Origin of the sequence: Marinobacterium sediminicola, from assembly GCF_022343685.1 — a bacterium.
Taxonomy (GTDB): domain Bacteria; phylum Pseudomonadota; class Gammaproteobacteria; order Pseudomonadales; family Balneatricaceae; genus Marinobacterium; species Marinobacterium sediminicola.
Genome location: NZ_CP092123.1, coordinates 2476078 through 2533748, shown reverse-complemented (window position 1 = coordinate 2533748; position 57671 = coordinate 2476078). Strand labels below are relative to the sequence as shown.

At 57.2% G+C, this 57671-nt stretch carries 35 protein-coding genes (2 of these 35 only partly in view); 24 read left to right on the top strand and 11 right to left on the bottom strand.

What is annotated here, in order from left to right; translation table 11 throughout:
* The 3 genes in view from LN244_RS11465 to LN244_RS11455 are tightly spaced (at most 51 nt apart) and all read left to right on the top strand, a layout consistent with a single transcriptional unit that may run on beyond the window.
* Positions 1-493 carry the 3' portion of an ABC transporter substrate-binding protein gene (locus LN244_RS11465; protein ID WP_239039924.1) on the top strand. The gene continues 266 nt to the left of window position 1, outside the view, so only the last 493 of its 759 coding nucleotides appear in the window; its start codon lies off the left edge, out of view; its stop codon occupies positions 491-493.
* A 51-nt stretch (positions 494-544) separates the two neighbouring features.
* Entirely contained in the window at positions 545-1237 is a 693-nt protein-coding gene (locus tag LN244_RS11460) for an ABC transporter permease (protein ID WP_239039923.1), read from the top strand.
* The gene (locus LN244_RS11455) at positions 1234-1968 is read left to right on the top strand and encodes an ABC transporter permease (protein WP_239039922.1); all 735 of its coding nucleotides are present in this window, start codon (positions 1234-1236) and stop codon (positions 1966-1968) included. The genes LN244_RS11460 and LN244_RS11455 overlap by 4 nt, the downstream gene beginning before the upstream one ends.
* A gap of 109 nt (positions 1969-2077) precedes the next feature.
* Here LN244_RS11455 and LN244_RS11450 read toward each other — a convergent pair whose 3' ends face one another.
* Complete coding sequence (locus tag LN244_RS11450; RefSeq protein WP_239039921.1) at positions 2078-2725, bottom strand: cation transporter; 648 nt, start codon at positions 2723-2725, stop codon at positions 2078-2080.
* Between the two features lie 87 nt (positions 2726-2812).
* Positions 2813-3274, bottom strand: coding sequence for a Cd(II)/Pb(II)-responsive transcriptional regulator (locus tag LN244_RS11445; RefSeq protein WP_239039920.1), 462 nt, complete (start codon positions 3272-3274; stop codon positions 2813-2815).
* A 195-nt stretch (positions 3275-3469) separates the two neighbouring features.
* Between LN244_RS11445 and LN244_RS11440 the strand changes: the two genes are divergently transcribed.
* Positions 3470-4507, top strand: coding sequence for a sodium:calcium antiporter (locus tag LN244_RS11440; protein WP_239039919.1), 1038 nt, complete (start codon positions 3470-3472; stop codon positions 4505-4507).
* On the opposite strand, the gene LN244_RS11435 is transcribed toward LN244_RS11440, so the two are convergent.
* The 3 genes from LN244_RS11435 to LN244_RS11425 all read right to left on the bottom strand — a co-directional run bounded on the left by LN244_RS11435 (position 4504) and on the right by LN244_RS11425 (position 7732).
* Positions 4504-5868, bottom strand: a complete 1365-nt coding sequence (locus LN244_RS11435) for a D-serine ammonia-lyase (RefSeq protein WP_239039918.1) — start codon at positions 5866-5868, stop codon at positions 4504-4506. The two genes, LN244_RS11440 and LN244_RS11435, sit on opposite strands and share 4 nt — an antisense overlap.
* A gap of 235 nt (positions 5869-6103) precedes the next feature.
* Entirely contained in the window at positions 6104-7117 is a 1014-nt protein-coding gene (locus LN244_RS11430; RefSeq protein WP_239039917.1) for an LLM class flavin-dependent oxidoreductase, read from the bottom strand.
* Positions 7118-7144: 27 nt separating this feature from the next.
* Positions 7145-7732: an antibiotic biosynthesis monooxygenase gene (locus LN244_RS11425; RefSeq protein ID WP_239039916.1), complete on the bottom strand. Its 588-nt coding sequence runs from the start codon at positions 7730-7732 to the stop codon at positions 7145-7147.
* Positions 7733-7894: 162 nt separating this feature from the next.
* Here LN244_RS11425 and LN244_RS11420 point away from each other — a divergent pair, with 162 nt between their 5' ends.
* Positions 7895-8785: a LysR family transcriptional regulator gene (locus LN244_RS11420; protein WP_239039915.1), complete on the top strand. Its 891-nt coding sequence runs from the start codon at positions 7895-7897 to the stop codon at positions 8783-8785.
* Positions 8786-8866: 81 nt separating this feature from the next.
* Positions 8867-9829 carry an AraC family transcriptional regulator gene (locus LN244_RS11415; RefSeq protein WP_239039914.1) on the top strand — a complete coding sequence of 321 codons (963 nt, stop codon included), beginning with the start codon at positions 8867-8869 and terminating at the stop codon, positions 9827-9829.
* 40 nt (positions 9830-9869) lie between these two features.
* On the opposite strand, the gene LN244_RS11410 is transcribed toward LN244_RS11415, so the two are convergent.
* The 6 genes from LN244_RS11410 to LN244_RS11385 all read right to left on the bottom strand — a co-directional run bounded on the left by LN244_RS11410 (position 9870) and on the right by LN244_RS11385 (position 15366).
* A complete protein-coding gene (locus LN244_RS11410) occupies positions 9870-10697 on the bottom strand; it encodes an IclR family transcriptional regulator (protein ID WP_239039913.1) in 828 nt (275 codons plus the stop codon).
* Between the two features lie 99 nt (positions 10698-10796).
* A complete protein-coding gene (locus LN244_RS11405) occupies positions 10797-11507 on the bottom strand; it encodes an ABC transporter ATP-binding protein (protein ID WP_239039912.1) in 711 nt (236 codons plus the stop codon).
* A 2-nt stretch (positions 11508-11509) separates the two neighbouring features.
* Positions 11510-12289 carry an ABC transporter ATP-binding protein gene (locus LN244_RS11400; RefSeq protein WP_239039911.1) on the bottom strand — a complete coding sequence of 260 codons (780 nt, stop codon included), beginning with the start codon at positions 12287-12289 and terminating at the stop codon, positions 11510-11512.
* Positions 12286-13248 carry a branched-chain amino acid ABC transporter permease gene (locus tag LN244_RS11395; RefSeq protein WP_239039910.1) on the bottom strand — a complete coding sequence of 321 codons (963 nt, stop codon included), beginning with the start codon at positions 13246-13248 and terminating at the stop codon, positions 12286-12288. The genes LN244_RS11400 and LN244_RS11395 overlap by 4 nt, the downstream gene beginning before the upstream one ends.
* A 15-nt stretch (positions 13249-13263) precedes the next feature.
* A complete protein-coding gene (locus LN244_RS11390; RefSeq protein ID WP_239039909.1) occupies positions 13264-14127 on the bottom strand; it encodes a branched-chain amino acid ABC transporter permease in 864 nt (287 codons plus the stop codon).
* Between the two features lie 66 nt (positions 14128-14193).
* Positions 14194-15366, bottom strand: a complete 1173-nt coding sequence (locus LN244_RS11385; protein WP_239039908.1) for an ABC transporter substrate-binding protein — start codon at positions 15364-15366, stop codon at positions 14194-14196.
* A 237-nt stretch (positions 15367-15603) separates the two neighbouring features.
* On the opposite strand from LN244_RS11385, the gene LN244_RS11380 reads away from it, so the two are divergent.
* From LN244_RS11380 to LN244_RS11295, 18 genes are all read left to right on the top strand, one after another.
* On the top strand, positions 15604-16527 hold the full coding sequence (locus LN244_RS11380) for a catechol 2,3-dioxygenase (RefSeq protein WP_239039907.1): 924 nt from the start codon (positions 15604-15606) through the stop codon (positions 16525-16527).
* Between the two features lie 197 nt (positions 16528-16724).
* The gene (locus LN244_RS11375) at positions 16725-17039 is read left to right on the top strand and encodes a c-type cytochrome (RefSeq protein WP_239039906.1); all 315 of its coding nucleotides are present in this window, start codon (positions 16725-16727) and stop codon (positions 17037-17039) included.
* Between the two features lie 216 nt (positions 17040-17255).
* Positions 17256-18605 (top strand): benzoate 1,2-dioxygenase large subunit, encoded by a 1350-nt coding sequence (benA, locus tag LN244_RS11370; protein ID WP_275424681.1) that lies wholly within the window; start codon positions 17256-17258, stop codon positions 18603-18605.
* A gap of 3 nt (positions 18606-18608) precedes the next feature.
* The gene (locus LN244_RS11365) at positions 18609-19103 is read left to right on the top strand and encodes an aromatic-ring-hydroxylating dioxygenase subunit beta (RefSeq protein WP_239039904.1); all 495 of its coding nucleotides are present in this window, start codon (positions 18609-18611) and stop codon (positions 19101-19103) included.
* 74 nt (positions 19104-19177) lie between these two features.
* The gene (gene benC / locus LN244_RS11360; protein ID WP_239039903.1) at positions 19178-20191 is read left to right on the top strand and encodes a benzoate 1,2-dioxygenase electron transfer component BenC; all 1014 of its coding nucleotides are present in this window, start codon (positions 19178-19180) and stop codon (positions 20189-20191) included.
* A 10-nt stretch (positions 20192-20201) separates the two neighbouring features.
* Positions 20202-20987: a 1,6-dihydroxycyclohexa-2,4-diene-1-carboxylate dehydrogenase gene (locus LN244_RS11355; protein ID WP_239039902.1), complete on the top strand. Its 786-nt coding sequence runs from the start codon at positions 20202-20204 to the stop codon at positions 20985-20987.
* Between the two features lie 112 nt (positions 20988-21099).
* Positions 21100-21492, top strand: coding sequence for a RidA family protein (locus tag LN244_RS11350; RefSeq protein ID WP_239039901.1), 393 nt, complete (start codon positions 21100-21102; stop codon positions 21490-21492).
* 12 nt (positions 21493-21504) lie between these two features.
* The gene (locus LN244_RS11345) at positions 21505-22701 is read left to right on the top strand and encodes a benzoate/H(+) symporter BenE family transporter (protein ID WP_239039900.1); all 1197 of its coding nucleotides are present in this window, start codon (positions 21505-21507) and stop codon (positions 22699-22701) included.
* Positions 22702-22940: 239 nt separating this feature from the next.
* On the top strand, positions 22941-24008 hold the full coding sequence (locus LN244_RS11340) for a hypothetical protein (protein WP_239039899.1): 1068 nt from the start codon (positions 22941-22943) through the stop codon (positions 24006-24008).
* A 356-nt stretch (positions 24009-24364) separates the two neighbouring features.
* A complete protein-coding gene (locus tag LN244_RS11335; protein ID WP_239039898.1) occupies positions 24365-25825 on the top strand; it encodes a 2-hydroxymuconic semialdehyde dehydrogenase in 1461 nt (486 codons plus the stop codon).
* Between the two features lie 9 nt (positions 25826-25834).
* Positions 25835-26620 (top strand): 2-oxopent-4-enoate hydratase, encoded by a 786-nt coding sequence (gene dmpE / locus LN244_RS11330; protein ID WP_239039897.1) that lies wholly within the window; start codon positions 25835-25837, stop codon positions 26618-26620.
* Between the two features lie 30 nt (positions 26621-26650).
* Positions 26651-27562, top strand: coding sequence for an acetaldehyde dehydrogenase (acetylating) (locus tag LN244_RS11325; RefSeq protein WP_239039896.1), 912 nt, complete (start codon positions 26651-26653; stop codon positions 27560-27562).
* A gap of 14 nt (positions 27563-27576) precedes the next feature.
* A complete protein-coding gene (gene dmpG, locus LN244_RS11320) occupies positions 27577-28605 on the top strand; it encodes a 4-hydroxy-2-oxovalerate aldolase (RefSeq protein WP_239039895.1) in 1029 nt (342 codons plus the stop codon).
* Entirely contained in the window at positions 28605-29411 is an 807-nt protein-coding gene (dmpH, locus tag LN244_RS11315; protein ID WP_239039894.1) for a 2-oxo-3-hexenedioate decarboxylase, read from the top strand. The genes dmpG and dmpH overlap by 1 nt, the downstream gene beginning before the upstream one ends.
* A gap of 11 nt (positions 29412-29422) precedes the next feature.
* Positions 29423-29614, top strand: a complete 192-nt coding sequence (locus tag LN244_RS11310; RefSeq protein WP_239039893.1) for a 4-oxalocrotonate tautomerase — start codon at positions 29423-29425, stop codon at positions 29612-29614.
* 234 nt (positions 29615-29848) lie between these two features.
* Positions 29849-30352, top strand: a complete 504-nt coding sequence (locus LN244_RS11305) for an invasion associated locus B family protein (RefSeq protein ID WP_239039892.1) — start codon at positions 29849-29851, stop codon at positions 30350-30352.
* Between the two features lie 42 nt (positions 30353-30394).
* Positions 30395-32998: a TolC family outer membrane protein gene (locus tag LN244_RS11300; protein ID WP_239039891.1), complete on the top strand. Its 2604-nt coding sequence runs from the start codon at positions 30395-30397 to the stop codon at positions 32996-32998.
* A gap of 30 nt (positions 32999-33028) precedes the next feature.
* Positions 33029-57671: the 5' portion of a VCBS domain-containing protein gene (locus LN244_RS11295; protein WP_239039890.1), read on the top strand. Its footprint extends 8060 nt past the window's final position; only the first 24643 of its 32703 coding nucleotides appear in the window; the start codon lies at positions 33029-33031; its stop codon lies off the right edge, out of view.

Sequence of the window (57671 nt, the reverse complement as noted above, 5' to 3'; positions counted from 1 at the left end):
CATCATCGCGTCCATGTCCGTGACCAAGGAGCGCCAGCGTGTAGTTGATTTTACCGACCGCTACTACTCCAACGTGCTGGCGTTTGTAGGAGCCAAGGGCAAGGAACTGGATACCAGCGAGGCTGGACTCAAGGGGTTGACCGTTGGTGCTCAGCGCGCCACCCGTGCGGGACAGTATCTGGAAGATCACCTGGCAGACGTGGTTAACGTCAAGCTCTACGGTACCCAGAGCGAAGCCTATCTGGACATGGCCAATGGCCGTCTGGACGCCATGCTTTCCGACAAGTTCCCGGCCTATGACTGGCTGCGCAGCGCAGATGGCGAGAACTTTGAGTTCAAGGGTGCAGACATCGATATCAACGATGAAATCGCCATCGCGGTTCGCAAGCGTGATCCGCTGAAAGAGAAGTTCAATGCGGCGATCAAGGCCATCGTTGAAAACGGCACCTACGCCGAAATCAACGCGCGTTACTTCCCGTTCTCCATCTACTGATAACAGCGCGGGGTCGGCGGTTGTCGGCCCCGCAAGCGGATATTCTGATCAATGGATCTACTCGGCTTTGGTGATCTGCTGCTGTCCGGCACCTGGGTGACGGTCAAGCTGGCACTGACCAGTCTCGTCTTTGGCCTGATTCTGGGACTGCTCGGCGCGACAGCTAAGCTGTCCCGTTTCTGGCCTGCGCGTGCGCTGGCGACTCTCTATACCACTCTGATTCGCGGTATCCCTGAGCTGCTGCTGGTGCTGACCATCTACTTCGGTGGTTCGATGATTCTGATGGCGATCGCCGAGCAGTTCGGTTACACCGACTATATCGAAATCAGCGCCTTTGCAGCGGGTGTCGCGGCATTGTCGATCGCGTTTGGTGCCTATTCCACCGAGGTGTTCCGGGGCGCGATTCAGGCGATCCCCAAAGGGCAGTGGGAGTCGGCTCAGGCATTGGGCATGACGCCGCTGAAAACCTTTTTCCGCATTATCCTGCCGCAGGTCTGGCGGCTGGCGCTGCCGGGGTTGGGCAATCTGTTTCAAGTGCTGCTCAAGGACACCGCGCTGGTATCCGTCGTGGGTCTCAACGACCTGATGCGTCAGGCCTATGTGGCGACCGGCTCTACCAACCAGCCTTTCACCTTTTACATGGCGGCGGCACTGATCTATCTGGGGCTGACCGTACTGTCTACGGGCATGACCGCATGGCTTGAGCGTCGAGCCAATCCGGCCGATAGGAGGGCAGCCGCATGAGCTGGGACTGGAGTGTCATCGTTGAGTACTTTCCACGTCTGGTGGATGGCATCTGGGTAACGCTGGAGCTGGTGTTCCTGTCCGGTCTGTTGGGTTTGCTGCTGGCGGTTCCGCTAGCGCTGATGCGTGCGTCGCATAACCCCTGGCTGCGTGCGTTGCCGTTCGGTTATATCTTCTTCTTCCGCGGTACACCGCTGCTGGTGCAGATATTCCTGATCTACTACGGCGCGTCCCAGTTCGAAGCGGTGCGTGAGTCCGTGCTTTGGCCTGTTCTGCGTGAGCCCTACTGGTGCGCCATCATTGCCTTTACGCTGAACACGGCGGCATATTCTGCCGAGCTGATTCGTGGCGCTATCCATGCGATTCCCAAAGGTGAGCTGGAAGCGGCCGATGCCTTTGGCATGAGCAAGGCGATGAAGGTTCGTCGTATCGTGCTGCCGCGCGCTTTCGGTATCGTGCTGCCGGCCTATGGCAATGAGCTGATCCTGATGCTCAAGAGCAGCTCGCTGGCCTCGACCATTACTCTGCTCGATATCACCGGCGCTGCCCGCACCATCATTGCCCGGACCTATACGCCGCTGGAAATTTTCCTCGCAGCGGGCGTGCTCTACCTGATCATCACAGCGGTGATGATCGGCTGTTTCCGTCTGCTGGAGATGCGCCTCAACCGCCACCAGCACTACAAGATGCCCGCCGAACTGACGGCGGTCGATCCCCGTTTGAAGGACTGATCCTGACACCGGCACATCCGCATCAGGATGTGCCGGTTTTCTTTCAAGCGTCTCCTTGCGCTCTTCTTATTGCTGCCTGACTCCTGTGCCGCTGGCTACAGCCCGGATATCATGCCGAAGGCTTGCTGGTTGTTGCGGGGGCTACCGATCTGGCTGTCACAATATCCGCACGTGCATGACGGACCACACTGATACCGGCGGTTATCGCCAGCGCGCCCATCATTCCCGCGACGATCAGATCAGGCCAGGCTGAGCCGGTGCCGAATACACCCGCTGCCGCGATTATGACGGCGATATTGCCGATCGCATCGTTGCGGCTGCACAGCCAGACCGGGCGCATGTCAGCATCGCCGGATCTGAATCGAAACAGAGCGAGTGCAACGCTGACATTAGCCACCAGTGCCAGCAGGCCGACACTGCCCATGGTGATAGCTTCAGGCGTGGTGCCCGTCTGCAGGGTCCAGAGGCCTCGTGCCCAAACGGCGGCTCCGAACAAGGCCATGGTCAGTCCCTTGAACAGGGCAGCGTAACCCCGCCAGATCATGCCCATGGACAGCAAAGTCAGCGAGAGGATGTAGTTGACACTGTCGCCGAAGAAGTCGATCGCATCGGCGAGCAGTGAGACCGAGCCGGATTGCAGGCTGGCAACGCCTTCGATCAGAAACATCGCAAGGTTCACCCAAAGGGCAAGCCAGAGCGCCTTGCGAAAGCCTGGGGCGGGTGTTTTGGAAACGGGAACTGAACAGCTGCATGCCATGATGAGGTCTCCTTTTATTGAAGCGGGTTGAATCGCTTCATTGAAAACCCTGTGGCTGCTACAGAGTCAACCTCTGTCGACGATGACTTAATGCTTGTCCTGATTGGCCCCATGAATGCCGGGCACATGGCTGCCAGCTTCAATATCCTGTAGCTCCAGGTCTGTGTGCAGCCCAGCCAGAATGCCGCACTCCCTGATGGCTTTGCCTGATGCGCAGGCAGTCTGAAGCTGTACCAGCGTCTGTTCGAGCTGGGCCAGCTCCTGCAGGCGCTCGCGGACATGTTGCAGGTGATGAGCGACCAGTGCATCTACCTCACTGCAATCGGCTTCCTGTGTTTCACTCAGGTGAATCAGCTGGCGTATCTCGTCCTGGGACATGTCCAGGCTGCGGCAGCGCCGAATGAAGCGCAGCCGTTCAAGGTGAGAGTTGTTATAGCTGCGGTAGCCGTTGCTGTTACGCAGCGGGGCGTGCAAAAGCCCCATTTTTTCGTAATAGCGGATGGTATCGACAGGTATGCCGGTCTGCTTGGCGATTTTTCCGATCTTCATGAGGGCACGGGGTTTTGATTGGGTTGGGGGGAGTGTCAGAGGCCAACCTTAGGCTATTGTTGATGAATAACATAGGTCTGCTGGTACGAAGTGAACAGACTCGTTATCAGTATGGCTCGACAGATGGTGTCGCCTGGAGCCTGTGGCTTGGGTTCCTGGTCGCTGTCTGCATGCAGAATATTGTGAGGTACCAGCATGAATGGGCCGGATAATTGGCCACTGGCGCTTATCATCCTCGCCTTCGCTGCGGTCGCCGCCATCATTGGCGTGGCGGGTATCAAAATGACCAAAACCGCCCGAGACCTCGCCCAGGCTACAGGGCTGGGGCAAGCGCTTATGGGGGCCGTCTTCATCGGTGCATCAACCTCCTTGTCCGGAATAACAACATCTGTCACGGCGGCGGCAGAAGGTTATGCGCAGCTGGCTGTGAGTAATGGCTTGGGTGGGATCGCTGCGCAAACCGTATTTCTTGCTCTTGCGGATATCGTTTACCGCAGAGCGAACCTGGAACATGCGGCGGCATCCGCTGAGAACCTGTTCATGTCGGCCTTCCTGCTGACCTTGTTGGCTATCCATGCACTTGCACTCTCCTTGCCGAGTGCCAGTCTTTTCTCGGTCCATCCAGCTTCATTCATTCTGGTTGCTGCTTATGTTTTTGGCGTTCACTTGTTGGCAAGAACGCATGATATGCCGATGTGGCTGCCGAGAAAGACCCGAGATACACCGGCAGAACCCGTGGGCCGTCGCTCTCGAGGCCGTCTGCAGATTGGGCGGTTATGGCTGCATTTTGTTGGTTATGCGATGGTCGTGGCATTGGCCGGCTGGTCACTTGCGGAGTTGGCGGTCCCTCTCGGAGCCAAAACAGGGCTGTCTCATGGGGTTGTCGGGGGGATTTTTACGGCCGTTTCGACATCCATACCCGAACTGGTGGTTGCCATCACGGCCGTTCGAATGGGGGCGCTGAACCTGGCGGTTGGCGACATTATCGGGGGCAATGCCTTCGACACCCTGTTCGTAGCCGCCTCGGACTTTGCCTATCGAGACGGCCCCATCTATGCCGCCATCTCAAGTGCGGAGCAGTTCTGGCTTGCCAACGCCATGCTGATGACCGGAGTGTTGCTGATGGGGCTGATCTATCGGCAACGGCATGGGCCGGGGAACATCGGCCTGGAGAGCGTGATCCTGCTCGTGCTGTATTTCGGTGGAGTGGCCGTGCTGTCCTTATGGCACTAGGCCTTCAGGGCTGACAGCAGTGCCTTCCCGGTTGCATAGTAATCTGAACGCTCCTGCTCGGGCACCATATTGCCACCGGTCGCCCAGGCGATATGGGTCGCCTGATCCAGTTTGTCTGCCAGACCTTTTTGTACCAGATACGGCTGGCCTACTTCAGAAAGCAACTTGACCATGCCGGGTAAGCCAGCCAGCGCCGAGGGTTCAAGTGCTATATCTTCGCTGTCCTTCAACAATGCCAGCAGGCGATACAGGCTATCGTCTTCGAGTGTGTAGATGCCGTCCAGAAGGGGCGTCATCAACCGGCCGACGAAAGCCGAAGGGCGTCCCACGGCCAGGCCATCGGCGCAGGTTTTGTTGTCGATGCCCAGTTCCTGCACGCTGACCTGATCATGCAGTCCCGTGTACATCCCCACCAGCATGCAGGGGGAGTGAGTCGGCTCGGCAAAGAAACAGTGCACGTCATCACCGAAAATCTGTTTCAGGCCAAAGGCCACGCCGCCGGGACCGCCACCGACGCCGCAGGGCAGGTAGACGAACAGCGGGTGTTCTGCATCGACGATGACGCCCTGTTGGTTCAGTTGCTGTTGCAGGCGCTGGGCCGCCACGCTGTAGCCGAGAAAGAGATCCTGAGAGTTTTCGTCATCGATGAAATGGCAGCGGGGTGTCTGCTGCGCCTCCAATCGGCCCTGTTCCACGGCCTTGCTGTAGTCATCCGGGTGTTCGACGACGATAACTCCCTTGCTTTTGAGCAGGTCCTTCTTCCACTGGCGGGCGTCTGCAGACATGTGCACGCAGACCTTGAAGCCCAGCTGGGCACCCATGATGCCGATGCTGAGCCCCAGGTTGCCGGTGGAACCGACCACGATACTGTGTTCGGCAAAGAAATCCCGACAGGCCGGGGTGGCGAGCACCCGGTAATCATCGTCAAGTGACAGCAGGCCGGCGTCCAAGGCGAGAGTTTCGGCATGTTTGAGCACTTCATAGATCCCGCCGCGCGCCTTGATTGAGCCGGAGATGGGCAGGTGACTGTCACACTTGAGCATCAGCGAGCCCGGCAGTGACAGGCCATACAGGGCTTCCAGCGCCTGCTGAACAGTGGGTATTTTCACCAATGGTGATTCGATCAGGCCGCCGTTTTCAGCTGTGTCCGGGAATGCCTGGACGATATAGGGGGCGAAGCGCTGTAAGCGGTCGGCTGCGTCCCGGATATCGGCCGTGCCCAACGGCAGGGTCTCAACGATCTCGGCAAACTGGCGCAGTTTGGGGTTGAACCAGCACAGCTCCTGATGGGCGATGATCGGATTCAGAAGCGGGTGTGATTGCAGCCACTGTGTCAGGGGCTTTTGTTGAAAAACATGCATGCTGATGATCAACCATTGGCTTGAATGAGAAACGGGGCAAAGCTGCAGGGTGGCGCAGTTCAATGTTGCTCGCTGCGCAAGTGTGATTTAAACGGATAGCGGCACCCTGAACAAATGAAAAGTCCGCAAGGCCTGCCTGATCAGTAAACAACAGGCGCCGGTGTCATTGGGTGCAGAAGAGGGTGCCCGGACCCTGGGGGAGAGTTCTGGCCCGGGCTGAAGTGGGCGCTTGCCGTTATCGGATCAAGACCTCGGCCAGGCGCTCGTAGCTGCGCAGGCGGTGGGCATAATCATGGGTCACGGTGACGATACCGACCTCATCGGATTGATAACGGTCGGCTACTTGAGCGATCTGCTCGGCGCACTCGCCAGCGCTGCCAAGAATCATCGAATCCAGAACCGCATCAAAGAATGCCTGGTCAGAGGGGCTCAACTGTTCCTTGAGTCGCAAGGCTTCATCGGGCGACTTGACCACCTCGCGGATGCCCTGTCGAAACGCTTTTACTTTCCAGTAGACCGCCGGTGCCGCCAGGTATGCCGCTTCCTCACGGCTGTCAGCGCAAAGTGCGGCCACGGCAATGCTAGCCTCAGGGGCTCCCTCGTGTCCGGCATTCTGCCATGCCTGCTTGTACTCGGTGATGACACTGGGGGGCGCAGGGTCCGGGCTGATGAACAGGGCAAGACACATCTTCATGCCGACCTGGCCGGCAAGACCGGCACTGCCACCACTTGAACCGAGCATCCAGGTTTGCGGAATGGCAGGTTTGCCCGGCATCACCTGCAGGCTCTTGTAGGCGTGGTTCTCAGGCAGGCTGCCGTGGAGAAAGTGCTGCAGCAGCCAGGCCTGCTCGGCGTAGTCTTCCAGTCCCGGTTGCGCGGGGTATGCCAGCGCATGTGACGCCAGCGCATCGCCACCCGGTGCGCGACCAATGCCCAGATCAATACGCCCGGGGTAAAGTGTTTCCAACATGCTGAACTGTTCTGCAACCTTGTAGGGGCTGTAATGAGTCAGCATGACGCCGCCGCTGCCGACACGAATTCGCTCGGTCTGGCTGGCGATATGGCCGATCAGAATCTCAGGGCAGGGGCCGGCAAAATTGACGCTGTTGTGGTGTTCGGCCACCCAGTAACGGTGGTAGCCCAGACGGTCACAGGCACGTGCCAGATCGACAGTAATGGCAACCGGTGATGTATCACTGGGCAGGCCCTGCACGGGGGATTGGTCGACGACGGTCAGTTTCAAACTCATGGGACTTCCTGAAGTTTAGGGCCGGGTTCAGCGCTCATTCTGTTCGTGTTTGGGGAACAGCCAAAAAGCGAACCAGCGGGTAAATCTTGGCATCAGCAGGTAGGACATGGCGACCATCACCACTGCGGTCACGATCAATGTGCGCAGCAGCAGCGGTATCTGTGCCAGCAGGTCACCGAACAGGAAAAAGATCAGCGTAACCGTAGGGTAAAGCGCCAGCCAGCTGACGAAAGTCATTCTGGCCTTGGGTGGTGGCTTGACCGGGTTGTGGCCGGGCAGGGTAAACCAGTTGACGATCCCTGACATCGTTTCAACTTTGCTGGGTGTGACTAGCAGCGGCTCGATCTGCTCCAGAATTTCTGCTCGCTCAGTGGAGGCTTGCCAGGCTGCAAGTGACGGCTCGTCGGCAAATTTGAAGATGATGCGATATTCGGGGTCGTTGGGGCTCGCTGGACGAAAAAGGTCAGCCCCCAGATATCCCGGGTAGCGCGACGCACGATAGGTCATCTCGCTGCTTAACTGCTCGAACTGGTCCTCCTGACCCTTGATCACCCGACGTGAGATGACCACGGTGACGGCTGTTTCTGCCGACGGTATAGATTCTGTTTCTGGCATCATGAAGGCCCTGAGCGTTATGCAGCATGGACAGAAAAGAACGGTTTGATCTGTTCGCAGCTGCCGAAAATAGCTGTGTTATGGTTGACCAATATAGGCCGGTGAGGATATTTATCTACAGGATACGCGGGAAGGCGTGATTTCATTTTTGAGAATAACAATATGAACTATCAGGATCTGTACTATTTCATCAAGGTGGTCGAGAAGGGGAGTCTGGTGTCCGCGGCTCGTTATCTCGACATTCCGACCTCAACCCTGTCACGTCGCCTGCAGGCCTTCGAGCAGCAGCTCGGATACAAGCTGGTGCATCGCAGCTCGAAAAAATTCGGTCTGACCGAGTCCGGTCAGCGTTTTTACAGCAGCCTGTCACCGGTCATGACGGAACTGGAGATGCGCTCGGAGGACGTCAACTCGGAGCTGTCGTCACTCTCCGGTGATATCAAGATCACTGCACCCTTGACCCTTGGGCACCATTTCGTCAAACCCTGGGTGTTCGAGTTCATGGAAATCAATCCACGTGTCAGCGTCGAAATGTTTCTCAGCAACGAGAACGTTGACCTGGTGAAAAACAGCATTGATATCGCCTTTCGCCTGGGCAAGGTAACCCTGAATGACTGGATCTCGCGCCCCCTGATGCAAACGGAGATGGTGGTGGTGGCGACCCCCGATCTGCTCAACCGTTATCCTCGTCCCAAACGGCCAGAGGAGCTTTCAGAGCTGCCACTGGTGGTGCTCAAGCGATCGGCTTTCTGGCGTTTTCATGATCAGGAGGGGCATGCCATCACCTTCACGCCTCACGCTCATCTGCGCACGGACGAGATTCGTTTTGCGGTGGATGCAGTGAAACGCGGGCTTGGTGCCTGCTGCATGCCGCGCTATGTGGTAGCCAAAGAGCTGGCACGGGGTGAGCTGATTCAACTGTTGCCCGAGTGGTCAATGGAAGGCCGCACCATGCACATGCTTTATCCGCACCGGGAGAACCTGCCGGTTAAAACCCGAGCATTGATCGAATTCGTGATGGACAAGGTGGCCCAGGCAGAGGGCAGTATCTGATCAGAAAACAGGCGTTGCATCCGGTTTCTGTTTACCTATAATGAATCCGTTAACAATAATTACAAAAAAACGGTGCCGCCAATGTTCACCAACGTGCTCAGTAATGCCGTGATCTTTGATCAGGCCCACCCGCTTGAGGTTTCCGCTTATGTGAACCGCCACGTCGGGCAACACCGGCTCGAGTTCAATGACCTGACCCGCAGCCGCCGTCCGGTATCACGCCTTCGCTATCGCGATTTTGCCGGTATTGGCCTGTCATCCATCAGCTATGGCGATGATGTTCAGGTCCGCTGCCCTGATCTTCAAGGCATCTATCATTTTCAGGTGGTGACGCAAGGGGAATGCCGCTGGCACTTCCCTGATCAGCGTGTGCGGCTGCAGCGCGGCCAGGCTCTGATGATGAACCCGGGGGAGAAAATCGACCTGACCTATTCGGCAGACTGTGAAAAGGTCATCGTCAAGGTGCCCGAAGAGCTGGTGCGCGAGACTTGTCTGGAACAAACGGGGCTGATACCCAGAGCGGGTGTTCGATTTGAGCGTAAAGTCATCGAGCTGGAGCAGTCACTGGGTTTCATGCGCCTGCTGGATGCACTCCTGCTCGAAGCCAACGAGACTGAACTGGACCTCAGTCATCTTCAGCTGCCATACCGTGATATCCTGATTCGAAAGCTGCTGCAGCAGTTCGACAGTAATGCCCGGTCCGGTCTGGACTTGCAGATTCATGATCGCAGTTTTTCTGTACTGTTGGCCTATATCGAAGCCCACATCCGTGACGATTTGAGTGTTGAGGAACTGGCGCAGGTCGGTAACGTCAGCGTGCGTACTGTGTATAACCTCTTTGCCAAGTACTTCAACGTGACCCCCAAGCTGTTTATCAAGCAGTCAAAACTGAAGAGTTTGCGGGAAGAACTGAAGCATAACGCGGCTATTCGCAATGTCACCGAAATTGCACTGGACTACGGTTTTACCCACCTGGGGCGTTTTTCTTCCGAGTACCGCAAGATGTTCGGTGAACTGCCGTCGGAAACCCTGCGACAGCGCTGAGGGGCTCCACTCTCGCAGGTAATGGAAGCCCGGTGTCTGTTCAGCTGGCGCCGGGCTCGTTTCGCTGACTGCGCCCGCAGATCTCCCCGGTAACTTGTGCCGCACAGGCTTTCACCATCTCGCTGTAGCGACTCCCGGGCCGCACGTCGGTATCCCCGTTGAGGCCCATCAGGCTGATCACTGACGAAATATTGCCGTTGATGTCGTGGATGGCACTGCCGACCACATTGATATCGGGCAGGAAGTCCCCGTAGAACGAACAGAGGTTCTCGTCCTTTACCTTTTGCAGATGCTCGATAAATGCGTCCCTGTCCAGAGATTTGCCGGCATAGCGGGGCAGAGCAGGTGGGTTGGCATAAAAACTGTCCAGAATCTGGTCGCGCCGGGCTTCAGGCAGGTGGGCCAGAAAGATGCGTCCTGAAACCGAGTAAAAGGGTGATAGCTCCATGCCCAGACGGACGTTGACCGCTACCGGCTGGCTGGCATCCAGCCATTTGATCACCAACGGAGCGTGACCGTTCCAGACCGTAACGGACACGGTCTTGTCGCTGCTGCGGTTGAGCTCATCAATGGCGGTAAAGGCTGACTGGATTGGATCAATCCGGCTCAGGGCTGCAACGCCCAGAGTCAGGCTGGACTTGCCGAGGATGTAGCCACTGCCGTTCTCCTGGGCGATATAGCCGGTGCGAACCAGGCTTACCATGTACTTATGCAGGCGGCTTGGAGAGAGCTCCAGCGTTTCCGAGAGAGACTTCAGTGTCAGTGGGCGTGAGGATTCGGCCAACGTATCGAGAATACGCAGGCCGATCTCCAGTGAGCCGATTCCCTGGCGTTGTATCTCTGGCGTTTTTTCTGTCTCGTCAGACATCGAGTGGCATCCATTAAAACTGAATCAGTAGGGGATTCTACCAATGAACAGGTGAAACCCCCAGTAGCCTAGTATGATGGCTGGCGAAATCAGGAAGGATCACACACCGAGATAGGATTCGACCTCTTCCAGACTTTGCATCAGCTGGCTGGAGCCGGCACTGAAGACGACCTGGCCTTTGACCAGCACGATATGCTGGTCGCACAGTTCCTTCAGAACCTGAATATTCTTGTCCACGATCAGGGTCGAAATTCCGCTGTCCTTGATGGTACGGATCACATCCCAGATCTCCTTGCGGATCAGCGGAGCCAAGCCTTCGGTGGCCTCGTCCAGAATCAGCAGCTCAGGATTGGTAACCAGTGCACGTCCGATCGCCAGCATCTGCTGCTCACCACCGGAAAGCTGGGTGCCCAGATTGTTCAGGCGCTCCTGCAGACGAGGGAACGTTTCCAGCACCCGGTCACAGGTCCAGTTCTGTTCGCCTCTGCGGTTGGCACGTGCCGCCATTTCCAGATGTTCTTTCACCGTCAGGTTATGGAACATGCCCCGGCCTTCGGGGACATAGGCGATATCCTTGCGCATGCGCTGCCAGGTCGGCAGATCGGTGATCTCCTCGCCATTGAACATTACGTGCCCGCTGCGAGGCGTGACCAGCCCGAGAATCGACCTGAGCGTAGTGGTTTTGCCCATGCCGTTGCGGCCCATCAGGCTGACCGCCTGACCGGGCTCAATATCAAAGCTGACCCCGTGCAGGATATGGCTTTCGTCGTAGTAGGTATGCAGGCCTTTTACTTCAAGCAGTTTCGTCATTGTCAGAATACCTCGTCGCCTTGTCCCAGATAGGCCTCTTTTACCCGTGTATCCTCACGGACCTGATCGACGGTACCGGTGGTCAGGTGCTGGCCGTCAACCATTACGGTGAGCTGGTCGGACAGCTCGAATACCGCATCCATGTCGTGCTCAACCAGCACGATGCAGTATTCCCGCCTGAGCTTCTTCAGCAGCTCTATGATCAACTGGGATTCCTCATGGCCCATGCCGGCCATCGGTTCGTCCAGCAGCAGCACCTCGGGTGCCGTTGCCAACACCATGGCGATCTCCAGTTGTCGCTGCTCGCCATAGCTGATCTGTGAAGCGATCACATCCCGACGATGACGCAGGCCGACCTTTTCCAGTGCTTCAGTCGCGATCTCATCCAATACTTTCTGGGTGTAACGTGAACGCAGGAAATTGAAATTGCCCCCCATGCGTCGTTGCACGGCCACGCAGCAGTTTTCCAGACAGGTTGCCCCAGAGTAGATGTTGGTTTTTTGGAAGCTGCGTCCGATTCCCCGGCGGGCAAACGCCCAGGGTCTGATTGATTCGATCGCTTCACCCTTGTGAAGAATGCTGCCGCGGGTCGGCTGATAGTGGCCGCAGAGCATATTCAGCAGGGTGCTTTTGCCGGCACCGTTCGGACCTACAATGCCGTGCAGTTGCTTGTCATAGAACTGCAGCGAAACATCGTCCAGTGCCTTAAGTCCGCCCCAGTACTTGCACAGGCCCTGAGTTTCCAGCATGACCTCGAGATCCAGTGAGACTTGGGTGTTCATGAGCGTTTCTCCAGCAGTTTTTCCATGTATCCAGCGATCCCGTTCTTGAACACCATCACCATGGCGATGATCAGGGCGCCCATGAACAGCATCCAGTGTTCGGTCAGGTGCTCGAGAGTGTAGTGGAGGCCCTCATAGACGAAGGTGCCCAGGATGGCGCCATAGATGGACCCCATGCCGCCGAGGATCGACATCACCAGCGCCGAACCGGACGTGGTCCAGGCCAGCATCGACGGGTTGACGAAACCGTACTGCAGTGTGAACAGGTAACCGGCATAGGCACCCAGTGCAGACGCGATCACGTAGCTCATCAGGCGGAACAGAAAAATGTTGTACCCCAGTGCCGTGGTGCGGCCCGGGTTTTCATGGATCGCATCGACGACACGCCCGAAACGGGAACGGATCAGCAGGCGGAAGAACACCAGGGTGTTGAACAGTGACAGCAGGCACAGGTAGTAGAAGTGAACGGGGTCATCCAGGTTGAAAAAGCTCAGCCCGAAAATGCTGGTTTCCGGCTTCACGTAGATGAACAGACCGTCGTTGCCACCGAACTCGATGGAGTCAGAGAAGAAATAGAACGCCATCTGCGCGAAGGCCAGGGTGATCATGATCATGTAGATGCCGCTGGTGCGGAGTACCAGAAAGCCGATTACCAGAGCGACGGCTGAAGCGATCATGCAGATATAAAAGGTGTAAACCCAGAAATTGACCGCCTCATACTCGGGCGCAATCATCCAGAACAGATACCCGCCGAGGCCATAGAACATGGCGTGACCGAGGGTAATCAGGCCACAGCGGCCCACCAGGTAATCCAGCGACATGACGAAAAGGGCAAAGATCATCACGCTGGTCATCTTGCTGATATAGAAAGCGTTCTCAGCGAGAAACAGTGGCATCAGCAGTGCCAGGGGGAAAAACACCCAGATGAAAATACGTTCGGTTCGTTTGTTGAAAAGCATGGCACGGACTCCGGATCAGGAAGAGAACAACCCCTGGGGCTTGAGCAGCAGGATGAAGGCCATCAGGATGTAGATCATCATGCTCGACAGTTGGGGCACCAGCACCGAGGCGAAGGTATCGACAAGCCCGACCAGAAGTGCCGCAACAAAGGCGCCCTTGATTGACCCCATACCCCCAATGACCACTACCACGAAGCATGTGATCAGGATGTGTTCACCCATACCGGGCACGATGGAGGACATGGGCGCTGCCGCTACGCCGGCCACTGCAGCCAGCATTACGCCAATGGCAAAGACGATGGTGTAAAGCTTCCGGATGTCGATACCCAGGCATTCCACCATCTCACGGTTGGATTCCCCGGCCCGGATCAGCATGCCAAGGCGGGTTTTGTTGATCATGAAGTACATCACTGCCGCGATGCCGATGCAGAGCAGGGCGACAAAAATGCGATAGACCGGATACTCCAGCACATCCGTGAGCGGGATGGCGCCCGCAAGTGACTCGGGTACAGATACGCCGAGAGGGTCGTTGCCCCACAGGATCCCCTGCAGCGCGTTAAAGACGAAAATCATGCCGATGGTGAGCAGCACCTGATCCAGGTGGTTGCGTCGGTACAGCTGGCGGATCAGGGTACGTTCTACGAAAATGCCGATCAGCAGGGCAATGATGGCCGAAATGATGGCGCTCACGCCAAAACTGCCGGTATGTTCGACGAAATACCAGGCCAGATAGGCACCGACCATATACATGGAGCCGTGTGCCAGATTAAGAATACCCATAACGCCGAACACCAGCGTCAGGCCCGAGGCGATCAGAAACAGCAGCAATCCATACTGCAGGCCGTTGATCAGCTGAACTAGAAAGAGAGAGGTGGTCATGACAGAACCCGGAGCGATCAGTTGGTTTGAAACTGCCGGGCAGCAGGCTGTCTGCCCGGCAAAGGCTTAGAGCTTGCAGCCGCGGGCCGGGTCGGCCAGGGCGGGTGCTGCGATCTCGACCACTTTGTTTTCGCCATTCTCCACAGTACGCAGATAGATGTTCTGCACCGGGTTATGGGCGGTCGAGAACGTGAAGTCACCACGTGGACTGCGTACGGTGGTGCTCTCCAGTGCCTTTATCAGGGCGTTCTGGTTGGAGATGTCGCCGCCCAGTTGGTTGACGGCTGAGGCGATCATCAGACCGGTGTCGTAACCCTGCACGGCATAGATGTCTGACGCCTTGCCAAACTGCTGCTTGTAAGCGGAACGGAACTGGGTGTTCAGTTCGTTATCAAGGCTATCGGCATAGTGCAGAGTGGTCAGGATTCCCTCGGCAGATTCTCCTTGAGCTTCCAGAGTCCCCTCGGTCAGGAAGCCTGAGCCGAGCAGCGGGATCTTGCCTTTCAGGCCAAGCGCATCGTAGTCCTTGACGAACTTGACGGCGCCACCACCGGCAAAGAAGACGAACACCGCATCCGGGTTAATCGAAGCGATCTCGGACAGATAAGCCTGGAACTCGGTTTTCGGGAAGGGCACCAGAATCTTCTTGACGATCTCACCACCGCCTGCCGTGAACGACTCTTCAAAGGCATCCAGACTTTCCTTGCCCATGCCGTAGTTCCAGCTCATCGTAACCACTTTCTTGTAGCCCTTTTCCAGTGCCACATGGCCCATCGGATAAGACGGCTGCCAGGACGAGAAAGAGGTACGGAATACGTTGGGCGAACAGAGAGGGCCCGTTACCGGGCCGGCACCGGCATTGGGTACAATCATCACCGTATCCTGGCCGCGCAGCACTTTCAGCATGCCCATGGCAACGCCGGAATGTACCGGGCCAATGATGAAGTCCGCTTCACTGTTGTTGAGCAGGGAGGAAGCGATTTCCGGTGCGCGTTCGGGACGGGCTTCGGTGTCGATCTCGATGTACTCGATCTTGCGACCGTGCAGATTGGAAGCCTGCTCCTGCAGGGCCATTTTCAGGCCGTTGCGTGTGGCATCTCCCAAAGCGCCATAGACGCCACTGAAGGGCAGCATCATGCCGACCTTGATCGGTTCATCGCTGGCCATAACGGAAGAGCTGAGTGATAGCGTTGCCAGGCTGGCAACCACGGCGTGACGCAGCGTTTTGGACTTGAACATGTTGGACCTCTCTATGGAGTGCGTTATTTTTATGGTCCACTGATTAGAAAGAACCCTGATCTGCATCAATAGCCGCCTGGTGCAGACCACTGTCCAAAAACTGCAATGCGTCACCGTGCAGTGAATGGATAAAGCTTGCACCCATCGGATTTACCCTCGTCGCCTGCACTGCAATAGTCGTTTCAACACCGGCTGGAGTTGATCCGCCGCAGCAAATGAGAACAACAAGAGGTGGCTATGAAAAAGGGTGTAATGCGTCCCGGACATGTACAGATTCGCGTACTGGATCTGGATGAAGCGGTTAAGCACTACGTGGACCTGCTGGGTCTGATCGAGATGGATCGTGACGATCAGGGGCGTGTCTATTTGAAAGCCTGGACCGAAGTGGACAAGTTCTCGGTGGTGCTGCGCGAAGCTGATCAGCCGGGCATGGATTTCATGGGGTTCAAGTGTCTGAGCGAAGAAGTGGTGGATCAGCTGCGTACTGAACTGGTCGAGTTCGGCTGCCAAGTGGAAGATGTGCCTGCCGGTGAGCTGAACAGTTGCGGTCGTCGCGTTCGTTTCGTCGCACCCACCGGACATGCTTTCGAACTCTTTGCGACCAAGGAGCAGACCGGTAAATGGGGCGTTGGCAACCATAACCCTGAAGCCTGGCCGCGTGACCTTAAGGGCATGAAAGCGACCCGTTTTGACCACTGCCTGCTCTACGGCCCGAATCTGGACCGCACTTGGGATCTGTTTCGGGACGTGCTCGGGTTTGACCTGGCGGAACAGGTGGTGACACCGGATGGCAAGCGTGTGGCTCAGTTCCTGACGGCCAGTATGAAGGCGCATGACGTGGCGTTTATCGACCACCCGGAACCGGGCAGGTTTCACCATGCATCCTTCTATCTGGAAACCTGGGAGAACGTGTTGCGCGCCGCTGATCTGATCTCGATGACCGACACTTCGATTGATATTGGCCCGACCCGACACGGTCTGACACATGGCCAGACCATCTATTTCTTCGATCCATCAGGTAACCGCAACGAAGTTTTTGCAGGGGGGGACTACCATTATCCCGATCATGAACCCGTTACCTGGGATGCCGACAAGCTGGGCAAGGCGATCTTTTATCATGATTGTCAGCTCAACGAACGCTTCCTGACGGCGTTGACCTGATTACATTCCTGTTGTTGTGCTGCACTCGACTGTTTGAGTTCCACAGTCGATTTTTTCACGCCGTCATCTGACGGCGTTTTTTGTGTTCTCCAAAGTGTTGGTAACAGGATACAGAGTATGATGTAAAATAAAGAAAGCGTTTGTTTGTGCTGCCAGGATCGCGCTCAGGAACGAGCACAAAGTGGATTATTTACGTTATGAAGCTCTATCGTGTAGGTTTTGCATTGGTGACAGCCTTCGGGTTATCAGCCTGCGGCAATGATGCTCCGTCAGCCAGTGCCAGTGGCGCCAAGCTCTACAACTATTACTGTGCGGACTGTCATCATGCCGACGGTGCCGGATCTTTTCTTGAAGGTGTACCGGCCAACCGCACCACGAATCTGAACGAAGCTCAGCTGGTTCGGTTGATCCTTCATGGGCATGAGGGCAGCAAGATGCCCGTCTTCAGTCAATTGCAGGAAGAACAGGCCGAGCGCATTGCTCAGTACCTGTTGCAGGAGTTGCATCGATAAACCCACCGGCCTAAAGGCTGAGCATCTGTTTTAAACCCGCTTCTGGCCCCCACTTCAGAACGTCGCTCCGATCCCCCCTCTCTCCCCGCCATTGGATATGGCATTAAATCCGTGAAAACACCTTCTGCAAATATGGGATAAAGAATGGCAAAGGCTGGATAGTGAGCCTTGGGCATGCCCTCTACTCTGAGATCAAACAATAAGGAGGGCATAGCAATGCAAAATAACCTGATCGCCAAAGTGGGTGGCATGATGGAGGTCGATAAAGAGCAAGGGCTCTATCGTGGCCGTCGTGACATGTTCACCGATCCCGAGCTGTTCGAACTGGAGATGGAGCACATCTTCGAGGGCAACTGGATCTATCTGGCTCATGAAAGCCAGCTTGCCAATAAGAACGACTACTTCACCACATACATCGGCCGCCAGCCGGTGGTCATTACGCGCAACAAGGATGATGAGCTGAACTGCTTCATCAATGCCTGCAGCCACCGTGGTGCTGTGCTCTGCCGCAAGAAAAAAGACAACAAAGCTGTTTTCACCTGTCCGTTTCACGGTTGGAGTTTCAATAACTCCGGCAAGCTGGTCAAGGTCAAGGACCCCGCCGATGCCGGCTATCCCTCCTCGTTTGACTGTGATGGTTCCCACAACCTGAAAAAGGTGCGCATGGAGAACTATCGCGGCTTTCTGTTTGGCTCACTGAATGATGACGTCAAGCCTCTGGTCGAACATCTGGGTGAAGCCGCCAAGATCATCGATATGATCGTCGATCAGTCGCCGGAAGGACTGGAAGTGATTCGCGGATCCTCCACTTATATATACGACGGCAACTGGAAGCTGCAGGCTGAAAACGGAGCCGATGGCTATCACGTATCCGCGACCCACTGGAACTATGTGGCAACGACGGCGCGCCGCAAGGCAGGCATGTCCGACGATGCGGTGAAGGCTATGGATGCCTCCACCTGGAACAAGCAGAAGGGCGGCTTCTACGCCTTCGAGCACGGCCATATCCTGCTGTGGATGCGCTGGCCCAACCCGCAGGACCGTCCGCTCTACGAGCGCCGTGATGAACTGGTGGCGAAGTTCGGTGAGGACCGTGCCGACTGGATGATCGGCAACCTGCGTAATCTCTGTCTCTACCCGAATGTTTTCCTGATGGATCAGTTCAGCTCCCAGATCCGTCATTTCCGTCCGATCTCCGTGGACAAGACGGAAGTCACCATCTACTGCATCGCGCCCAAGGGCGAGAGTGCCGAGGCACGTGCACATCGTATCCGTCAGTACGAGGATTTCTTCAACGCTTCAGGTATGGCGACACCGGACGATCTGGAAGAGTTTCGTGCCTGCCAGGAAGGCTTCAAGGGAATTAAGCTGCCTTGGAACGACATGTGTCGTGGTGCCGAACACTGGATCGATGGCCAGGACGAAGACGCCAGGAAACTGGATATCTACCCGGTCATGAGTGGTGAGAAGACTGAAGATGAAGGCCTCTACATCGTTCAGCACCACTATTGGCAAAAAGTGCTGGAGCAGGCAGCGCGCAAGCAACAGAAAGAGAAAGGGGAGTAAGCCATGACTATCCGTTACGAAGAGATCCGCGACTTTCTGCACTCCGAACAGCGCGCGCTGGATGACAAGGATTACGACAGCTGGCTTGAGCACTACGACAAGGAAGCCGAGTACTGGGTACCCAGCTGGGATGTGGATGGCGAGCTGACCGTTGATCCCCAATCCGAGATTTCGCTGATCTACTACGCCCGCCGTGACGGCCTGGAAGATCGTGTGTTCCGTATCAAGACCGATCGCTCCAGCGCCAGCTCTCTGCCGGAGCCGCGTACCCAGCACATGCTGAGCAATCTGGAAGTGTTCGCCGCTTCTGACAATGACGCCGAGGTGCGGTACAGCTGGATGACCAACAGCGTGCGTTACAACAGCGTAGACACCTACTTCGGGACCGCCTTTGTCACACTGATCCGTGGCGAAGAGGGCAAGTTGAAGATCAAGCGCAAGAAGATCGTCCTGAAGAACGACTACATCCATCACGTGGTAGACATCTACCACCTCTGATTGAACCACACCAATAACAAGTGTCCCCGGGGGTATCGCTGATACCCCCGTGTAAGGGACCGAGGTAGCACGCAATGTATAAAGTAGCTCTGAATTTTGAAGATGGGGTGACCCGATTCATCACCACCCTGCCAATGGAAACGGTCGCGGATGCGGCCTACCGTTCCGGCTTGAATATTCCGCTTGATTGCCGTGATGGTGCCTGTGGCACCTGCAAATGCCACTGTGAGTCCGGACAATACGAGATGGATGGTTACATCGATGATGCCCTGTCCGAGCAGGAAGCGGAACAGCATTACGTACTGACCTGTTGCATGGTGCCTGAGTCTGATTGTGTGGTGACTGTGCCGGCTTCATCTGAAGTCTGCGTGCGCAGCCAGCAGGCCGATGTCCATGCCAGACTGACTGAAATCAATCGCCTGTCTGAGTCCACGCTGTCGTTTACCCTGGCCAGCGATCAGGTGCGAGCCATGCACTTCCTCCCGGGGCAATACGTCAATGTACAGGTACCTGGAACTGACCAATCCCGTGCCTATTCCTTCAGCTCAATGGTCAATGAAACAGCTGAGTCCGTCTCCTTCCTGATCCGTGTCGTGCCGGAAGGCCTGATGAGCACCTTCATGGCGGGTAAGGCCCAGATCGGAGACGAGCTGGTGCTGCGAGGTCCTTTTGGCAGCTTCTATTTGCGCGATATCAAGCGTCCCGTATTGATGCTTGCAGGCGGCACCGGGCTGGCGCCGTTCCTGGCGATGCTGGAAAAAATCCGGCAAGAGGGCAGTGAGCACCCGGTTCATCTTATTTACGGTGTCACGCACGATGCTGACCTGGTTGAACTGGACAAGCTGGAGGCTTTTGCCAACGCCATCGACAAGTTCACCTTCAGTGCCTGTGTCGCGTCAGAAGAGAGTAGCTGGCCGCTGAAAGGCTATGTGACCAATCACATGGAGCCAGGCCACCTGCACGATGGTGATGTGGATATCTACCTTTGTGGCCCGCCGCCGATGGTCGAGGCGGTCAATGCGTTCATGCAGGAGAAGGGGATCCAGCCGGTAAGCTTCCATTACGAGAAGTTTGCAGCCAGCAAATAAGGAGAGTGCCGTGAGAGCCAACCGTTTTGAAAACAAGGTTGCAGTGGTGACCGGTGCCGCTCAGGGGATCGGTCGAGCCGTGGCCTTGCAGATGGCCGCAGAAAAGGCCACTTTGCTGCTGGTGGATCGCTCGGAGATCGTCGAAGAGGTGGCTGAAGAGGCGCGCGCAGCCGGTGCCACTGAAGTGCATACGGCGCTGGCGGACCTGGAACAGTATGCCGGTGCCTGCAAGGCGATGGATGCCGCCATTACCTGCTTTGGTTGCATCGATATTCTGGTGAACAACGTGGGCGGTACGATCTGGGCCAAGCCTTATGAGGCTTATGAAGAAGACCAGATCGAAGCGGAGATACGCCGTTCGCTGTTCCCGACACTCTGGTGCTGTCATGCGGTACTGGCACAGATGCAGAAGCAGCAGCGGGGCGTTATTGTGAATGTATCTTCCATCGCAACGCGCGGCCTGAACCGTGTGCCCTATGCGGCCGCCAAGGGAGGCGTCAACGCGATGACCGTGTGCATGGCCTTTGAAAATGCGCAGCACGGCATCCGTGTGAATGCGGTAGCACCGGGCGGCACCGATGTGGGAGAACGTCGCATTCCGCGCAACAGCGCAACCATGAGTGAGCAGGAAAAGGCCTGGTACCAGACAATCGTTGACCAGACCATCGACTCCACCTTCATGAAGCGCTACAGCTCACCGGATGAGCAGGCCAGCGCCATTCTTTTTCTGGCTTCGGACGAGGCATCCTATATCACCGGAACGGTGCTGCCGGTAGGAGGCGGTGATCTGGGTTAACACAGGTATTCACAGCAAGCAGGGCATTGCCCTGCTTTTTTGCGTTTGGAATCCCCCTGTCCAGCCGCTTTGAGCGGCGGCTGAGACATCTACCTATGCTGAGGAACACATCATGGCCACAAAAACAATAATCGTGCCTGAAGGAATGGAATTTATCCGTGACGAGATTGGCTATGCCCCGGCGGTACTGGCTGATACGCGGCTCTATATCGCTGGACAGATCGGCCGTAACGAACGCCGTGAACTGGTGGCTGACAAGGAAGCCCAGTTTGTGCAGGTATTTGAAAATCTTAAGCGAGTTCTGGAGGCAGCCGGTAGCCGCTTCACCGATCTGGTAGAGGTCACCAGCTATCACACCGACATGCGTGATCTGCCGTTGTATATGGAGGTGCGCGATCGATACATGAAGGGATGCTATCCTGCCTGGACGGCTATCGGCGCGGCTTCCCTGTGCGGCGCGCCGGGCTACTTCCTGGAAGTCAAAGGTATCGCCGAACTTGGTTGAGAGGAGGGAAACATGCTTAAGGATATTTCGGTTTCCACAATCATTGCCGGATTGATGGCGGTGCTGGTGTCCTACTCGGGTCCACTGGCAATCTTCTTTCAGGCTGCCCATAACGCAGGCATCTCCACTGAGATGATGACCTCATGGGTGTGGGCGATCTCCATCGGTGCGGCGGTTACCGGTATTGTGCTCAGCGTCTGGTTCCGTATTCCGGTGATCACGGCCTGGTCGGCACCGGGGACGGTGCTGCTGGTGACACTGTTTCCTGAACTGTCGATCAACGAGGCGGTTGCCGCTTATATTACCGCCGCGGTGATCATTTTCCTGATCGGTATTACCGGGCTTTTTGACCGGGTCGTGCATCTGATCCCTCGCGGGGTAGCGGCAGCCATGATGGCCGGCATTCTGTTCGACTTCGGTCTGGGCGCTTTTCGTGCGCTGGAGTCCGTGCCGCTGGTGACCACCGTGATGATTCTCGGTTTTGTGCTGTTCAAGCATCTCAGCAGAGCCTACTTTCTGGTGTTAATGGTGGGGCTGGGCATCGTGCTGTCAATGACCATGATGGATACGCATCTGGGCCAGCTGGAGTGGAGACTGGCATCACCTGTATTGATCGTGCCGGAGTGGAGCTGGAGCTCGACGCTGGGGCTGGCACTGCCGCTGGTGATTGTCAGCCTGACCGGGCAGTTCCTGCCCGGCTTTGCCATTCTCAAGGCGTCCGGTTACGCCTTTTCCTCGCGACCGATCATCACGCTGCTGTCGCTGATCTCTATCCCGACAGCCTTTTTCGGTGGCATTACCACCGTGATTGCGGCGATCACCGCATCCATCTGTACCAGCGCCGATGCCCATGAAAATCCGGACAAACGTTATATTGCCGGGGTGGCCAACGGGCTGTTCTATCTCATAGGCGGGATCTTTGCGGGCAGTATCGTACTGTTCTTCACGAGCTTTCCGACCGACATGATCGCGATTATTGCCGGGCTCGCTTTGTTGGGGGCTATCTGCAACAGCCTGAGTGCAGCACTGGATGACAGGGAGCACCTTGATGCGTCATTGGTCACCTTCATGGCGACTGCTTCAGGGATCAGTATCTGGGGAGTTGGGGCTGCTTTCTGGGGTGTTGTGCTTGGTTCTGCGGTATACGCGCTTAATGAAGGGTTGAAACACCGCATGCGGCGTGCCCAGGGAGCAAACGTCAGAAGCTGACCATATTGAGCCTTTTTGTCAGAGCAGTCGTTAGAGGCAGTGCCGAATGATCGGGGCTGCCTTTTTTATAAGGTCTTGCGGATTATATTGAAACTCTGACAAAAAGTTCTGAGAAACTTTAAATAGTTCGTCCCTTTGCAAGATGGGGATAATGTTTGCGATATATGTATATCAGTGAATATCCCGACGCTGCGATATTTTTACTTCCTTTAAAACGATAATAAATAAGGATGTAAATAATGGTATTAAAATCCAGATTGGCAGTTGCTGTGATTGCCGTCGGTATGGCTTCCGGGGTGAGTGCCCTGGAGCTGGGAGAGTTCAAGGGTACCACCTTCAGCGTCGGTGGGTATGTCAAGGCAGAGGGGCGCTTTACCGATGCGGATACCGGAGGTACGGACTTCGACGGTACCGCCCGCCAATCCCGAATCAACTTCAGCGCCAAGCGAGAAGTTGAAGGGCATCAGGTGATGGGATTCGTGGAAGGCGACTTCTATGGCGGCAATGCGACCGAGTCCACCTATGATTGGCGACTGCGCCATGCCTACGTCAAAGTGGATAACCTGACGCTTGGGCAAACCTGGAGTGGTCAGTTCCTGGCATCCGTCCCTTATGACGTGCCTCATCTGGATTTCTTCAATGCCGGCAAGGGTAATGCAGGTGGTAATGGTGGTGTGGTTCGCCCTGATATGGTGCTGCATTACCAGTTGGGGAATGTGCGCCTGACATTACAAGACCCGATTAACGCCGATGCGGATTATCCTGACTTCGTTATTGATTATGCCAGGAAGTTTGAAGGAGGCCATGCGATCAGTGTTGCCTTGGCCGGTCGTGATGTTGCCAGAAGCAACACGACCAATTCCAGTGAAGATTCCGAGTTTGGTGCTGCATTGATTTATGCAGGTAAATACTCTCTGGGTGCGACCTCGCTTCATTTGAATGGATATACCGGTGAAGGCCAGGGTGTATATTCCGGTTTTGGCTATGGTGGCGCCTGGCATCCCACTCTGAGGCCAGCGGTTGATGCAAACGCGGATGGTGATCTGATCAAGACGACGGGGGTAGTTGTCGGAGTATCACACACGTTTAACGATAAACTCCGTGGGGCTTTGCGCTACGCTCAAATTGAAGCGGATGAGACGACAGCAACCGCAGAAGACAAGCTGGAGATTACTCACGCGAATCTGATCTACACCTATCTCCCGGGTCTGGATTTCGGTATTGAATGGCGCGACCAGAATGTGGCCACACATGGTACACGTCCAGTAGGACAGCAACTGGAGCTGATGGCGATGTACAAGTTCTGATTCCAGTTCAGGCATAAAGCACAAGATAACCCGGGTCCCCTTCCCCGGGTTATTTTTTATGTAGCACCTGTTACCGGTGTTCACCAGCAGGGCGGCTGCTCTTGTGTGTGGTCGAGGGGGCAAAAAGCAAGTTGGCAGCAGGGATCATTAACGGCGGAATGTGAGTTGTCTGATGAGGTCATTTCCGTTTTTGGAATCTCCAACCCCCGCTTTTGCGTGTTTTATCCCGTTTTTGCAACGCTATACTGGATTTCAACCTGGCTGGCAGCCCTCGCGGCTAGGGCTGTTGCAGTGTGATCCAACAATAAAACGATCGGCCTGACATTGCTATTGGCCGAAACTGATCAAGGTGAGCCATGAAAGAGTTCAAGCATTTTATCAACGGCGAGTACGTGGCCTCTGCCAGTGGCAAGACGTTCGAAAACCGTTGCCCTGTGGACAACAGCCTGATTGGCATGGTCCACGAAGCGGGACAGGCCGAAGTGGATGCGGCTGTTCGCGCTGCAAAAGCTGCACTGAAAGGCCCCTGGGGCAAAATGACCCAGACTCAGCGTACTGCTCTGCTGAACAAGGTAGCGGACCGTATCAACGAGCGCTTTGAAGAGTTTCTGGAAGCCGAGTGTCGTGATACCGGCAAGCCCCGTTCCATTGCCAGCCATATCGATATTCCTCGTGGTGCCGCCAACTTCAAGGCGTTCTCCGAAACCCTCGCGAACCATCCGACTGAAGGCTTCCGTATGGATACGCCGGACGGCAAGGGTGCGTTGAACGTCGGTCACCGTACGCCTAAGGGTGTGATTGCGGTCATTTCACCCTGGAATCTGCCGTTGCTGCTGATGACCTGGAAAGTCGGTCCGGCGCTGGCCTGCGGTAACACCGTTGTGGTCAAGCCGTCCGAAGAAACTCCGGCGACCACCACCCTGTTGGGCGAAGTGATGAACGAGTGTGGCGTACCGGAAGGTGTATTCAACGTGGTTCATGGCTTTGGTCCTGACTCCGCTGGCGAATTCCTCACCACTCATCCGCTGGTTGATGCCATCACTTTTACCGGTGAAACCCGTACCGGTGAGGCGATCATGAAGGCTGCGGCCGTTGGTTTGCGCAATATCTCTCTGGAGTGTGGTGGCAAGAACCCGGGCATCGTTTTTGCCGACTGCGACATCGAAAAAGCGGTTGAGGGCACCATGCGTTCCGCGTTCGTTAACTGTGGTCAGGTCTGCCTGGGCACTGAGCGTGTTTACGTCGAGCGTCCAATTTTCGAGAAATTCCTGTCCCGCATGAAGGAAGAAGTGGCCAAGCTGAAACTGGGTCGTCCGGAAGATCCTGAGGCCAACTTCGGTCCGCTGGTCAGCCTCGAGCACCGCGAAAAGGTCAAGTACTACTACGATCTGGCCCGCGAAGAGGGTGCGACGGTCGAAATTGGCGGTGGTATCCCGGACATGGGCGCCGAGCTGAACGACGGTGCCTGGATCGAACCGACCATCTGGACCGGTCTGTCTGATGATGCGCGTGTGATTCGTGAAGAGATCTTTGGTCCGTGCTGCCACATCCGTCCGTTCGATACCGAAGACGAAGTGATCGAATTGGCGAACGACACCAACTACGGTCTTGCCGCCGCTATCTGGACTGAAAACTCTGCCCGTGCCGTACGTGTCGCCGAGCAGATGGAAGCGGGGCTGGTCTGGGTTAACTCCTGGTTCCTGCGTGACCTGCGTACCGCCTTCGGTGGTGCCAAGCAGTCCGGTATTGGCCGCGAGGGTGGTGTACACGGTCTCGAGTTCTACACCGAAACCAAAAACATCTGCATCAAGCTTTGAGGACAGACGATGGATAAGCAACTGATTCAAGAATGTGGTGATGAACTCTATCAGGCCATGCTCGACCGAACTCCGGTACGCCCCCTGACCGAGCGTTTCAGCGACATCACCGTCGAAGATGCCTACAACATCTCTTTGCGCATGCTGGAACGTCGTCTGGAAGCCGGTGAAAAAATCATCGGTAAAAAGATCGGCGTTACCTCCAAGGCCGTGCAGAACATGCTGAACGTGCACCAGCCGGATTTCGGTTATCTGACCGACAAAATGGCATTCAGCCAGGGCGAGGAGATGCCGATCTCCGAACGTCTGATGCAGCCGAAAGCCGAAGGCGAGATCGCCTTCATCCTGAAAAAGGACCTGATGGGGCCTGGCGTGACCAATGCCGATGTCCTGGCTGCAACTGATTGCGTGATCCCCTGTTTTGAAGTGGTCGACTCCCGCATCGAGAACTGGCAGATCAAGATCCAGGATACCGTCGCTGACAATGCTTCCTGTGGCCTGTTCGTGCTGGGTGATCGTGCCGTCAATCCGCGTAAGGTAGACCTGGCAACCTGCGGCATGGTGGTCGAGAAAAACGGTTCCATCATCAGCACTGGTGCCGGTGCCGCGGCGCTGGGCAGCCCTGTCAACTGTGTGACCTGGCTGGCTAACACCTTGGGTCAGTTCGGTATCCCGCTGAAGGCCGGTGAAGTGATTTTGTCTGGCTCTCTGGTTCCGCTGGAGCCGGTTCAGGCTGGCGACTTCATGAGCGTCAGCATTGGTGGAATCGGCAGCGCGTCTGTTCGTTTTGTCTGACCGGCCAGAGTTGATTACAGGATAAGAAGAATGAGCAAGAAACTGAAAGCGGCCATTATCGGCCCGGGTAACATCGGCACAGACCTGCTGATGAAAATGCAGCGCTCCGAGTGGATCGAGCCGGTCTGGATGGTCGGGATCGACCCGACCTCCGAAGGCCTCAAGCGCGCCGAAGAGATGGGTATCAAGACCTGCGCCACCGGTGTCGATGGTCTGCTGCCGCACGTGATTGAAGACGATATCCGCGTCGCCTTTGACGCCACCTCGGCCTACGTCCATGCCGAGAACAGCCGCAAGCTGAACGAGCTGGGCGTGATCATGGTCGACCTGACCCCGGCCGCCATCGGTCCCTACTGCGTCCCGCCGGTGAATCTGGAAGCGCACGCCAAAAACCTGGAGATGAACGTCAACATGGTCACCTGCGGTGGCCAGGCGACCATCCCGATGGTCGCGGCGGTCAGCCGCGTGCAGCCGGTCGAGTACGGCGAAATCATCGCCACCGTCTCCTCCCGTTCTGTCGGTCCGGGCACGCGCCAGAACATCGACGAGTTCACCCGCACCACGGCCGGTGCCGTGGAGAAAGTTGGGGGTGCCAAGAAGGGCAAGGCGATCATCATCATCAACCCGGCCGAGCCGCCGCTGATCATGCGTGACACCATCCACTGCCTGACCGAAGGCGAGCCGGATCAGGCCGCCATCACCGAATCCGTGCACGCCATGGTGAAAGAGGTGCAGAAGTACGTACCGGGCTACCGCCTGGTCAATGGTCCGATCTTCGACGGCAAGCGCGTCTCCTGCTTCATGGAAGTGGAAGGTCTGGGCGACTTCCTGCCGAAGTACGCCGGCAACCTGGACATCATGACCGCGGCCGGTCTGCGCACCGCCGAGATGTTCGCCGAAGAGGTGTCCAATGGCACCATTACCTTGCCTGAGCGTGGCTAACGGAGGAAAGCAACATGAATCTGAACGGTAAGAAAGTCACGCTGCACGACATGTCTCTGCGTGACGGCATGCATGCCAAGCGTCACCAGATCAGTCTCGACGAGATGGTCAACATCGCCACCGGCCTGGATGAAGCGGGCATGCCACTGATCGAAGTCACCCACGGTGACGGTCTGGGTGGCGCCTCGGTGAACTACGGCTTCCCGGCGCACAGCGACGAGGAATACCTCAACGCCGTGGTGCCGAAGATGAAAAACGCCAAAGTCTCCGCCCTGCTGCTGCCGGGCATCGGTACCGTCGACCATCTGAAGATGGCAAAAGACTGCGGCGTCTCCACCATCCGTGTGGCGACTCACTGCACCGAAGCGGACGTGTCCGAACAGCACATCGGCATGGCCGCCAAGATGGAAATGGACACCGTCGGCTTCCTGATGATGGCGCACATGGTCAGCCCGGAGAAGATTCTGGAGCAGGCCAGGCTGATGGTCAGCTACGGCGCCAACTGCATCTATGCCACTGACTCCGCCGGTTACATGCTGCCGGATGAAGTGACCGCCAAGATCGGCCTGCTGCGCGCCGAACTGCCGAGCAGCGTTGAGGTGGGCTTCCACGGTCACCACAACATGGGCATGGCGATCGCCAACTCGCTGGCGGCGATCGAAGCGGGCGCGTCTCGTGTCGATGGCTCCGTCGCGGGCCTCGGTGCCGGTGCCGGCAACACGCCGCTGGAAGTGTTCTGCGCGGTGCTGGATCGCATGGGCGTCGAGACCGGTATTGATCTGTACAAGATCATGGACGTGGCCGAAGACCGGGTGTTCCCGATCATGGATCAGCCGATCCGCGTGGACCGCGATGCGTTGACTCTGGGCTACGCCGGCGTCTACTCCTCCTTCCTGCTGTTTGCCCAGCGCGCGGAGAAGAAGTATGGCATTCAGGCCCGTGACATTCTGGTAGAGCTTGGTCGCCGCGGTACCGTCGGTGGTCAGGAAGACATGATTGAAGACCTGGCACTGACCATGGCGAAAGAGAAGGGGCTGATCTAATGGCTGAAGCATACGAAAACAAGCTGACCCAATCCCAGATTGAAGAGCTGGCGATCCACTGCGAAAACGCCGAGCTGGAAGCCTACGAGATCACCAAGATCACTGACGACTTCCCGCAGATGACCTACAAGGATGCCTTCGACATCCAGTGGGAAATTCGTCGCCGCAAGGAAGAGCGTGGCCACAAGATTGTCGGCATGAAAATGGGCCTGACCTCCTGGGCCAAAATGGCTCAGATGGGTGTCGAGCATCCCTGCTACGGCTTTCTGGCAGACTATTTCAGCGTGCCAGAGGGTGGTGAGATCAAGCATGATGAGCTGATCCACCCGAAGATTGAAGCCGAGCTGGCCTTCGTGCTGAAGGATGAGCTCAAGGGGCCGGGTGTACACATCGGTGATGTGCTGCGTGCTACCGACTTTGTCATGCCAGCCGTAGAAGTGATCGACTCCCGTTACAAGGACTTCAAGTTCGATCTCAAGAGCGTGATAGCGGATAACTCGTCATCCAGCCGGTTCATGACCGGTGGCAACATGGCAGATATTGCCGACATCGACCTGAAGAACATCGGTGTGGTCATGGAGATCAATGGTGAAATCGTACAGACCGGCGCAGGTGCTGCCGTTCTGGGTCACCCGGCTGCCTCTGTTGCCATGCTGGCTAACATGATGGGCGAACGTGGTGAAAGCCTGCCGGCTGGCAGCTTCATCATGATCGGTGCGATCACCGCAGCCGTTCAGGTTAACAAGGGCGATGCCTTTACGGTCCGTTATCAGGGCCTGGGCAGCATCAGCGGCAAGTTCGTCTGAGGAGGCAACCCATGCCAATCGCACAGATCCATATCATGGAAGGACGCAGCGATGAGCAGAAGGAGCGTCTGATTGAGGAGGTGACCAAGGCCATCTCTCGATCACTGGATGCTCCTGAGGCCAACGTGCGTGTTCTGATTGATGAGATGCCCAAGCAGCATTTCGGCATTGGTGGCCAGTCTGCCAAAAAGCTTGGGCGTTAACCCCTCTGTTGATTGAAACATCGTTTCAATACTCGTTGTCAGTCTCCTTGCCCCGCCTTTTGGCGGGGCTTTTTTTTGCCACGGCGAAGCGATCTGAAGTGTTTCTTTTGATTTACATCTGCAGATGAATAAAAACTGAACATAAGTCAGAAAGTGTCAGCTTTGCTTGTCACTTTTGTGGTAAAACAAGCGTTGGTAAAAAATCCGGGTCGATCATTGGGTATTGGAGTCGAAATGAAATTTGCGTTTCTAGCTGATGGCAAGCGAGTGGTCAGGGGAATTCTGTCTGCGGTCGCTCTTGGGGGCGCTGCGATGGTGACACCTCAGCAGGTACTGGCTGAAACCTTTGGCGACTGGCGTGTGGATTGTCAGGAGCAGCAGTGTCAGGCCGTTCAGCAGCTGTTCGTCGGCGAGGGCGAAAAGCGTTCGAGGGTACTTTCCGCTTCGATTATCAAGCCCCAGGGAAAAATGTTGCTCCAGATGGTATTGCCACTGGGGGTTGATCTCAGACCTGGCATCGTGACCCGGATTGACGAGTCTGAAGAGCAGCACTTTGCCTTCACCACCTGTGTAACCGACGGCTGTGTTGCCCTGGTTGCGTTGAACGATGGCATGCTCGCCGGCATGAAGGCCGGGAAGACAATGAAAATAGGGTTCCGCCCTTTCAGTTCGGAGCAGACCCTGGTGGTTGAGCTCTCGCTGTCTGGTTTTACCAAAGCCAGTTCCAAAGTGCGTTAATCAGGCCGGCAGGCGAACTAAGGGGTCTTTGTGAGAACAAGAATGAGAACAGGATTTCCGGGATCAAAGCGCTTCAAGCCGCTGGCGCTGATGGTAAGTGGTGTCTTTGTATTGGGGCTGGGCAGTGGGCGTGACCTGGTGGCCGCCGAAGCGGTGCCCGGAACGGAAGCAGTTCAAGGCGACACTCAGAGAGAAGTCGCGACGGGTGAGCATCGGTTATTGATCGCAGCCACACCCGGTGAGTTGCTGGCCACACATCTGCAAGCCAATGGGCAGCGTCTGTTCGTGACCCTGTCCGCATCTGCAGACCTTGATCAATGGCGTAGCAAAGCGGAGCAGCTGCTTTCTCAGCCGTCCATCTTTCACAAGGCCTATGTTCAGACCATTGGTGAGCGCAATCACCTGGTCGTTGAGTTCATGCGCCCGGTGGATCTGATCGATGAGACCGTTGCGCTGAACGGTGACAATCGCCTGAGCTGGGAGTTGCTGCTGCGGGAGCGTCCTGTCGATGCCTCCCTGCGCCTGCTGGATCAGATCAAGGCCGAGAAGCGCGGGAACCTGTTTGACCTGTCGTTCGCCGGCCACACGGAAATGGTGGTTGAAGTCTCCCTGGCTGAACAGGGACAGAAACTGGTTGTTGAACTGCCGGGTGTTCCGACAGATTCGGTCCAGTTGCCGACCATGCCTGAGTTTCTTGGCGAGCCTGAAGTCACCTCGCGCAGCCGGGGCGGTTCCGTACTGACCTTTACCCCGCGCCTGCCGGTTGATCTGCTGGATGCGCAAATCGGTTCCGATGCCGAGAAAGAGGCCAGCTTCATTCACCTGCTGCTGGTTCCAGATGCCCCCGTGCAGGAAAAAACCGTGTTGCCGACCGCGATCGGCATGGCCAATCTGCGTTCCGGTTTTGGTATCGAGCTTCAGGGTGGCGAAAGTGTTCAGGCACAGGGCTACTATCTGACATCGCCGGGCCGTCTTGTGGTGGACTTCCCGGGAGTGCCGGCAGAGGCCCTGACGGGGCTTGTTGGTGCTTTCGAGGCTGACAGTCGCTTCATCCAGCAGGTTCGCTATGGTTCGACCAGTCTGGGTTCTGCGCGTGTAGAATTGACGCTGGAGCCTTCCTACGCGGAAGGTCTGGCGCGTAACGTCACACCTTTCCTTGATCGTTATTCCGGTGCGCTGACCGTGGCCATGCCTCAGGCAGCCATCCAGCCACAGAACGGTTTTCCTGATGATTTGCGCGGCATCGCGGGTTTCGAACTGGATACCCTGCGTCACGTGCCCGCCTTCGACTTTACCCGTCAACCGGTGCTGAGTATCGGCTCGGTGACGCTGGATGAAGCACATTATGCTTCGGAAACCCCAATTCCCACAGGTGAGCGTTTCAAACTGCTTGATCTGGTCGATCGGGCGCTTGAGCAGGATCCAACCTACCGTGCGGCCGAGGCCGAATTCCGTGCCCGCCGAGAGGTACTGCCTCAGGCCAAGGCTGACTACCTGCCTCAGGTCAGCTTCAGTTACCAGTATTCGAGCAAATATCAGACCGTACACGAGTCAGGTTCGATCCCGACCGGCAATTACGATGTGCCGGGCTATAACCTTTCACTGAACCTCACCCAGCCGGTCTACCGTCGTGCCAATCTGATTGCCATTGATCAGGCAGAAGTTGCCGTTGAGCAGGCCAAGCTGGCGCTGCTGGCGGCTGAGCAGGATCTGATCATGCGCCTGACGACGTCCTACCTGGATGTGCTGGCGGCGCGGGATGAGCGTGACCTGGCGCAGGCTGAGCACAACGCCGTCATGGCTCAGCTTGAGCAGGCGCAGATTCGTTTCAACAGCGGCCTGTTGAGTCGTGCCGATTACAACGAGTCACGCAGTCTGGAAGCTCTGACCCGTGCGCGCGTCATGAAGGCCGAGTTCAAGTACGAAGATGCGCGACTGGCGGTCAAGGAGGTCGTGGGACAAGAGGTTGAGAGCCTGCACGGGTTCAATGCTGATTTCCGCGCAGCACCACCGTTCCCGGAGCGGGTTGACCGTTGGGTAGGCGCCGCGCTTGATCAAAACCTTGCCCTGCAGGCACAAAGATTGTCGACGGCGATTGCGCAGAAAGAGATCAGCCGCCGCAACGCCGAACATCTGCCGACCGTGGATCTGTTCGTGTCAGCCGGTCAGCAGGTGTCCGAAAGTACGTTGTTCTCGGATTCGCGACAGGATGTCAGCGATTACGAAATCGGCTTGCGCCTGAGCGTGCCCATCTACAGCGGTGGCAGGACCTCATCGCTGGTTCGTGAGGCCACGGCACGTCTGGATAAGACGCAGCAGGAGATGGAGCGCGAATATCGCAAGACGGAAAGAGTGGTGCGCTCTGCGTATTCCAGTCTGGTGTCCAGTACCGCAATGCTGGCTGCCTTGCGTGAAGGCGTGTTGGCGCAGGAAATCCGTTTGGCCACCCGGCTGAAGGGGTTCGAGTCCGGTATCGAAACCTCGGTCTCCGTACTGGATGCCTATCAGAGCTATTACGCGGCGCGGCGTGACTTCATGCAGTCACGTTATGAATACCTGAAAAACCGTTTGACGCTCAAACAGGCGGTTGGCTCCCTGGCCCGCAATGATGTGGCCGATCTGGACATGATGCTGGAACCTAAATAAGCGATCTGACGAAATCGCACGGAGATAATTATGGGTAGTGCACTCAAGGGCTTTAGAAAGGGACATTTGCGTTCTCTGGCACTGAAACAGTGGCAGGGCATGATTCGCAAGTCTTTGGAGACTCAGGTCGTGGTGACGCAACGTACGCCGACCAGTGTCATCGAACCGATGGAGCCGCGCTACCTGCTTTCCGGTGATCTCATGGTGGTGCCACCTGCACATGAGCAGCAGGCTCAGGAGTCGATCATCGATCTGAGCCTGGAGGCAGAAAGAAGTCTGCAGATGGGCGCTGCAGTACAAAGCCCTGTTGATGAGGTTACCGCCGACTCGACTATCAATCAGGTGATTTTTGTCGATCCGCGGGTCGAGAGCGCTGAAATGCTCATCCAGCAGGCATTGTCCGGCTCTGCCCATGAAACCAGCCGTTACGAAGTGGTTTACCTGGATGGCGAAAGCGACGGTGTCGAACAGATCGCCCAGTGGCTGAGCCGCTACGATGAACTGGATGCCGTGCATCTGCTATCGCACGGTGCCGATGGCAAGGTCACGTTGGGCGATACTCAGCTCGAACTTGATTCGCTGGAGCAGTACCGTGACAGTCTGCTGGCCTGGGGCGAAGCGCTTTCCGAGCAGGGCGATATCCTGATCTATGGATGTTCTGTTGCCGGCGATGCAGAGGGAGAGGCTCTGGTACAGGCCCTGGCGGATATGACCGGTGCGGACGTGGCGGCATCCGAGGATGTGACCGGTAGCGAGGCACTGGGTGGAGACTGGAACCTGGAAGTACAGTCAGGCGTCATTGATGCTGCCATGCTGCTCAATGGCGGCGACTGGCAAGGCCTCTTGGCCGACTTTACCTCGGATGCGACCGATCAGACCTTTAGCGGAACGGCTGACGGGGACCGCTTTGTCTTCGTCGACGACTGGGGCATCGATACGGCCACCAGTGGTGGCGGACATGATACCCTCGATTTTTCTGCCATAACCCGTGACCTGGTGTTCACTATCAATGGTGACTCCGTGACGGTCAGCTATGCTGCTGGCAGTGAGACCGACAGTTTTACCTTTGATGCAACCGGTGGCACCTACACGCTGATTGGCGGCCAGGGCAACGATGAGTACCGCCTGGCAGACGGCACCCTTCTGGAGGCCGTGACCGACTCAGCAGGCACGGACAAGGCGGTGTTCCTGAACAGCGTGGCGCCCGTCACCGTGGTTCGCAATGCGGACCGCAGTACCACCGTGACCAACCAGGGCAGTTATACCCTGGCCGGAATCGAATCCATGACCGGCCACATTTCGCTGGGCAACAGCATGGTGGCTGAACTCACCGAGAGTCTGGGCAGCTGGAGCGATCTGGTATCCGGGTTGCTGGATGATTCCGTGTTGCTGGCAGAGCTGCCACTGTTGGGGCTGTCCGTGAGCGAAATGCTGGCTCAGGGATTCAGCGAAAATCCGCTGAGCACGGCCGAAGGTGCCGCGACGACCTTCCTCAATGACCTGTTGACCATCAGCAACGATACCCTTTCCGGCATCACTGACATGGGTGCGCTGGCGGATGCGGTCGCTGCCGAATTGAACGGCCTGGTTGCCGGTGACCTGTTCACCGTTGAGGCGGGCCTCCATGATTGGTCCGAGTTGCGTCTGGACCTGACCTTCGATGCCGAGCAAACCCTCACCGCCACCCCGGTGCTTGATGAAAGTCTCAAGCAGGAGCTGGCTCAGGCTGGGCTCGAGCTGACAGCCATTTCCAATGTCAATGTGACGGCGAGCCTTGAAGGTGCCGTTTCGGCTGGTATCAAACTGGATGAGTTTACATCGCTGAACCCTGCGGATGCCGCAGGCAGTGGCTTCCTGCGGATGCAGCCCCTGAACCTGGGGATCGAGGCCAGCGCCGACAGCCTGGATCTCAGTGTTGGCTTGAGCGAAGCCCTGTTTGGCTCAGCTGCCACCATCGGGGTGACGGAAGGTTCTTTGCGACTGGAGGCCGAGGCTGGCTTTGCCATCGACCAGTCCGTGCTGGATGCGGAGCAGCGTGCGGATATCGACAACACGCTGCAACTGGACAGCTGGAGCACTGGCTCACTCAATGTCGAGCTGCCGTTGAGTGCGACCCTCGGCAGCTATGACCTGTCTTCCCTGGGAACGCCGCGACTGGTACTGGAAACGGACCAGCTGTTCGTTTACCAGCAGGATATCCTGCTCGTCAATGTGCCCAATATCAGCTTCGATATCGAACTCAGCCAGTCACTGGCGGACGATATTCTGGCGGCACTGGACCGCCTTAAGGACAGCGGCGACTTCGTTCTCAACAACGACTTCTTTACCACTGAATTGCCCGGGCTGGGTGCTTCTCTTGCCGATCTTTTCTCTGTCGACGGCAGCAGTGTCAACACGCTGAGCCGTATCTTTGACTTGAAAACGGCAGCGCAGGCCTATTTCGACAGCACGACGCTGAGTACCGGCAGCGAAACGGCAACGGTGGGCGGACTGGTTGATGCCCTGAACAAGTATCTATTGTCCGCAGCGGCCATGCCCTTTGATCCGGCCCAGGCCGACTGGAACGGGGCCATGCTGGCCTATACCGACTTCAGCGGGCTTGATCTGAGTGGTTTCGATTTCAGTGGGGCCGATCTGCGCGGCGCCAGTTTCATCGGCGCTGACCTGAGCGGTGCCAATTTTGCCGGTGCCGATCTGACTGGTGCCGTCTTCAGTGATAGCAACAGCAAGGCAACGGCGCGTAATGCCAATTTCAGTGCTGCCAACCTGACGGGTGCGGTATTGGCTGGGTTGGACCTGCGTGGCGCCATCTTCAATGCGGCTGATCTGACCGGTGCCGACTTGACGGCGGCGTCCCTGATCGCGGCCAATTTCTCACGTTCACTGGTGAGCAGTACCACCAGGGTTCAGAGTGCGATTCTCAACGGTGCTATCGCTGAGCTGGAAGCTGCCGATGGCTTTCCCGATCTTGTAGACCTGGCCGCTGGTGCAGCCGATCTGAGCGGCTATGACCTGTCCGGCTTTGATCTGTCCGGGTTGGACCTGAACGATGCAATTCTAACCGGAGCCGACCTGACCGGTGCCAACCTGCAGGGGGCTGACCTGCAGGGGGCTGAGTTGACCAACGCGGTCCTGGCCAAGGCATTTGTGTATGGTGCCCAGTTTGATGCGGCACTGGGAGTTGCGGCTGATACGCTGGCGTTTGCGGCGACAGTTGATACTTCTGATCTTACGCTCAATGATTTGAGCAGTGCGCTGGTGCTGCTGGCTGAAGGCGCCAGCCTGGCCGGTTATGACCTGTCCGGTGCGGATCTGAGCAACCTCGACTTTACCGGTATTGACCTGAGCGGAACTTCACTGGCAGGCAGCAACCTCAATGGTGCCTCTTTGGCCGGTGCAATCCTGAGTGATACTACGGACTTTACCGGTGCCTCCCTGAGCGGCGTCGCGGACCTGCCCGCTGAACTCAAAGGCGTTTACGCCCGTGCGTCTCTGGCCGGTGTGGACCTGACCGACACCGTGCTGGACGGCCTGAATCTGGCCGGTGCTGATCTGACCGGTGCCGTATTGACCGGTGCCAGCCTGGTGGGCGCTGACCTGCGTGCTGCCATCATCAACGATGTTACCGCCGCCGGGGCCGATGCGGCCGCGATTCTCGATGCTGTGACATCGGCTTTGAGTGGTGCACTGTATGACAGCCTGACAGCCATGAATGAAGCCTCTCGTGCCGCCTATGAAGCGGCCATGGCGCCGTTCGCGCTGGACGAGGTCTTTACCGAAGGTGCTTCCGGTCCCCTGTTTGCCTTCCAGGGCGGCTTGAGTTTCTCGGCGGATGGTATGGGGCTGCTGTTCAACCTGCAGGTCAATATTGACAAGCAGGTGGCACAGGACTTCGCGCTGAATCACACAAACCTGCCGGTGGAAGCCGGTGAACTCGCGCCGGAGTTCGAGTTTGCCGCAACAGCCGTGGCACGTCTTGTTGCTGCGTTGAACACGGATCTCGGCGTCGACCTGATCGCGAATGGCGGCAGCTTTGACACCGAGTCATGGCTGCGTCTCAATCGCCTGGATGCGGGTGCACGCCTGGCGCTGACCGGTCTGGATGCCAGCCTGTCGCTTGCCGGTCTGGCCGATATCAAGGTACATGAAGGGATCATCGACCTGCGTGCAGCTGCACAGGTGGCCTTGGCTGACCCGAATAATGACGACGGTCTGAACCGACTGACGGCCACTGAAATCACCAATGCCGGTGGCTTGTCCGGACTGGCTGAGCTGACCGCGACTTCCAACCTGCGCGGCAGCCTGCTGCTGGATGCAGAGGGCGCGGGCTTCAATCTCAATGATTTCGGCTTGCCAACCCTGATCTTCAGGGCGCCTGAGCTGATCACGCAAAATGCGGATACCGGGGAGTGGGAGATAGCCACGCCCGAAATGTATCTGGACGTCCGCATTACCGACAACCTGAAACAGCAGATTCTCGACCTGTTGCAGACGGTTGATGAGTCCGGTAACTCCGCGTTGTCAGCCGATGCGTTGAACAGCAAGCTTCCGGGTCTGGACAAGAGCATTAACGAACTGCTGGGCTTCGACAGCGACAGCAGTGATGCCACCAGCATCGAAGTTTTCAAGCTTAAGCAGGCGGCTGAGGCCTACCTGAATGAAGCGCGCTTTACCCGAGAGATCAATCCCGAGTTTCCAACTCTGTCCGGGCTCGGCGAAGCCCTGCAGCAGCTGTTTGCCAAGGATTTCTCGATCCCCTTCGATACCAGCCGTCTGGACTGGAGCGGATTCGATTTCGCCGGCTATGATTTCAGCGGCTTTGGCCGAGACGCCCTGCGTAACTTCGATTTCAGCGGTGCCAATCTGGCGGGCGCGAACTTCCGTGGCCTCGACCTGTCGGGCGTAGACTTCAGCGGTGCCAATCTGACCGGTGCGCTGTTTGACGGAGCCAGCCTGTTGCGCAAGGCGATCTTCGACGGCGCCATCCTGACTGGCATTGACTGGAGCGGTATCGACCTGCGCGGCATCGACTTCTCCGGTGTGGACCTGAGCGGTACCGACTTCAGCGGCTTCGATCTGTCCCGCATCAACCTGCATGGCGCCAACCTGAGTGGCGTGAACTTCAGCGGCGCCAACCTGCGCTGGGCGGATCTGGTGGGCTCCAACCTGTCCGGAGCCAACCTGTCGAACGCGCTGGCACTGGATGTGAACTGGTCCAGCTGGTTCAGCAGCGACCTGCGTTTCGACCTCGACACCAACCTGACCGGCATGATCGTGGATGTTGATCTACGCAGCCTGTTCGGCTCAAAGGCGTCCAGCGCCAGTCGTTTGAGCAGCGGTCTTGATCTGTCCGGCTGGAGTGTGAAGGACTGGAGCGGCTGGGATCTGTCCGGTCTCGACTTCTCCGGCGTCAACCTGAGCGGCTTCGATCTGTCCGGTGTCAACCTGCGGGGTGTGGTATTCGACGGCAGCAACCTGACGGGCGTTAACCTGTCCAAGGCGCTGGCGCTGGATGTGGACTGGAGTAATGTCACCGGCACGCTGGCCAATATCACCGGCATGCTGTCTCGCATTTCGCTGGGTTCTCTGCCGAGCGCCACGACCGGAAGCGCAACCACCTGGGCCAGCGGTATCGACCTGAGCGGTTTCGACTTCTCCGGCTGGGACCTGAGTGGTCTGGATTTCAGCGGCATCAACCTGGGCAGCCTGAAGCTGGGCTGGTCGACCCTGAGCAACGTCAACTTCACCGGCGCGACCTTTGGCGCGGTGGACTGGACCGGTTCACGCTGGTCTGACGTGACGCTGCCGAGCGGCGTGCTGTCGGGTATTTTCCGCAATGTCGATTTCGGTAATTTCAGTTTCAACAGCAATATTACCTGGTCGCTGAGTGGGGCCGATTTTGTCGGTATCGACCTGACCGGTGTCAGCGGTGGCAGCAGCTTCTTTGCCAACCTGAAGTCGGCCTGGGACAGTCTGCCGGATGCGCCCAAACTCAGCTTTGACTGGGCCGATTTCTCCGGACTGGACTTGTCCGGCTGGTCTGGTGCCGAGAATGACACCTTCCAGTTCGGCAGCTTCAAGGGCGTGTCATTCAGCAACATGACGCTGCCGACTCTGCTGACGGGCAATTGGGACTTCACCGGCCTGGACCTGTCGCTGGGTGACTGGTCCGGTTTCAGCATCGGGGATGGCAGCAGCAGTACGAAGCTGGATTTCGGACTGTCGAACCTGTCCGGTGCCGATATCGCCGGCGCATTGAATCTGGTGGCATCGGCCGCCGGGGCTTTCTATAACGCGCTGACGGCTTTTGACGGTTTCAGCGCAAGTTTCCTGACCAGCCTGGGCATGAACGAAGTGGTGCTCGACGATGTGTTCGGCACACCGCTGTCAGGGCCGGCATTTGCCTTTACCCCGAGTTTTACACCCAATGGTACGGAGAGCGTCTCTTTGGGCTTCCGGATTCAGGTCAATCAGGACCTGATGTCGCGCCTGGAGTTTGCCATTGGCCTGGATGATCTGGGCATGGAAGCGCTGACGGCGCTCGGCAGCTTTGACGTGTCCGGTACTGCCATGGCTCGACTGGTTGTGGCACTGGATCTCGAAGCAATGGTCGAAGTGCCGCTGGTCAAGCAGGGAACGCTCGTGGGCGACCTGCCGGTTCCGGCTTTCAGCGATACCGAAGTGCTGGTGGGGCTGAACCGCTTTGATGTCGGGGCGAGTGCAGGGCTTTACGGCTTTACTGCGACACTGGAGGTCGTCAATCTGGGGACCGTATCGGTTCTGGATGGTGAGCTGGCGTTGTCCGTAGCCGGGCGCGTTGGACTGGCTGACCCCAATGGTGATGGCAAGCTGAGCCTGTCTGAAGTGTCGGCGCTCAAGGCGGCCGATCCGACCGGATGGTACAGGAATGTCATTACGCTGACACCTGCAGCCCGTTTCGATGCCGGTTTCCGGGTAGAGGTAGATCCCGGTATCACCATCGGTGGTTCCAGCTTCACCGACATGCTGGGCAATCTGATCGTCAATGTGAACTCCGATCAGTTGTTCATTACCGACGACAATGGCAATGCGCGTTTCAACTCGCCTGCCGTGACGCTGGATGTCGCTTTGACCACAACACAGCGTGATCAGCTGTTGTCCGTCTTGCAGCAGTTCAAGTCGGTGGGCGACAGTGCGCTTGACAGCGATTTCCTCAATACCGTGATTCCGGGGTTGAACAAGACCCTGTCTGAACTGTTCACCGTAAGCGGTGACCAGAGTGTGTTGTCGGCCTTGTTCAACCTGCAGACAGCGGCTGAGCAGTACTTCCAGAGCAGTACGCTGGGTTTTGGTGGTACCACAGGAACCGAAACTGCCACCATCAGAGGCCTGGCGGCCGCACTGAATGAAGCACTGGCGAAGGCCTCGGCAATGCCGTTCAGCCCGGTGCAATCGGACTGGTCCGGTGCCCAGCTGGCCTGGACCGACTTCAGCGGCATGGACCTGCGGGGCTTCAGTTTTGTCGGAGCGGACCTGCGTGGCGCCAACTTCACCGGTGCAGACCTGACCGGTGTTAACTTCGCCGGTGCCAACCTGACCGGAGCGACATTTGCCACCTATGGTGCCGATGGCAAGGTGACATCCGGTGCCGTATTGCGCGATGCCAACCTGAGGGGGGCAACGCTGTCCGGCCTGCTGTTGGCCGGACTGGACCTGCGCGGTGCCGTCTTCGCCGATACCGATCTCAGTGGTGTCGACCTCAGTGCTGCCTCACTGGTTGCGGCCAACTTCAGTCGTGCAACCGTCAGCAATACCACGCGCGTGGCCGGAGCCCTGTTTACCGGAGAGCTGGCCAAGGAGCTGAAAGCGGCGGGGGATTACCTGTCGGCGGTCCGTCTGGACCCGGCAAGCGGCCTGGCGGATCTGTCCGGTTATATGCTGGACGGCTTCGACCTGAGTGGACTCGACCTGTCGAAAGTCGACTTCACCAACGCCAGCCTGGCTGGCGCCAGCCTGCGTGAAGCTGTTCTGGATGTGACCCGTCTGGGGGGCGCGACGCTGGACCAGGCTTTGATCTACAAGGCGCAGTTCGAGAACGCTGCGGCTGATGTGCAGGCGCTGTTGGATGATGCCATTGCCTTCGGGACGGAACTGTCCGGTCTGGACTTCTCCGATCCGGCATCGCTGCTGGATCAGCTGAAGAGCATCGGTGCTTCAGCCGGCTCACTGAGTGCGGACCTGTCCGGATTTGATCTGTCCGGCTTTGACCTGTCCGGTATCGACTTCAGCAACCTGAACCTGGCCGGTGCGCGTCTGAACGGTGCCGAATTTGCAGGCGCCAATCTGGCAACCGCCATTCTGGATGACACGACCAGTTTCATTGCCGCCTCTCTGGCCGATGTGCAGGGGCTGCCTGATGTACTGAAAGGCAATTTTGAACGTGCGAATCTGGCAGGTGCCGACCTGACGGGCAAGGTGCTGGATAGCCTGAACATGGCGGGTGCAGATCTGACCGGGGCCATTCTGACCGATGCGAGCCTGACTCTGGCCAACCTGCGCGGAGCTGTGCTGGCCAATATTGAAGCGGCAGGAGCCGATGCGGCGGCCCAGCTTGATGCGCTGACCAGCGCACTGAACGGTGCCGTTTACGATGAGCTGACACGTTTCAATGCGGCTTCTGCGGAAACGCTGAAAGCGGCCATGGCACCGTTTGCGCTGGATGATGTATTCACTGAGGGGGCTGAAGGGCCGCTGTTCAGCTTCTTGGGTGGGCTGCAGATCAATGCTGATGGCATCACGCTGGGGCTGAACCTTCAGGTCAATATCGATACAGAAGTCAGCCGCGAGTTTATGCTCGACACGGCTGACCTGCCGGCTGAAGCACAGCAGCTGGCTCCCGAGTTCAACCTCTCGGCGATGGCCAGTGCACGTCTGGTCGCCGCACTCAATGCTGACCTGGGCGTCGATATCGCCAGTGGCAGCGAAGGCACGTTCAGCCTCGACTCCGAGAGCTGGCTGCGTCTGAACCGCTTTGATGCGGGGGTGCGTCTGGCGGTCAGCGAGCTGGATGCCAGTCTCTCCGTAGCCGGACTGGCGAATGTGTCGGTCAGCGAAGGCGTGATCGACCTGCGTGCAGCAGCACAGCTGACGCTGACAGATCCAAACAATGATGACGGCTTGAATCGTATTACCAGCACCGAAAGAGGCAGTACCGCCTGGGCGGATCTGGTTGAACTGCAGACCACCTCGAACCTGCGGGGCAGCTTGCTGCTCAACGCTGAAGGTGCCGGCTTCAACCTGAATGACTTTGGCCTGCCGACGCTGATTTTCCGTGCACCTGAACTGATCTCCCGCAATGCCGAAACCGGCGACTGGGAGGTGGCGTCACCTGATCTGTTCCTGGATGTTCGTATCACCGAAACCCTCAGAGACAGCATTCTTGAGCTGTTGGGCAGCATCGACGACAGCGGCAATTCAGCGCTGGATAATGCGGTTCTGAACGGCAAGATTCCGGGGTTGGACAAGAGTGTCAACGAACTGCTGGGCTTTGACAGCGACAGCAGTGAGGCGGCCAGCATCGATGTGTTCAATCTGCGTGATGCCGCAGCGGTGTACCTGAATGACTTCAGCTATACCACTGAATTCCCGTCTCTGTCCGGGCTGGTAGAAGCGCTGAATCTGGCGCTCTCCCGTGATCTGACCATTCCGTTTACAACCAGTCAGACGGACTGGAGCGGCTATGATCTGTCCGGCTTTGATTTCAGCAAGCTGGGCATTGACGCCCTGCGTAACTTCGATTTCAGCGGTGCCAATCTGGCGGGCGCGAACTTCCGTGGCCTCGACCTGTCGGGCGTAGACTTCAGCGGTGCCAATCTGACCGGTGCGCTGTTTGACGGAGCCAGCCTGTTGCGCAAGGCGATCTTCGACGGCGCCATCCTGACTGGCATTGACTGGAGCGGTATCGACCTGCGCGGCATCGACTTCTCCGGTGTGGACCTGAGCGGTACCGACTTCAGCGGCTTCGATCTGTCCCGCATCAACCTGCGTGGCGCCAACCTGAGTGGCGTGAACTTCAGCGGCGCCAACCTGCGCTGGGCGGATCTGGTGGGCTCCAACCTGTCCGGAGCCAACCTGTCGAACGCGCTGGCACTGGATGTGAACTGGTCCAGCTGGTTCAGCAGCGACCTGCGTTTCGACCTCGACACCAACCTGACCGGCATGATCGTGGATGTTGATCTACGCAGCCTGTTCGGCTCAAAGGCGTCCAGCGCCAGTCGTTTGAGCAGCGGTCTTGATCTGTCCGGCTGGAGTGTGAAGGACTGGAGCGGCTGGGATCTGTCCGGTCTCGACTTCTCCGGCGTCAACCTGAGCGGCTTCGATCTGTCCGGTGTCAACCTGCGGGGTGTGGTATTCGACGGCAGCAACCTGACGGGCGTTAACCTGTCCAAGGCGCTGGCGCTGGATGTGGACTGGAGTAATGTCACCGGCACGCTGGCCAATATCACCGGCATGCTGTCTCGCATTTCGCTGGGTTCTCTGCCGAGCGCCACGACCGGAAGCGCAACCACCTGGGCCAGCGGTATCGACCTGAGCGGTTTCGACTTCTCCGGCTGGGACCTGAGTGGTCTGGATTTCAGCGGCATCAACCTGGGCAGCCTGAAGCTGGGCTGGTCGACCCTGAGCAACGTCAACTTCACCGGCGCGACCTTTGGCGCGGTGGACTGGACCGGTTCACGCTGGTCTGACGTGACGCTGCCGAGCGGCGTGCTGTCGGGTATTTTCCGCAATGTCGATTTCGGTAATTTCAGTTTCAACAGCAATATTACCTGGTCGCTGAGTGGGGCCGATTTTGTCGGTATCGACCTGACCGGTGTCAGCGGTATCGGTAATTTCCTCACCAATATCAGGAGTGCCTGGACCTCTGGTGGCAGCTCCACGCCGCTGGATTTTGGCTGGGTCGATTTCTCTGGCCTGGATCTGTCCGCACTGACCAGTCTTAGCGCCGACCTGTTCCAGTTCGGCAGTTTCCGCGGTGCTGATTTCAGTGGCATGAAACTGCCCAATATCGGCATGGACTGGAATTTCTCGGGTCTGGATCTGTCCCTGGGCAACTGGGATGGATTGACCATTGACGGTACTTACAAGCTCAATCTGGACGGTGCCCGCCTGTTGGGGGCAGCGCTGGATATCGGCAGTTATATCGGATCTGCCGCCGGTGCCTTCTATGACGCGCTGACCAGCTTTGGCGCAGCAACTGCCGAGTTCATTACCAGCCTGAATATGGATCAGGCAGTCCTGGACAATGTGTTTGATGAGCCGTTGGATGGCCCGCGCATCGCCATCAGTCCGATGTTCGATACCAGCGGCAGCGAGGTGATTCTGGGCTTCAACCTGATCAGCAACATCGATCAGTTGTTCAACTTCGGTTTCGATTTTGCGCTGGGTGATGTGCTGACCCTGGGCGCGGACGGTCTGGGTCGCTTCGTTCTCGCACTGGACCTGGATGCCGGCATTGCTGTTGCCACCCGCACCGGCTCAACACCGGTGGGTGATATCCCGCTGCCGGAGCCGGGTGACTCGGATATCTTCTTCAACCTGAATCGCTTCGACACCGGTGTAGCGCTGGATCTGTTCAATATTGAGGCGATCCTCAGCGCGGCTGACTTTGCCAATGCCGGTATTACCGAAGGCGAGTTCAGTGTACGTGTCGCCGCCAGCATTACCGCGGAAGACCCGGATAACAGCGATGGCAAAGGGCGCATTACCCTCAGCGACCTGAGTGCTGCCGGATTCGACGGAGTTTTCGATCTGACCCCTGCTATGTCTCTGGCGGGGCGTTTTGTGCTGGGTGGAGATTTGGGCGGTTTCAATGTGAGTGACTGGGGTAACCCGGTCCTGACCATCACGTCCAACATCGTCAACGGCACCTTTGCGCCGGACTATTTCTTCGATGTCAGCATCGATGCGGCAACCGTACGTGCCAATCTTGAAGACCTGTTCGCCAAAGTGGCATCAGTCGGCAGTTCGCTGGACGGCTCCAGCTTCCTCGACTCGGTACTGCCTTTCCTGGACAAGAGCCTGGGCGACATGCTCAAGAGCGAGGACGGGCGTACCTTGGGGGATCTCCTGTCCTTCCAGCGTGTCTCCGTTGACGCCTCCGGCAACGAGGTTCGTACCAGCGTGCTGGATGACTACTATGCCAGCGCGGGTGATCATACCTACAGCGGCCTGATCAATTGGCTGCGGGACTTCCTGGGCGCGACCGGTGTTTACTCCGATCTGGAGTCGCTGCTGCCGAACCAGTATGGAGAGTCCCAGCAGGGGCCGTTCACCATCGGTGGCGGCTTGTTCATCGATGACCAGAACGAAATTCAGCATCTCAGTGTTGATGCCGGTGCAACCGGAGGCTCGTTCAGCCTGAGCTTCTCTCAGGGGGGGGCCAGCTACAACACCGCGGCTATCAACTATGATCCGACCGATACAGCTGCGACGGCAACGGCCATTAAAAATGCGCTCTGGGCCGAGATGGGAGCGCTGTTCGACGCTGAAGCCGATCTGACGGTCGTCTACGATGCGGTGGCGGGTGCCTATGCCATCGCATTCGGAGGCAACTGGGCCGGCACCAATGTTTCCCAGTTGCGTGTTGACGGCAGCAACCTGACCGGTGGGCAGGCACGTATCACTACCGCTCAGCAGGGCGGAAGCCGCGGGTTGTCCCTGGACCTGGGGCTGAATCTGGGCAAGATGCTGTCACTGCCGTTCAATCTTGGCACAGGCCTTGAGGAGCTGGGCTTTGCGCTCAAGGGTGACGGTACTCTGGATCTGGATGCGCTGGTCAATCTTGACCTCTCCTTCGGTCTGGCCTTTGACAGCCTGGCGGATCTGACCACCGGCGACAGCTATTTCTTCCAGGCCCGTGATATTTCGGCGCAGGTTGTGGCCGGTACCGATAGCTTCAATGCCGGCGTTTCCCTCGGCGTACTGGATGCCGAAATCGATAACGGCAGTGTTCATTTCGTGGCCGATGCCAGTGTGAACGTCAAGGACAGTGTTGCCGCCGATGCGGTCGGGCAGCGTGTCTCGCTGGCGGACTTCCTGGCGGCCAGCAGCATGTCCGATCTGATCGATGCTCAGGCAACCATTTGGGCAGAGGCGGACTTCCCGCTGAAGGCGAACCTCTTTGGCGGTGACCTGACCAAACTGACCGGTGGTGAGAATCCGAGCATCGAGGTGTACTGGGGCAGCGAAGCGGTTCCGATCGATATGGAACTGATCAGCGGCACCGATCCGGTGATCGTCAAGAAGAACCTGACCAACCTGGCCAGCTTGACCAACATGACGCCGGCCATGATGGTGCAGATGCTGGTCAATATCGGGGACTTCCTCAACCAGTTCCGTGATTCGGAAGCCTTCCAGATTCCAATTCCGTTTACCGGCAGTGATCTGGGGGATGCCTTCGATTTTGCCTACGGCTGGACCAAGGTCCTGAACGAAAAGCTTCAGGGTGTGCTGAGCTTCGATCTGACCAGTGAGGAGCCCATTTCTCCCCGCTTGAGCGGCGATGTGGCGTTTGACCTGGTGTTGCAGCGTCCGGGGGATTTGGCGCCTAGTCTGTACACCGTGACCCTGTTGCAGGCTGAAACCAGCGGCTTTACCCACATTAATGAGCTGGCTGAATATATCAGTGGCCGTATCGCGGAAGCGACCAACGGTGCACTGCAGCTGCAGGACAGCCTGCCGCAGTGGGTCAGCGAGACGACCGAAACCGATACCACCAATACGGATTCCAGCAGCAACAGCAGTGCAGCGGTAACCGGAACGGCGGCCAATGTGACTGAAGGTCAGGCGGGTGGAGAGCCTGTCAACGCAGAGCTGCGTTTCGAACTTGGCACGGCAACCGGCACCCTGTCGCTGGCATACAAGGACAGAGCCGAGCAGAACCTGGCGATTACCGCCAGCATGAGCGATATCGAGATCGCCAATGCACTGGCTGAAACCTTTGCAACCGCTACCGGAACTGTGGCTGATAACATCCAGATCACAGGCAGTCGTGGCGAAGGCTTCCGCATTGAATTTGCCGGCGCGGTATCCGGCCGGGCCTTTACGGCTGATGACTTCACTTACAGCATGGACGTGCCCTCAACGGCTACGTCGTCTGTGACTGAAACCGTTGCAAGCTCAACTGGCAGCAGTGAAACCCAGGTACTGGCCATCAGCGGCTATGCTTCAGGCAAGTTCGAGCTGCAGTTGATGGGGCAGACGACGGATCCCATTCGCTATATTGCGGACCCGACCGGGAATCTTCAGGCCAAAATGATCCGTCAGGCTCTGGAGAAGATTGCCGGGGTAGGGAACGTTAAGGTTACCTTCCCGCAGAAAGACCCCCTGGATCCGACCGGCAAGAAGCTCAACTACGGCTCGGCACCCAAGTTCCTGATTGAGTTCCAGGGTGAGCTGGCCAACAAGGATGTCCCCAAGATGTCTGTCTATTACGGCAGCATGAAAGCGGGAACCTATGTACCTTCCGGTGAAACCCGTGGAGTTACCATTGTCGAACTGGAACAGGGACAAAATGCATCCGGTGAGGTTCAAACGCTCACCGTGAACGCTGATCCGTCCAACCCGGCCCGCTTTGACCTGAGCTGGAGCTATGGCGGCACCACCTGGTCAACCGGTGCATCCGGCACACTTTCCAGCGACATGAGTGCTTCTGCACTCAAGACGGCGCTGTTGAACGCAACGTCCGGCGGCAGCAAATTGGGTGATCTCACCGGTCTGGAGATCGGTGTTAAACAGGTTACCAGCGGCAGCTGGGAAATCAGCTTTGGTGGCGTTGCAGATGGCCAGAATTTGGCTCAACTGACCGTAACCAATCTGACCAACGCGACCACTCCGGATGTCTCTTTGGGTACCAGTCGCGAGGCGTACTTGCGCAACGAGGTACAGGATATTCTGCTGGGGGCGTCGGTAGGTGACTATCGTATCCAGTTGGGCAATGGTGGCACTCTATCAGAGAGCTTTGCCGCGACCGCATCCGCGGCTGAGCTGCAAGCGATTCTGGAAGCGCTGCCCGAGGTCGGTGTGGGCAATGTCAAGGTCACCGGTGATGCACAGCGTTGGAGTGTCGAGTTTACCGGTCGTCTGGCGGGGCAGAACCTGCCTGCCCTGCAGTTGACACCGCTACAGTCGATTGCACTTGAACCGGTTATGGCGGCGGTTGGTGAAACCGTCAGCCAGGTGGTCGAAATCAAGTTTGCCGACGAAAGTACCTACAGCGTCAGCGTCGATATCGCCAACATGAGCGTGGCTGATGCCCAGCAGGCTCTGCTGGGGGCGCTTGAACAGCTGGAGGGTGTAGGCGCGGGCAATGTCAGCCTGATCGCTGTCGATACACCTGAGGGTGAAGATCAGCGCTGGGATGTGATGTTTGTCGGTGATCTGGCGGGTAAAACAATCCAGGCTCTGAATCTGAATGTCACTTTGACTGTGACGGCCGGAGGCAGCACAGAGTCCACAAACAGCCAGATTGAAGGGCAAGAGATTCTTTCCAGCCTGATTCAGGTTGGCACCTCAGAGCTTCGACCCAAGAATGACGGTCTGACCTGGGGCAAGCTGAATATTCGCCCGGTCAATGTGGATGACTTCGTCTATGTGGGCATTATCCCCAGTGCTGGTGTTCTGATTGAGCCTGTTCTGGCGGGCGGTGAGGCAAGTGGCCTCAACGAAGTGCAGCGGCTGACCGTGAATGATGCCGTTTCTGGCAGCTATACTCTATCGCTGGCATTTAGTGGTGGGGAACCACTTCAGACAGGTCCGATCTCCGCCAATGCGGACGCGGCCACTATCCAGAGCGCACTGAATGCTGCTCTGGGAAGCAATGGCAGCGTAACCGTTGCGCTCGCCAACGATCAGCAGAATAACGTGTTTGAAATCACCTTCGGTGGAGCACTGGCGAAGACCGATGTGCCCTTGCTGGACGCTGAATTCAGTGAGCTGCGTGCATTTGCCGGGGCAGAAGCGGTTACCTATACCCTGCAGGATGGCCAGGCTCAAAGTGATGAGCGGGTTGCTCGGGATGAGGTGCAGCGCCTGACGTTCAATAACGTTACAGGTGGCCGTTACTCGCTGATGATGGAAGTGGACGGTAGCTACTACAACCTGCAGGAACCTCTCGAGGTATTGCCGGCTGAGGCTGATTTGGATGCCTGGCTGACCGAACAGGGTATTGATGCCACCGGTTTGAGTCTGCACGAAAAACGGGCCATGGAGCTGCAAAAAGCGCTGAAGCTGGCCTTCAGTTCAGGCACTCGCGCCATTGCGGATGTCGATGTGAGCGTGGTGGCAGTTCCGGGCGAGACCGCCAGTGCCTTCAGTTACGATATTCAGTTCTCGGGTGCGCTGGGCGATCGCAACCTGCCCACACTGCTGGTATTCCACGGCCTCCAGTCCGTTGATACGACCACAGATTACGGTAATGGCAGCCAGGCCCTTGGCTTTGGTGACTATGGCCGTAAAGCAGAAACTGAAATCGGGCCCAAGTTCAACACTCTGGAAGACTTTGCGACCGTTTTGGCCGACGCCATTAACGAGCTTCTGCCGAGTGGCGAGACGTTCAACATTGCGGCCCGCTTCGACCCGGTGGCGATGGACTTCATGTTCGATGTCAGTCTGTCACCTTCACTACCGGCACTGGAACTGCCGCTCGGTCTGAGTATTGATGATCTCGATCCGTTGGCTTCTCTGGATCTGTCCGGCCTGCTGGCGATCAATGGTGGGGTCGATTTGACCACGACCATTGGTTTGGACTTCAACCGTCCGCAAAACTTCCAGATCACCAGTGGTGTTCTCATGTCCGCCGAGCTCATGGGTAATGTCTCTGGCGGTGTGAATACTGGATTTGGCCAGTTCCTGCAGGATCCAGCCAAGGCATACGATCCCGAGCCCTATCAAAAAGATCCGGACACCGGTGATGTGATCCTCGACGGTAATGGTGACCCGGTTGCCAATAGCAACTACAACCCGACGGTTGATGCTTCTTTCAGTGTCCGATTCGATAACGACAGTTATACCGTCACCATCGCTGCTGCTGATCAGAAGGACAATACCAGCCTGGATCATCTGCTGGCGGACATCCGGGCGGCCTTGAGCGGTACATCGGTACATGCCAAGTCAGCGCTGTCTCTTCTGGGCTACCAGAATTTGGGGCAGGCCATCGACCTGTCGCTTGATACAGGCGCCAATCAGCTGGCTCTGACCTTTTACGGCAAAACGATCACTGAAGTGGCCATCGCTCCCGATCAAGGAGCTACGGTTTCTGCCTTTGAGTCGCTGTTTGGTACTGCAACGCTCAAGGCGCAGATTCAGATGTCTAAAGTGAGCCTGCCAGGCTCACTGACGCTGGACAACGGTAGTGCGTTTGACCTGATCATTGATGGTGCGGATGACCAGTCGACAGATGGCATAACAACCGCTACCCATGATAACCGGATCACGGTTGGCATTTTGCAAGGCACCTACACCCCCGAGGAGTTGAAGAGTGCACTGAATTCGGCTTTGGCGGCTATTTCAGGCAGTGCTCTTGGCCCGCTGGAGAGCAAGGTGGGTAACCTGGGTCAGGCGTTGAGCTTTGATCTTGGCACCGCTGCGGATGGTAAGCCGGTACTGATCCTGAACACCCTGGGTGAGCATATTGCGTCACTGAGGTTTGCTGCACAGGACCATGATCCTCTGGTACGACATTTCGGTTTCGTGGCAGATGCCCTGAACAAGGCCGGCGGCGTGTCCGTCTACCTTGAAGATACCCTTGTGGGTGCCCGCCTGGTGGCGGGTGTCGAACAGTTTGAGGGCAGCGCTTCCATCGGCTTTGTTGACCTGTCAATGGAAAACATGCTGGCTCAAATCGATGCCGGTGTGAATGTGCGCTTGCTGGATGGACCGGATGGCACTCCAGGTGGACGCGTATATCTCGACGAGCTGATCGATGCAGCGACTCTGAAAAACAGCCTTTTGGGCATGCGGGGCGATTTTAACCTGACGGCCGGTGGCACCAAGGCTTTGATCGCGGCACCCAGTGGCGGTGAAACGGGGGTTCTGTCTGAAGATGTGGGGCTGGCGATTACCCTGGAAAGCGAGAGCCTGAACGAAGGGCGCCCCATCGAGCTGCAAGTGAAACTGTTGGCGTCCGCTACGCTGGGCAACAGCAGTGTGGCTGATCTCGCCAATGACTTGAATACAGCCATCGACGCGGCCATTGACCGGTGGAGCAATGAAAACGCCGGTAAACTGACCAGTCAGCAAGTCGCTGATCTGAAGTCCCATACCTGGGTCAGTGCGGGCGACCTGCAGCGCTATGATTTCTTGGAAAAGGAAACCTTCGTCACTCCGAACGCCGCGCTTCATTTCGTGGCGCCAACGCTTGCCAGCATGCGTGTAGAAGGTCGTCGTCTGCTCAATGAGTATATAAGCCCAGTCACTTTCAGTGACAGCAATTACACGATCGGCAGCCAGCCGATGGCGAACCTGATCATCGATGGTATCAGCCTGGATGCAGGTGACCTGAGTTTGTTGCCGCCTGACGTTGACCCGCGCATCGAGATCAGTCTGCCGATCATTGATGTGTGGAATGGCGCCCTTTCGTTGTCGGAAGCAGTGGATGTTCGGGTGATCGGGGCTGACGCCCTGACCGGGTTCGGCGACCTGTCCTGGGTGCAGATCATCGAAGGCCTGCGCATGGCCTCGAACCTGCTCAGCCAGTTTGAAACCTTCAGTTTCCTTGACCAGGATATCCCGGTCATCGACCTGAGCGTCAATGACATGTTCGACATCGCGGTCGAACTGGCACGTGCGGTCGAAGAGGTTGGCAACAACCCGGCGACCGGCGTAGGGCAATTGCAGGAAGTTCTGGCCGACAGTTTCGGCCTGCCGATCTATGATCCCTCCCGTCCGGATGTATTCGGTGTCAGCCTTGAGTACGACGCCGCCTCCAATGCGGTGATGCTCAATATTCCGTACGAGATCGATCTGCTCGACAAGACCTATCCGATTGCACTTGATCTGGCGACACTGGGTGAACTGATTGGTGGCTCGGCACTGAAAGACCTGATGGGCTCTGTCGGCAGCATTGTGGATGTTGGCGGCGACGCATTGGTGAACTTGCAGTCAACCGCCATGATCAATATTGCGCTGGGTCTGGATCTGGCCTCCGGTGCGATGTTTGTCTACGACTACTTCGATGGCGGTACCACCGACAACCTGGATGACGATACCGGAACCTTTGCCCGTCTGGGCATGGAGGTTAACGGTACGGCGCTGGCGTTCAATGCATCGCTGGGCCTGTTCTCGCTGGATGTGAAAGACGGAACCGCCGACATTGTTGCCCAGGCCGGCGTCTATTTGGGAGACGATCCCAATGGTGCGGCAGGGCAAGGCGACGGACGTCATTATCTGGGGTCTGCCATCTCCATCCTCACCCTGCAGGACGGGGAAAGCGTGGCACTGATCTGGGATACCACCAGCACACCGACCGGTTTTACTCTGAGCGGGCAGGGTACAACGGCAGATGCCTGGACGGTCAAGGCGGATAAAGATGATGCCTTCAGGCTGCACTTCACTGTGGGTGGTGAGCATTACTATACCCAGTCGCTGGCGCGCAGTTTTGACGCCGAAACCGTTCAGGCCTACGTCGAAGAAGCTCTCCTGTTTGGCGGCAAGGCCCTGAAAGGCGCTGTCAGCGTCGAGCAGATCGATGCCGATGACCCCAGCATGGGCTGGAAGATCGTGGTCAGCGGCGCCGGCTTTGATGGCAAAACACTGGATCTGGGCGTTCAACAGCTGCGTTCGGAGGCCGATGGCGGTCCTCTGGGTGAGCTTAACGAAATGCAGTGGGTACGGATTCCGTCCGGTTCCGGTGGTACCTTCACCCTCAGCGCCACTGTGGATGGCAAGACCTACACCACCGGCAATATCGACTGGAATGCCGGCGCCACCGCCGTCGCTACTGCCTTGCGTACGGCTCTGACCACTGGTCCCAACGCCATTGCCGGGGCCGATGTCAGCGTCAGCCTGCATAATGCTGCCAAACCCCAGGACGGCTGGGAGATTGAATTTACCGGTACGCTGGCCGGCCGCGGCCTGCCGTTGCTGGAGGCAGACAGCGGAGCGTTGACGCATCAGGGAGCGGTAACAGCCATTCCTGTTGTTGTCAGCAACTCGGCCGGTGTCGTCAACCAGACCCGCCTGATGATGGTGGCGGCCACCGGTGGGACCTTCGACCTCAGCTTCACCTATGGCTCGACCACTCAAACGCTGACCAATCTGGCCTGGGATATTACGGCAGAGGAGCTCCAGAGCGCACTCAACACCAAGATGGGTGGCGGCTACACCGGCATTGTCGTCGCAAACGATAATGACAACGGTGGCTTCCTGATCAGCTTCGATGGTGCAGCGCTGGTCGGCAAGGGCGTGACCGTCAGTGTCGATGGCAGCAAGTTAACCTCCTCACCGTTCGGGGCGCTGTTCCGGGATGTTACCGTGGATTTCGAGGGCTCGGCGAATGTGATGTTGCCGGGTTATGTGACCCTGCCGAACGAGATCTTTATGCTTGGCCGTGAGCTGGGGCTGATTGATTCCAGCCTGAGTAATCCGATCTACCTCGGCGACATCGAGATTCAGATTAACAGCCTCAATGATCTGATGAACGGCCTGATCGCCGGCGAATCGGTCTCCTCGGTGCAGTTCACTACTGCCGGTGACTATGACACGGCCTACACCCTGAACTACCGCCTGCCGGATCTGGGTGGCATGTTTGATCTGTTCAAACTGAATAATCCCCTGATCCGCTTGATCCGTGATCCGTCGGTGATCGTGGATGGCATTGATTACGCACTGAAAGGCATCCAGCAGTCTCTGGATGCGATAGCGTCGTTGCCACTGCCGTTGATCGGTGATCAGCTGGCCAAGGGTGCCAAGTTCATTGCCGACTTCCGCGGTAGTGTCATTACCGAAATCCAGAACTTTATCGACAGTGCGCTGGAAGAATATGGCGGCATGGAAAATGCCCTGCGCATGACGCTGTACAGCGTATTCACCAATGACAGCAACAATGACGGCATCATCAACCCGCTGAGCATGGATCAGTGGATTGAAGCCGAAATCGATGGCACCGCCATTGCCGATCGCGGCGGTGACAACCCGTTCCTGAACTACCTCAAGGATTACAACGGCGATGGCGTGGTCACGGCTGACGATATCGTGGTCGAGTACCTGGCCTTTGGTTCCCTGTCTCCGGCAGGTGTTGCTGCCGGTACCCGTCTGGGCTATACCCTGGCCGGTCGCACCTCTGATGAGCGCGGCGACTATGTCGGTGGCGATATCGTGCCGGTGGGCACCTATGACCCTCTGGCTGAAGCCGGGGCGTTGCAGTTCCGTATGAATCTGGGGCAGAGCCTGCTCTCCCGTGAAGTTGATCTCTCCTTCGATATCGGTTTGCCGGGCCTGAGCCTGGATGTGGATGGCGGTATCGGTCTGGACCTGGGCTGGGATTTCTTCTTCGGCTTCGGCGTAAATGTCGAGGAAGGTCTCTACCTGATCTCCGAGATGCCTGGCAATGCTGGTCTGGATGATGCGGCACTGACCCAGAGCAGTTACGACCTGATCACGCAGAGCGGCAAGCAGCCATCTGACAGTCTGAAGGAAACCACCCTTATCAGTCTGGCACAGCCCGCGTCGGATGCCGGTACCTTCGATTTGACCTTCGGTGATGGCAGCACCAGTTGGACGGTCTCTGGCCTCGACAGCAGTACGCTGACGGCAACGACGCTGCAGCAGCAGCTCAACGCCAAAGTTGCGCCCGATTATACCGGCATCAGGGTCACGGAAAGCGGTGGCAACTGGATCATCGACTTCGGTGGCAGCTCATTGAGCGGTAAAACCGTGACGCTAAGCAACACTCTTGGGCAGACGCCTGAGACGCTTAGAGAACCGACCGATCCCGAGACCGTGTCTGCCGAAATGTTCGTAACCCGTCCGATTTCGTCTCAGGGTACATTCGACCTGAGCTTCTCGGACGGCTCCAAAAGCTGGAACCTGACCGCCGTCAGCAACAGCACGACGGCGGCTCTGCTGCAGACCTTGTTGAACGAGAAAGTGGCGGCTGACTATACCGGGATTACCGTGGTTGATCAGGGCGACAGCTGGAAGATTACCTTCGGTGGTACTTCCCTGCAGGGCAAGGATGTCGGTGTGTCCGGTACCTTCCAGGCGATTCAGGACCCGGCGCTCAACCCGCTGATAGACAATCCCTGGGATCTGCCGAGCACTAATCCGGCTGTCAACGAACTCAGCATTGTCTTCAATGCCTATCTGGCAGGTGTACCTGAAGACCCGGCTTCGATGTCGGCCAAGATCTTCTTTGTGGCCGGCAAGGTGACCGATTACCTGCCGAGTGACACCATTGTCGATCGGAACGGAGATGTTTACAGTAATTACTCGCCGTTCGGTGATGAGGTAGGAGCGCGTACATACTTCCGTGGTGAGTACGCCATCAACATGACCGACCGCAACTCGGACGGCCGCCTGACCTTTGCCGAAATGACCGCCGGCAAGTTCAGCGATAACTTCCGTTCGCAGTTCACCGGCGCAGCTCAGGCCAACTTCCACCTGGAGCTGACGATTCCGAATACCCCGCTGCCGCGGATCATCGGTGATTTCCATATGACCTGGGCCCTGAACAGTGCATCGGTGCCGGTTGGCTACGGTGATATGTTCTCCACCCAGCCACAGGTCTGGATTACTGACCTTGCACTGGATGTGGGCAGTCTGCTTTCGGACTTTCTGGGGCCGATAGTCAAGGAAATTCAGCAGGTCACTCAGCCGTTGCAGCCGATCATTGATGGTCTGCAGGAGCCAATTCCTGGATTGTCGGAGTTGGCGGGTAAGAATTATTCGCTGCTGGATCTGGCCACTGATCTGGGGAGTGGTAACAAGAACGTTGAGTTCATCGTGAACTTCATTTACATGTTGGACTTGTTCAATTCTATCCCCACCGATGCCGACGGTCTGATCATTCCTATTGGTCGCGTGTTCAGTTTTGGCGGCAACCTGAACGATAGCAGCAGTCGCAAGAGTGCTTCACTCAGCGGTTCTGTCAATAAGACTGACACTGCAATGAGCCAAAGCAGCGGGGGATCAACGACTGGCACTCAGTCGTTCATGGGTAAGCTGAAAGACCCGAACAATGCGTTCAAAATCCCGATTTTGAGCGACCTGTCGCTGGTGCTGGACCTGATCATGGGCAAGCCGGTGGATCTGGTGACCTTTACGCCGCCTGATCTGGGGGTCGATGTTGAAATCGATGTCGGTTCCTATGTTTATCCGGGGGTAAAAGCGGGTATTCGGGGCGGAATTGATGTCGACGTGGCGCTGACACTGGGCTTCGATACCTACGGCATTATCAAGTTCTTTGACAGTGATAACCCGCTGCATATTCTGGAAGGCTTCTATGTCAGTGATAATTTCGTCAATGGCGTCGATAAACCGGAAATCGTGCTGAATGTCTTCGCGGAAATCTACGCGGAGCTGAATATCGGTTTGGCACGTGCGGGTGCCTCAGGTGGTATTGAACTGACCGGAGAACTGGATTTCTGGGATGAAAATGGCCCTGGTGCCAACGACGGCAAGTTCCGTGCCCTGGAAATCCTCAACCAGTTGCAGTGTGAGCCGTTCAACCCGTTCAACCTGTTTGAAGCCAACCTGAGGGCCAGTGCATATGCCAAGGTCTATGTTGATATTCAATCGCTTGTTGCAGGTTGGCAGTCAGTCTACAACCAGAAGATTTTCGAGATTGAGCTGTTCGAACCCATTGTCTGGACGCCCAAACCCTGTATGCCGATTCTGGCATCTGATGATAATGGCGATGGCACCCTTGTGCTGCACATGGGTGACAACGCTCTGTTGCCGTCCGATGCGTCCGTGGACTTCAACATCGCGGCGATGATGGAAGGCAAGGGGGCAGTTGATCGTAAGTATCGGAACATCGAGGACGGCGACGAGAAATTTGTCCTCAAGCAGGTGGGCAACGGCGAGGTAGAAATTACCGCCACCCTGAATGGCACCGAATACACCGTGACCTATACCGGGGTGAAACGCATTGTTGGCTTCACCGGCCGTGGCAACGATACCGTGGATGCGTCCGGGCTGAATGATATCGATGTGGTGTTGCTGGCGGGTGACGGTACTGACACCCTGACCGGCAGTGTCATTGATGACGTGCTGATCGGTGGCAGTGGAACTTCCAGCCTGATCGGCGGTGACGGTGACGACCTGTTGATAGCGCGTTCCGGCAAGACTGCAATGGAGGGCAGCGACGGTGCCGATTCCTACCGCTTCATTGGGAATTGGGGCACAGCTACCATCAATGATAAGGATGTTGGCGGTACTGCAAACGTACTCGACTTCTCGGATCAGACCGGTGCGCTGGTGCTGGATACCTACAATGGCAAGGTGACTCAGGGCAGCAGCAAGGTTTCTTGGGACAGCAAGACCGAAATCGGCCTGATCGCGGGCGGTAGCGGTGATGACACCGTGGATATGTCCTACGAGTCGAACAAACTGCATATTCAGGTCGCAGATGTGTACCCGGCGATGGCGGCGATTGAAGCCAGCCTGAACACCAACGCTCAGACACGACTGACCGACA

What these genes read in the sequence shown, in the direction of transcription:
- LN244_RS11305 (WP_239039892.1), top strand. Translation starts at nt 29,849, where the DNA reads ATGAAATTTGCGTTTCTAGCTGATGGCAAGCGAGTGGTCAGGGGAATT.
- LN244_RS11450 (WP_239039921.1), bottom strand. Translation starts at nt 2,725, where the DNA reads ATGGCATGCAGCTGTTCAGTTCCCGTTTCCAAAACACCCGCCCCAGGC.
- LN244_RS11300 (WP_239039891.1), top strand. Translation starts at nt 30,395, where the DNA reads ATGAGAACAGGATTTCCGGGATCAAAGCGCTTCAAGCCGCTGGCGCTG.
- LN244_RS11445 (WP_239039920.1), bottom strand. Translation starts at nt 3,274, where the DNA reads ATGAAGATCGGAAAAATCGCCAAGCAGACCGGCATACCTGTCGATACC.
- LN244_RS11390 (WP_239039909.1), bottom strand. Translation starts at nt 14,127, where the DNA reads ATGACCACCTCTCTCTTTCTAGTTCAGCTGATCAACGGCCTGCAGTAT.
- LN244_RS11405 (WP_239039912.1), bottom strand. Translation starts at nt 11,507, where the DNA reads ATGACGAAACTGCTTGAAGTAAAAGGCCTGCATACCTACTACGACGAA.
- LN244_RS11415 (WP_239039914.1), top strand. Translation starts at nt 8,867, where the DNA reads ATGTTCACCAACGTGCTCAGTAATGCCGTGATCTTTGATCAGGCCCAC.
- LN244_RS11430 (WP_239039917.1), bottom strand. Translation starts at nt 7,117, where the DNA reads ATGAGTTTGAAACTGACCGTCGTCGACCAATCCCCCGTGCAGGGCCTG.
- LN244_RS11435 (WP_239039918.1), bottom strand. Translation starts at nt 5,868, where the DNA reads ATGCATGTTTTTCAACAAAAGCCCCTGACACAGTGGCTGCAATCACAC.
- dmpG (WP_239039895.1), top strand. Translation starts at nt 27,577, where the DNA reads ATGAATCTGAACGGTAAGAAAGTCACGCTGCACGACATGTCTCTGCGT.
- LN244_RS11385 (WP_239039908.1), bottom strand. Translation starts at nt 15,366, where the DNA reads ATGTTCAAGTCCAAAACGCTGCGTCACGCCGTGGTTGCCAGCCTGGCA.
- LN244_RS11345 (WP_239039900.1), top strand. Translation starts at nt 21,505, where the DNA reads ATGCTTAAGGATATTTCGGTTTCCACAATCATTGCCGGATTGATGGCG.
- benC (WP_239039903.1), top strand. Translation starts at nt 19,178, where the DNA reads ATGTATAAAGTAGCTCTGAATTTTGAAGATGGGGTGACCCGATTCATC.
- LN244_RS11410 (WP_239039913.1), bottom strand. Translation starts at nt 10,697, where the DNA reads ATGTCTGACGAGACAGAAAAAACGCCAGAGATACAACGCCAGGGAATC.
- LN244_RS11425 (WP_239039916.1), bottom strand. Translation starts at nt 7,732, where the DNA reads ATGCCAGAAACAGAATCTATACCGTCGGCAGAAACAGCCGTCACCGTG.
- LN244_RS11375 (WP_239039906.1), top strand. Translation starts at nt 16,725, where the DNA reads ATGAAGCTCTATCGTGTAGGTTTTGCATTGGTGACAGCCTTCGGGTTA.
- LN244_RS11420 (WP_239039915.1), top strand. Translation starts at nt 7,895, where the DNA reads ATGAACTATCAGGATCTGTACTATTTCATCAAGGTGGTCGAGAAGGGG.
- LN244_RS11460 (WP_239039923.1), top strand. Translation starts at nt 545, where the DNA reads ATGGATCTACTCGGCTTTGGTGATCTGCTGCTGTCCGGCACCTGGGTG.
- LN244_RS11440 (WP_239039919.1), top strand. Translation starts at nt 3,470, where the DNA reads ATGAATGGGCCGGATAATTGGCCACTGGCGCTTATCATCCTCGCCTTC.
- LN244_RS11325 (WP_239039896.1), top strand. Translation starts at nt 26,651, where the DNA reads ATGAGCAAGAAACTGAAAGCGGCCATTATCGGCCCGGGTAACATCGGC.
- LN244_RS11380 (WP_239039907.1), top strand. Translation starts at nt 15,604, where the DNA reads ATGAAAAAGGGTGTAATGCGTCCCGGACATGTACAGATTCGCGTACTG.
- LN244_RS11400 (WP_239039911.1), bottom strand. Translation starts at nt 12,289, where the DNA reads ATGAACACCCAAGTCTCACTGGATCTCGAGGTCATGCTGGAAACTCAG.
- benA (WP_275424681.1), top strand. Translation starts at nt 17,256, where the DNA reads ATGCAAAATAACCTGATCGCCAAAGTGGGTGGCATGATGGAGGTCGAT.
- LN244_RS11340 (WP_239039899.1), top strand. Translation starts at nt 22,941, where the DNA reads ATGGTATTAAAATCCAGATTGGCAGTTGCTGTGATTGCCGTCGGTATG.
- LN244_RS11365 (WP_239039904.1), top strand. Translation starts at nt 18,609, where the DNA reads ATGACTATCCGTTACGAAGAGATCCGCGACTTTCTGCACTCCGAACAG.
- LN244_RS11350 (WP_239039901.1), top strand. Translation starts at nt 21,100, where the DNA reads ATGGCCACAAAAACAATAATCGTGCCTGAAGGAATGGAATTTATCCGT.
- LN244_RS11310 (WP_239039893.1), top strand. Translation starts at nt 29,423, where the DNA reads ATGCCAATCGCACAGATCCATATCATGGAAGGACGCAGCGATGAGCAG.
- dmpH (WP_239039894.1), top strand. Translation starts at nt 28,605, where the DNA reads ATGGCTGAAGCATACGAAAACAAGCTGACCCAATCCCAGATTGAAGAG.
- LN244_RS11335 (WP_239039898.1), top strand. Translation starts at nt 24,365, where the DNA reads ATGAAAGAGTTCAAGCATTTTATCAACGGCGAGTACGTGGCCTCTGCC.
- LN244_RS11395 (WP_239039910.1), bottom strand. Translation starts at nt 13,248, where the DNA reads ATGCTTTTCAACAAACGAACCGAACGTATTTTCATCTGGGTGTTTTTC.
- dmpE (WP_239039897.1), top strand. Translation starts at nt 25,835, where the DNA reads ATGGATAAGCAACTGATTCAAGAATGTGGTGATGAACTCTATCAGGCC.
- LN244_RS11455 (WP_239039922.1), top strand. Translation starts at nt 1,234, where the DNA reads ATGAGCTGGGACTGGAGTGTCATCGTTGAGTACTTTCCACGTCTGGTG.